This window comes from Luteimonas sp. 8-5 (genome assembly GCF_029763755.1).
GTDB lineage: Bacteria > Pseudomonadota > Gammaproteobacteria > Xanthomonadales > Xanthomonadaceae > Cognatiluteimonas.
Genome location: NZ_JARUVM010000014.1, coordinates 1 through 54,620 on the forward strand (window position 1 = coordinate 1; position 54,620 = coordinate 54,620).

The 54,620-nt window shown below is 69.1% G+C and carries 54 protein-coding genes, 1 tRNA gene and 2 pseudogenes (1 of these 57 running past the window's edge); 19 read left to right on the forward strand and 38 right to left on the reverse strand.

The genetic code is table 11. The features are described 5' to 3' along the window. Both ruvX and QAA18_RS02810 read right to left on the reverse strand, forming a co-directional pair. The coding region (gene ruvX / locus QAA18_RS02805; RefSeq protein WP_279410954.1) for a Holliday junction resolvase RuvX at positions 1-388 on the reverse strand (388 nt) is incomplete at its 3' end. Between the two features lie 7 nt (positions 389-395). After that, positions 396-965, reverse strand: a complete 570-nt coding sequence (locus tag QAA18_RS02810) for a YqgE/AlgH family protein (RefSeq protein WP_279410846.1) — start codon at positions 963-965, stop codon at positions 396-398. Positions 966-1,021: 56 nt separating this feature from the next. Between QAA18_RS02810 and QAA18_RS02815 the strand changes: the two genes are divergently transcribed. Further along, entirely contained in the window at positions 1,022-2,716 is a 1,695-nt protein-coding gene (locus QAA18_RS02815) for a Zn-dependent hydrolase (protein WP_279410847.1), read from the forward strand. A gap of 92 nt (positions 2,717-2,808) precedes the next feature. Here QAA18_RS02815 and QAA18_RS02820 read toward each other — a convergent pair whose 3' ends face one another. Continuing rightward, entirely contained in the window at positions 2,809-3,954 is a 1,146-nt protein-coding gene (locus QAA18_RS02820) for a PilT/PilU family type 4a pilus ATPase (protein ID WP_279410849.1), read from the reverse strand. 22 nt (positions 3,955-3,976) lie between these two features. Then, a complete protein-coding gene (locus QAA18_RS02825; RefSeq protein WP_279410850.1) occupies positions 3,977-5,014 on the reverse strand; it encodes a type IV pilus twitching motility protein PilT in 1,038 nt (345 codons plus the stop codon). Positions 5,015-5,077: 63 nt separating this feature from the next. Here QAA18_RS02825 and QAA18_RS02830 point away from each other — a divergent pair, with 63 nt between their 5' ends. Next, positions 5,078-5,788 carry a YggS family pyridoxal phosphate-dependent enzyme gene (locus tag QAA18_RS02830; protein ID WP_279410852.1) on the forward strand — a complete coding sequence of 237 codons (711 nt, stop codon included), beginning with the start codon at positions 5,078-5,080 and terminating at the stop codon, positions 5,786-5,788. 11 nt (positions 5,789-5,799) lie between these two features. Then, the gene (proC, locus tag QAA18_RS02835) at positions 5,800-6,651 is read left to right on the forward strand and encodes a pyrroline-5-carboxylate reductase (RefSeq protein WP_279410854.1); all 852 of its coding nucleotides are present in this window, start codon (positions 5,800-5,802) and stop codon (positions 6,649-6,651) included. Here proC and QAA18_RS02840 read toward each other — a convergent pair. From QAA18_RS02840 to QAA18_RS02940, 21 genes and pseudogenes are all read right to left on the reverse strand, one after another. Beyond that, positions 6,634-7,446 (reverse strand): cobalamin-binding protein, encoded by an 813-nt coding sequence (locus QAA18_RS02840; RefSeq protein ID WP_279410856.1) that lies wholly within the window; start codon positions 7,444-7,446, stop codon positions 6,634-6,636. The two genes, proC and QAA18_RS02840, sit on opposite strands and share 18 nt — an antisense overlap. Beyond that, positions 7,443-8,057, reverse strand: coding sequence for a pyridoxamine 5'-phosphate oxidase (gene pdxH / locus QAA18_RS02845; RefSeq protein WP_279410857.1), 615 nt, complete (start codon positions 8,055-8,057; stop codon positions 7,443-7,445). The genes QAA18_RS02840 and pdxH overlap by 4 nt, the downstream gene beginning before the upstream one ends. Before the next feature lie 36 nt (positions 8,058-8,093). After that, positions 8,094-8,169, reverse strand: a tRNA-Lys gene (locus QAA18_RS02850). Between the two features lie 14 nt (positions 8,170-8,183). After that, the gene (gene queC, locus QAA18_RS02855; protein WP_279410858.1) at positions 8,184-8,882 is read right to left on the reverse strand and encodes a 7-cyano-7-deazaguanine synthase QueC; all 699 of its coding nucleotides are present in this window, start codon (positions 8,880-8,882) and stop codon (positions 8,184-8,186) included. 8 nt (positions 8,883-8,890) lie between these two features. Then, the gene (queE, locus tag QAA18_RS02860; protein ID WP_279410859.1) at positions 8,891-9,535 is read right to left on the reverse strand and encodes a 7-carboxy-7-deazaguanine synthase QueE; all 645 of its coding nucleotides are present in this window, start codon (positions 9,533-9,535) and stop codon (positions 8,891-8,893) included. 4 nt (positions 9,536-9,539) lie between these two features. Then, positions 9,540-10,361 (reverse strand): tol-pal system protein YbgF, encoded by an 822-nt coding sequence (gene ybgF, locus QAA18_RS02865; protein WP_279410860.1) that lies wholly within the window; start codon positions 10,359-10,361, stop codon positions 9,540-9,542. Between the two features lie 146 nt (positions 10,362-10,507). Continuing rightward, the gene (gene pal, locus QAA18_RS02870; protein WP_279410862.1) at positions 10,508-11,020 is read right to left on the reverse strand and encodes a peptidoglycan-associated lipoprotein Pal; all 513 of its coding nucleotides are present in this window, start codon (positions 11,018-11,020) and stop codon (positions 10,508-10,510) included. Between the two features lie 71 nt (positions 11,021-11,091). Then, a complete protein-coding gene (tolB, locus tag QAA18_RS02875) occupies positions 11,092-12,426 on the reverse strand; it encodes a Tol-Pal system beta propeller repeat protein TolB (protein WP_279410864.1) in 1,335 nt (444 codons plus the stop codon). Between the two features lie 84 nt (positions 12,427-12,510). Further along, complete coding sequence (locus QAA18_RS02880) at positions 12,511-13,389, reverse strand: cell envelope integrity protein TolA (protein ID WP_279410865.1); 879 nt, start codon at positions 13,387-13,389, stop codon at positions 12,511-12,513. 32 nt (positions 13,390-13,421) lie between these two features. Next, entirely contained in the window at positions 13,422-13,877 is a 456-nt protein-coding gene (locus tag QAA18_RS02885; protein ID WP_279410955.1) for an ExbD/TolR family protein, read from the reverse strand. Positions 13,878-13,886: 9 nt separating this feature from the next. Further along, positions 13,887-14,564 (reverse strand): annotated as a pseudogene (tolQ, locus tag QAA18_RS02890) (protein TolQ); the annotation flags it as partial. Between the two features lie 44 nt (positions 14,565-14,608). Next, a complete protein-coding gene (gene ybgC / locus QAA18_RS02895) occupies positions 14,609-15,031 on the reverse strand; it encodes a tol-pal system-associated acyl-CoA thioesterase (RefSeq protein ID WP_279410866.1) in 423 nt (140 codons plus the stop codon). A gap of 92 nt (positions 15,032-15,123) precedes the next feature. Continuing rightward, a complete protein-coding gene (ruvB, locus tag QAA18_RS02900; protein ID WP_279410868.1) occupies positions 15,124-16,170 on the reverse strand; it encodes a Holliday junction branch migration DNA helicase RuvB in 1,047 nt (348 codons plus the stop codon). 127 nt (positions 16,171-16,297) lie between these two features. Beyond that, positions 16,298-18,187 (reverse strand): potassium transporter Kup, encoded by a 1,890-nt coding sequence (locus QAA18_RS02905; RefSeq protein WP_279410869.1) that lies wholly within the window; start codon positions 18,185-18,187, stop codon positions 16,298-16,300. An 11-nt stretch (positions 18,188-18,198) separates the two neighbouring features. Continuing rightward, on the reverse strand, positions 18,199-18,804 hold the full coding sequence (ruvA, locus tag QAA18_RS02910) for a Holliday junction branch migration protein RuvA (protein ID WP_279410871.1): 606 nt from the start codon (positions 18,802-18,804) through the stop codon (positions 18,199-18,201). Next, complete coding sequence (ruvC, locus tag QAA18_RS02915; protein WP_279410872.1) at positions 18,801-19,328, reverse strand: crossover junction endodeoxyribonuclease RuvC; 528 nt, start codon at positions 19,326-19,328, stop codon at positions 18,801-18,803. Before ruvC ends, ruvA begins: the two co-directional genes overlap by 4 nt. A 9-nt stretch (positions 19,329-19,337) precedes the next feature. Next, positions 19,338-20,069, reverse strand: coding sequence for a YebC/PmpR family DNA-binding transcriptional regulator (locus QAA18_RS02920; RefSeq protein ID WP_279410873.1), 732 nt, complete (start codon positions 20,067-20,069; stop codon positions 19,338-19,340). Positions 20,070-20,104: 35 nt separating this feature from the next. Then, positions 20,105-20,755: an alpha/beta fold hydrolase gene (locus QAA18_RS02925; RefSeq protein ID WP_279410874.1), complete on the reverse strand. Its 651-nt coding sequence runs from the start codon at positions 20,753-20,755 to the stop codon at positions 20,105-20,107. Further along, positions 20,752-21,291 carry a GNAT family N-acetyltransferase gene (locus QAA18_RS02930; protein ID WP_279410876.1) on the reverse strand — a complete coding sequence of 180 codons (540 nt, stop codon included), beginning with the start codon at positions 21,289-21,291 and terminating at the stop codon, positions 20,752-20,754. Before QAA18_RS02930 ends, QAA18_RS02925 begins: the two co-directional genes overlap by 4 nt. Then, on the reverse strand, positions 21,288-23,045 hold the full coding sequence (aspS, locus tag QAA18_RS02935) for an aspartate--tRNA ligase (RefSeq protein ID WP_279410877.1): 1,758 nt from the start codon (positions 23,043-23,045) through the stop codon (positions 21,288-21,290). Before aspS ends, QAA18_RS02930 begins: the two co-directional genes overlap by 4 nt. Before the next feature lie 28 nt (positions 23,046-23,073). Then, complete coding sequence (locus tag QAA18_RS02940; protein WP_279410878.1) at positions 23,074-23,373, reverse strand: zinc ribbon domain-containing protein; 300 nt, start codon at positions 23,371-23,373, stop codon at positions 23,074-23,076. Positions 23,374-23,442: 69 nt separating this feature from the next. On the opposite strand from QAA18_RS02940, the gene QAA18_RS02945 reads away from it, so the two are divergent. Further along, positions 23,443-24,147, forward strand: a complete 705-nt coding sequence (locus QAA18_RS02945; protein ID WP_279410879.1) for an SIMPL domain-containing protein — start codon at positions 23,443-23,445, stop codon at positions 24,145-24,147. Here QAA18_RS02945 and QAA18_RS02950 read toward each other — a convergent pair. Next, positions 24,098-25,312: a cation:proton antiporter gene (locus QAA18_RS02950; RefSeq protein ID WP_279410880.1), complete on the reverse strand. Its 1,215-nt coding sequence runs from the start codon at positions 25,310-25,312 to the stop codon at positions 24,098-24,100. The genes QAA18_RS02945 and QAA18_RS02950 overlap by 50 nt on opposite strands. Then, positions 25,309-27,162 carry an ATP-binding cassette domain-containing protein gene (locus tag QAA18_RS02955; protein ID WP_279410882.1) on the reverse strand — a complete coding sequence of 618 codons (1,854 nt, stop codon included), beginning with the start codon at positions 27,160-27,162 and terminating at the stop codon, positions 25,309-25,311. The genes QAA18_RS02950 and QAA18_RS02955 overlap by 4 nt, the downstream gene beginning before the upstream one ends. 52 nt (positions 27,163-27,214) lie before the next feature. Here QAA18_RS02955 and ybaL point away from each other — a divergent pair, with 52 nt between their 5' ends. Next, a complete protein-coding gene (gene ybaL, locus QAA18_RS02960; protein WP_279410884.1) occupies positions 27,215-28,897 on the forward strand; it encodes a YbaL family putative K(+) efflux transporter in 1,683 nt (560 codons plus the stop codon). Positions 28,898-28,915: 18 nt separating this feature from the next. Here the strand turns inward: ybaL and QAA18_RS02965 are convergent, their stop codons facing one another. Then, positions 28,916-29,518 (reverse strand): DUF4142 domain-containing protein, encoded by a 603-nt coding sequence (locus QAA18_RS02965; RefSeq protein ID WP_279410885.1) that lies wholly within the window; start codon positions 29,516-29,518, stop codon positions 28,916-28,918. 72 nt (positions 29,519-29,590) lie between these two features. Further along, complete coding sequence (clpB, locus tag QAA18_RS02970; RefSeq protein WP_279410887.1) at positions 29,591-32,170, reverse strand: ATP-dependent chaperone ClpB; 2,580 nt, start codon at positions 32,168-32,170, stop codon at positions 29,591-29,593. 75 nt (positions 32,171-32,245) lie between these two features. Between clpB and otsB the strand changes: the two genes are divergently transcribed. From otsB to otsA, 3 genes are read left to right on the forward strand one after another with little or no spacing between them, the layout of a single operon-like run. Continuing rightward, on the forward strand, positions 32,246-33,010 hold the full coding sequence (otsB, locus tag QAA18_RS02975; protein WP_279410888.1) for a trehalose-phosphatase: 765 nt from the start codon (positions 32,246-32,248) through the stop codon (positions 33,008-33,010). Beyond that, complete coding sequence (locus tag QAA18_RS02980; protein WP_279410890.1) at positions 33,007-34,782, forward strand: glycoside hydrolase family 15 protein; 1,776 nt, start codon at positions 33,007-33,009, stop codon at positions 34,780-34,782. Before otsB ends, QAA18_RS02980 begins: the two co-directional genes overlap by 4 nt. A gap of 10 nt (positions 34,783-34,792) precedes the next feature. Continuing rightward, a complete protein-coding gene (gene otsA / locus QAA18_RS02985) occupies positions 34,793-36,172 on the forward strand; it encodes an alpha,alpha-trehalose-phosphate synthase (UDP-forming) (RefSeq protein ID WP_279410891.1) in 1,380 nt (459 codons plus the stop codon). Here otsA and pgeF read toward each other — a convergent pair. After that, positions 36,145-36,837 carry a peptidoglycan editing factor PgeF gene (pgeF, locus tag QAA18_RS02990; RefSeq protein ID WP_279410893.1) on the reverse strand — a complete coding sequence of 231 codons (693 nt, stop codon included), beginning with the start codon at positions 36,835-36,837 and terminating at the stop codon, positions 36,145-36,147. The two genes, otsA and pgeF, sit on opposite strands and share 28 nt — an antisense overlap. Next, entirely contained in the window at positions 36,834-37,826 is a 993-nt protein-coding gene (rluD, locus tag QAA18_RS02995) for a 23S rRNA pseudouridine(1911/1915/1917) synthase RluD (protein WP_279410895.1), read from the reverse strand. The genes pgeF and rluD overlap by 4 nt, the downstream gene beginning before the upstream one ends. An 86-nt stretch (positions 37,827-37,912) precedes the next feature. On the opposite strand from rluD, the gene QAA18_RS03000 reads away from it, so the two are divergent. Continuing rightward, a complete protein-coding gene (locus QAA18_RS03000) occupies positions 37,913-38,764 on the forward strand; it encodes an outer membrane protein assembly factor BamD (protein WP_279410897.1) in 852 nt (283 codons plus the stop codon). Positions 38,765-38,852: 88 nt separating this feature from the next. Here the strand turns inward: QAA18_RS03000 and QAA18_RS03005 are convergent, their stop codons facing one another. Next, positions 38,853-40,511 carry an NAD+ synthase gene (locus QAA18_RS03005; protein WP_279410899.1) on the reverse strand — a complete coding sequence of 553 codons (1,659 nt, stop codon included), beginning with the start codon at positions 40,509-40,511 and terminating at the stop codon, positions 38,853-38,855. Between the two features lie 37 nt (positions 40,512-40,548). Between QAA18_RS03005 and QAA18_RS03010 the strand changes: the two genes are divergently transcribed. The 4 genes from QAA18_RS03010 to hemE are packed head-to-tail and all read left to right on the forward strand — an operon-like array spanning position 40,549 to position 43,544. Further along, complete coding sequence (locus tag QAA18_RS03010; RefSeq protein ID WP_279410900.1) at positions 40,549-41,091, forward strand: shikimate kinase; 543 nt, start codon at positions 40,549-40,551, stop codon at positions 41,089-41,091. After that, positions 41,088-42,182: a 3-dehydroquinate synthase gene (aroB, locus tag QAA18_RS03015; RefSeq protein WP_279410901.1), complete on the forward strand. Its 1,095-nt coding sequence runs from the start codon at positions 41,088-41,090 to the stop codon at positions 42,180-42,182. The genes QAA18_RS03010 and aroB overlap by 4 nt, the downstream gene beginning before the upstream one ends. 7 nt (positions 42,183-42,189) lie before the next feature. Next, entirely contained in the window at positions 42,190-42,444 is a 255-nt protein-coding gene (locus QAA18_RS03020) for a WGR domain-containing protein (RefSeq protein WP_279410903.1), read from the forward strand. Continuing rightward, entirely contained in the window at positions 42,444-43,544 is a 1,101-nt protein-coding gene (hemE, locus tag QAA18_RS03025) for a uroporphyrinogen decarboxylase (RefSeq protein ID WP_279410904.1), read from the forward strand. The genes QAA18_RS03020 and hemE overlap by 1 nt, the downstream gene beginning before the upstream one ends. 9 nt (positions 43,545-43,553) lie before the next feature. Here the strand turns inward: hemE and QAA18_RS03030 are convergent, their stop codons facing one another. Genes QAA18_RS03030 through QAA18_RS03040 form a run of 3 tightly spaced genes read right to left on the reverse strand, consistent with a single transcriptional unit; the run spans position 43,554 to position 46,165 of the window. Beyond that, on the reverse strand, positions 43,554-44,423 hold the full coding sequence (locus tag QAA18_RS03030; protein ID WP_279410905.1) for a right-handed parallel beta-helix repeat-containing protein: 870 nt from the start codon (positions 44,421-44,423) through the stop codon (positions 43,554-43,556). A gap of 21 nt (positions 44,424-44,444) precedes the next feature. Next, positions 44,445-45,305, reverse strand: a complete 861-nt coding sequence (locus QAA18_RS03035) for a right-handed parallel beta-helix repeat-containing protein (protein ID WP_279410907.1) — start codon at positions 45,303-45,305, stop codon at positions 44,445-44,447. After that, positions 45,302-46,165 carry a right-handed parallel beta-helix repeat-containing protein gene (locus QAA18_RS03040; RefSeq protein WP_279410909.1) on the reverse strand — a complete coding sequence of 288 codons (864 nt, stop codon included), beginning with the start codon at positions 46,163-46,165 and terminating at the stop codon, positions 45,302-45,304. Before QAA18_RS03040 ends, QAA18_RS03035 begins: the two co-directional genes overlap by 4 nt. A 52-nt stretch (positions 46,166-46,217) precedes the next feature. Between QAA18_RS03040 and QAA18_RS03045 the strand changes: the two genes are divergently transcribed. Further along, complete coding sequence (locus QAA18_RS03045) at positions 46,218-47,288, forward strand: proline iminopeptidase-family hydrolase (protein ID WP_279410910.1); 1,071 nt, start codon at positions 46,218-46,220, stop codon at positions 47,286-47,288. Here the strand turns inward: QAA18_RS03045 and QAA18_RS03050 are convergent. After that, positions 47,257-48,060, reverse strand: coding sequence for a HAMP domain-containing sensor histidine kinase (locus QAA18_RS03050; RefSeq protein ID WP_279410912.1), 804 nt, complete (start codon positions 48,058-48,060; stop codon positions 47,257-47,259). The two genes, QAA18_RS03045 and QAA18_RS03050, sit on opposite strands and share 32 nt — an antisense overlap. Before the next feature lie 87 nt (positions 48,061-48,147). Between QAA18_RS03050 and QAA18_RS03055 the strand changes: the two genes are divergently transcribed. From QAA18_RS03055 to QAA18_RS03065, 3 genes are read left to right on the forward strand one after another with little or no spacing between them, the layout of a single operon-like run. Next, positions 48,148-48,780, forward strand: coding sequence for a YceI family protein (locus QAA18_RS03055; RefSeq protein ID WP_343226734.1), 633 nt, complete (start codon positions 48,148-48,150; stop codon positions 48,778-48,780). A gap of 8 nt (positions 48,781-48,788) precedes the next feature. After that, positions 48,789-49,370, forward strand: coding sequence for a cytochrome b (locus QAA18_RS03060; protein WP_279410957.1), 582 nt, complete (start codon positions 48,789-48,791; stop codon positions 49,368-49,370). 8 nt (positions 49,371-49,378) lie between these two features. Further along, positions 49,379-49,948 carry a YceI family protein gene (locus QAA18_RS03065; RefSeq protein WP_279410914.1) on the forward strand — a complete coding sequence of 190 codons (570 nt, stop codon included), beginning with the start codon at positions 49,379-49,381 and terminating at the stop codon, positions 49,946-49,948. A 31-nt stretch (positions 49,949-49,979) separates the two neighbouring features. Here QAA18_RS03065 and QAA18_RS03070 read toward each other — a convergent pair whose 3' ends face one another. Further along, positions 49,980-50,237 carry a glutaredoxin family protein gene (locus QAA18_RS03070; protein WP_279410916.1) on the reverse strand — a complete coding sequence of 86 codons (258 nt, stop codon included), beginning with the start codon at positions 50,235-50,237 and terminating at the stop codon, positions 49,980-49,982. A 17-nt stretch (positions 50,238-50,254) separates the two neighbouring features. On the opposite strand from QAA18_RS03070, the gene QAA18_RS03075 reads away from it, so the two are divergent. Together QAA18_RS03075 and QAA18_RS03080 are read left to right on the forward strand one after the other, a co-directional pair. Further along, entirely contained in the window at positions 50,255-51,631 is a 1,377-nt protein-coding gene (locus tag QAA18_RS03075) for an L-serine ammonia-lyase (RefSeq protein WP_279410918.1), read from the forward strand. Positions 51,632-51,669: 38 nt separating this feature from the next. Next, positions 51,670-53,922, forward strand: coding sequence for an EAL domain-containing protein (locus tag QAA18_RS03080; protein ID WP_279410919.1), 2,253 nt, complete (start codon positions 51,670-51,672; stop codon positions 53,920-53,922). 17 nt (positions 53,923-53,939) lie between these two features. Here QAA18_RS03080 and QAA18_RS03085 read toward each other — a convergent pair. Then, positions 53,940-54,620 (reverse strand): annotated as a pseudogene (locus QAA18_RS03085) (homoserine dehydrogenase) (its annotated part continues 300 nt past the right edge of the window); the annotation flags it as partial.

The window sequence follows — 54,620 nt, forward strand, 5'->3', positions numbered from 1 at the left end:
CCGCGGCGTCGCGGCGGCGGCGCTTGCCTTCGGCGCGCTCGCTGGCGAAGCGCTGCGCGGCCTCGATGGAACTGGAACGTTCGTCGACCAGCACCACCGGCCGGTCGTAGCGCGCCGACAATTCGCGCGCGAAGGCGTGGGCCACGCGCCGGATCGGCTGGTCGCCACCATCCAGGGTCATGGGGTCGCCGACCACGAAGCCGTCGGGGCGCCATTCGCGCTGCAGTCGGTCGATCGCCGGCCAGTCCGGGCCCTGCGCATGCACGTCCACCACCGCCAGTGCGCGGCCGCCGTGGCCGAAGGCGCTGCCGACGGCAACGCCGATGCGGCGCGCGCCCACGTCGAAGGCGAGCACCGTGCCGTCGCGGCGGATCGTGGCCCCGGGCATGGCGGGCTCAGGCATGGCCGCTGTAGTCGGCGATCCGCGACATGTCCACGCCGATGCGTCCGGCCGCCGCCTGCCAGCGCGCCTCCAGCGGCAAGCCGAACAACAGTTCCGGATCCGCCGGCGCGGTGAGCCAGCTGTTCTCCACGATTTCGTGCTCGAGCTGGCCGGCGCCCCATCCTGCGCAACCCAGGGCCACCGTCGCCGACGCCGGGCCTTCACCGCGAGCCATCGCCTCGAGCACGTCGCGGGAAGTGGTGACGTACAGGCGCTCGGCGATCTCCAGGCTCGAGTCCCAGCCGTGTTCGCCGTCGTGGATGACGAAGCCGCGCTCCGGATGCACCGGGCCGCCTGCGATCACCTGCCGCGCGCACAGCGCCTCGTCGGCGCTCTCGATGCCCATCTGCCGGAACACCTCGCCCAGCGTGTACTCCGAGGCACGGTTGACCACCAGGCCCATGGCGCCTTCGGCGTCGTGCTGGCAGACCAGGGTGACGCTGCGCGAGAAATTCGGGTCGGCCAGGGTCGGCAGGGCGATCAGCACCTGGCTTTCGAGGGAACGGGTCTCGAACGGGTCCATGCAGCCATTCTAGCCTGCGCTACGATGACAGCCCCCTGACCGACCCGGAGCCGCCCATGACCGCCCGCCCATCCCGTGCACGCCACGCCCTGCTCCTGGCCGGACTGGCGGCCCTGGCCCTGGCCGGATGCCAGCGCGACGCGGCGGAACCGGCGTCGCCGGCCGCAGCGGGTACCGCTCCGGACGCGACGGCCGATTATGCCGCCAGGCATGCGGGCGACTACGCAACGGTGCAGCTCAAGGCCGACCTCTCCACCTTCGACGCCGACGGCAAGCGCATGATCGCGCTGCTGGTCCAGGCCAGCCAGGTGATGGACGACATCTTCTGGAAGCAGTCTTGGGACGGCGACCGCGAAGCATTGCTGGCGCGTGCACCGGACGCGGCCACCCGCGAGTTGATCGCCCTGAACTTCGGGCCCTGGGACCGGCTCAACGCCGACACGCCGCTGCTGCCCGACGTCGGCCCGCGCCCGCCGGGCGGCGTATTCTATCCGGCCGACATGACCCGCGCCGAGTTCGAGCAGGCGCCGCTGGCCGACAAGGCGTCCTGGTACACCCTGCTGCGCCGCGACGACGCCGGCAAGCTGGTCACCGTGCCCTACCACGTGGCCTACAAGGCCGAGCTCGAACGCGCCGCGGCGCTGTTGCGCGAAGCCGCCGAAGTCAGCGCCCACCGCGGCTTCGCCAACTACCTCACGATGCGCGCCGACGCCCTGCTCGACGACGACTTCCAGCCCAGCGACATGGCCTGGATGAACATGAAGGACAACCCGGTCGACATCGTGATCGGCCCGATCGAGAGCTACGAGGACCAGCTCTTCGGCTACAAGACCGCGTACGAGGGACTGGTGCTCATCAAGGACCAGGCCTGGAGCGAGCGCCTGGCGCGCTTCGCCGCGTTCCTGCCGGAGCTGCAGCGCGGGCTGCCGGTCGACGCGAAGTACAAGGCCGAAACGCCCGGTTCCAACGCCGACCTCAATGCCTACGAGGTCGTGTACTACGGCGGCAACGCCAACGTCGGCGCCAAGACCATCGCCATCAACCTGCCCAACGACGAGGAAGTGCAGCTGGCCAAGGGGACCCGCCGGCTGCAGCTGGAGAACGTGATGCAGGCCAAGTTCGACACCATCATGGTGCCGATCGCCGGCGAACTGGTCGCGCAGGACCAGCTCGCGCACATCACCTTCGACGCCTTCTTCCAGAACACCATGTTCCATGAAGTCGCGCACGGCCTCGGCATCAAGAACACGCTGGACGGCAAGGGCACCGTGTCCGCGGCGCTGAAGGATTACGCCTCCAGCTTCGAGGAAGGCAAGGCCGACGTACTGGGCCTGTACATGATCAATTCGCTGGCCGCCAAGGGCGAGCTCGACGAGTCGAAGCTGATGGACAACTACGTCACCTTCCTCGCCGGCATCCTGCGCTCGGTGCGCTTCGGCGCCACCGACGCACACGCCCGCGCCAACATGGTCCGCTTCAACTTCTTCGCAGAGCAGGGCGCGTTCGCGCGCGATCCGGACACCGGCCGCTACCGCGTCGACTTCGACAAGTTCCGCGCCGCCACCGATGCACTCAGCCGCAAGCTGCTGACCATCCAGGGCGATGGAGATTACGATGCGGCCAAGCAGCTCACCGACGGCATGGGCCAGGTCGGCCCGGAGCTGGCCGCGGACCTGGAGAAGCTCTCCGCCGCCGGCATCCCGGTCGACGTGACGTTCGAGCAGGGGCTGGACGTGCTGGGGCTGGAGTAAAAAAGTAAAAAGGGGACGGAGGTAATTAATCGCTCCGTCCCCCAGTCGCTGCCGATGACCTCCGGCAGCGATTAATTACCTCCGTCCCCTTTTTATTTCGCTTCGGAGACTTCGACGCCGTCGAGGCCCGCCGACAGCGTCTTCGCGTCGCCGCCCTGCGCGAGCTTGATGCGCAGGCGCACCTCGTTGGCGGAGTCGGCGTAGCGCAACGCGTCCTCGTAGGAGATCTCGCCGGCCTGGAACAGCTCGAACAGGGCCTGGTCGAAGGTCTTCATGCCGAGGTTGACGGATTCCTTCATCACTTCCTTGAGCTTGCCGACCTCGCCGTCGCGGATGTAGTCCTGGACCAGCGGCGTGCCGAGCAGGATCTCCATCGCCACGCGCCGGCCCTTGCCGTCGGGAGTCGGGATCAGCTGCTGCGCGACCACGCCCTTGAGGTTCAGCGACAGGTCCATCAGCAGCTGGCCGCGGCGGTCCTCGGGGAAGAAGTTGATGATGCGGTCCATCGCCTGGTTGGCGTTGTTCGCGTGCAGGGTGCACAGCACCAGGTGGCCGGTTTCGGCGAAGGCGATGGCATGGTCCATGCCCTCGCGGGTGCGGACCTCGCCGATCATGATCACGTCCGGCGCCTGGCGCAGGGTGTTCTTCAGCGCCGCTTCCCAGCTGTCGGTGTCGATGCCGACCTCGCGCTGGGTGATGATGCAGCCCTCGTGCTTGTGCACGAACTCGATCGGGTCCTCGATGGTGATGATGTGGCCGGTCGAGTTCTGGTTGCGGTAGCCGATCATCGCCGCCAGCGACGTCGACTTGCCGGTGCCGGTGGCGCCGACGAAGATGATGATGCCGCGCTTGGTCATCGCCAGGGTCTTGATGATCGGCGGCAGCGCGAGCTCGTCGATGCTCGGGATCTTGGATTCGATCCGGCGCAACACCATGCCCACCTGGTTGCGCTGGTAGAAGCAGGACACGCGGAAGCGGCCGACGCTGGCCACGCCGATGGCGAAATTGCACTCGTGGGTGCGCTCGAACTCCTCGCGCTGCGGCGGACTCATCACGTTGAGGACCAGGTCGCGCGCCTGCTGCGGCGTCAGCGGGCTCTGGGTGATGGGCGCGATCTTGCCGTGCACCTTCATCGACGGCGGCATGCCGGCGGTGATGAACAGGTCCGATGCCTTCTGGTGCGCCATCAGCTTCAGGAACGAAGTGAAGTCGATGCCGCTTCCGGGGGTTGTGCTCATGCCTGTCTGCTCCTGCGGCCGCTCAATCGAACAGCCGCTTGTCCTTCGCGTACTCGCGCGCGTGCGCCTTGGTCACCATCGAGCGCTTCACCAGGTCCTGCAGGTGCTGGTCGAGCGTCATCATGCCCGCCTGCTGTCCGGTCTGGATCGCCGAATACATCTGCGCGACCTTGTCCTCGCGGATCAGGTTGCGGATGGCCGGGGTGCCGACCATGATTTCCCACGCCGCGGTGCGGCCGCCGCCGTTCTTCTTCAGCAGCGCCTGCGAGATCACCGCGCGCAGGCTTTCCGAAAGCATGCTTCGCACCATCGGCTTCTCGCCGGCGGGGAACACGTCGATGATGCGGTCCACGGTCTTGGCCGCCGACGAGGTATGCAGGGTGCCGAATACCAGGTGTCCGGTTTCCGCGGCGGTCAGCGCCAGGCGGATGGTTTCCAGGTCGCGCATTTCGCCGACCAGGATGTAGTCGGGGTCTTCGCGCAGCGCCGAGCGCAGCGCCTCGCCGAAGCCGTGGGTGTCGCGGTGCACCTCGCGCTGGTTGACCAGGCACTTCTGCGAGGTGTGCACGAATTCGATCGGGTCCTCGACCGAGAGGATGTGGCCGTATTCGCTCTTGTTGATGTGGTCGAGCATCGCCGCCAGCGTGGTCGACTTGCCCGAGCCGGTCGGCCCGGTCACCAGGATCAGGCCCTGGGGCTGGTCGATCAGTTCCTTGAAGATCGGCGGGCAGCCCAGGTGCTCCAGGGTGAGCACCTCGGACGGAATGGTGCGGAACACGGCGCCGGCGCCGCGGTTCTGGTTGAAGGCGTTGACGCGGAAGCGGGCCAGGCCGGAGATCTCGAACGAGAAGTCGACCTCGAGGAATTCCTCGTAGTCGCGGCGCTGCTTGTCCGACATGATGTCGTAGACGAGCGCGTGCACCTGCTTGTGGTCCAGTGCCGGGATGTTGATGCGGCGCACGTCGCCATCGACGCGGATCATCGGCGGCAGCCCGGCCGACAGGTGCAGGTCCGAGGCCTTGTTCTTGACCGAGAATGCCAGCAGTTCGGCGATATCCATTGGCTTTGCTTCCCCTGCGCCGCGCTGGATCGCGGCGGATGCGTTGTAGCAGTATATGGCGAAATGCAAAACACCCCGCGCGACAAGTTGCACGCCCTCCTGCAGTCGCTCGATAACGCAGCGAGGCGCTCCGGGCGGCCAGCTCCAAGACTACTCGCCGTGAGCAAGCGGCATCCTGTGACGGCGGTCGCGGAAATGGCCTCCGCCTGGCGCCAGGAGCGCCCCGGCGAGGTCCCCGCCTTCGGCGAGAACTACGTCCAGGAAGCCCGGGCCAAGGCGGAGGCACTCGCCGCGGCCGGAGGCCCCCCGGTCGAATGGCACCTCGTGGGCCACCTCCAGTCCAACAAGGCGGCACTGGCAGCGGACCTGTTCGACTGGGTCCAGAGCGTCGACAGCGTTCGCCTCGCCGCCGCCCTCGGCCGCCACCGCGACGCCGGGCGGTCCCCGATGAACGTGCTGCTGCAGGTGAACATCGATGCCGAGCCCGGCAAGCATGGCTGCGCCCCCGCGGACGTCCCTGCCCTTGCCGCCGCGGTCGCCGCGCAGCCGGCGCTGGCCTTGCGCGGCCTGATGGCGATCCCGGCGCCGCTTCCCGAACCCGAACGCCGTCGCGAAGCCTTCGCCCGCATGCGCGCACTGTTCGACTCGCTGCGCACGCAACACGCCGGTGTCGACACGCTGTCCATGGGCATGAGCGACGATGCGGAGCTGGCGATTGCCGAAGGTGCGACCATGGTCCGCGTCGGCACCGCCCTGTTCGGCCCGCGCAACTAGAAGGTCCCGCCATGCCCCCGAGTCCCGAGTCCCGAGTCCCGAGTCCCGCCGACGCCATCGCCTTCATCGGCGGCGGCAACATGGCCCGCAGCCTGGTCGGCGGCCTCGTCGCACGTGGCACGCCGGGCAGCTCGATCCGCGTCGCCGAACCCGTCGACGCGCTGCGCGAGGCGCTGCAACGCGACTTCGGCGTGGTCGCGACCGCCGACAATGCGCAGGCCGTGGCCGCCGCCGCGACCTGGGTGCTGGCGGTCAAGCCGCAGGTGCTGCGCAACGTGTGCGAAGCGCTTGCCTCGCAGGCGCGCGGACAACGCCCGCTGGTGATATCGATCGCGGCGGGCATCACCGCGATCCAGATCGAACGCTGGCTAGGCGGCGACGTCGCCGTCGTGCGCTGCATGCCCAACACGCCGGCACTGCTCGGCGCGGGCGTGACCGGCCTGTTCGCCAACGACCGCGTGGACGCCGCGGGGCGGCAGGCGGCCGAAACGCTGCTCTCGGCCGCTGGCGCGACGGTCTGGATCGACGACGAAGTGCGCATGGACGCGGTCACCGCCGTGTCCGGCAGCGGCCCGGCCTACGTGTTCCTCCTGGCCGAGGCGATGCAGGCCGCAGCGCTGGCCGAAGGCCTCGAGCCCGAGGCGGCGCGCACCCTGGTGCTGCAGACGGTGCTGGGTGCGGCGCGCATGCTCACCGAGGGCGACGCCGACGCAGCCGAGCTGCGACGCCGGGTGACCTCGCCAAACGGCACGACGCAGGCGGCGATCGAAACCTTCGAAGCCGGCGGCTTCCGCGGCCTGGTCGGCGACGCCATCCACGCCGCCGCCGAGCGCGGCCGCCAGCTCTCAGCCGCCAACGACTGACCAGTCGCGGATGATGCGGGCGATTTCGCGGACGCCGTCGGTGAGCGCGGCGGGGCCTGGCTGCAGGATGATCGGCGACTTCACCTCGTGCAGCTGGCCGTCGCGCACCGCGGGAATCGCGCCCCAGCCCGGGCGCGCGGCGACCTTTTCCGGGCGGAACTTCTTCCCGCACCAGGAGCCGAGGATGATGTCCGGTGCGCGGCGTACGACCTCGCCGGCGTCCTCGAGGATCCTGGCCTTCGCCAGCGGCTCCAGCGCACGCTCCGGGAAGATGTCGTCGCCGCCCGCGATGCGGATCAGTTCGGCGACCCAGCGGATGCCGGTGATCGGCGGCTCGTCCCATTCCTCGAAGTAGACCTTCGGCCGGCGCGGCAGCGTCGCGGATTGCGCGGCGATCCCGTCCAGGCCGCGCTGCAGGTCGTCCGCATGGGCGTTGGCACGCTCCGCGGCGCCCACCAGCGCGCCGAGCCGTCGCACGTAGTCGACGATGCCGTCGACGCTGCGATGGTTGCTGATCCAGACCTCGACACCGCGGCGCACGAGCTCGGCGGCGATGTCGGCCTGGATGTCGGAGAAGCCGACGACGAAATCCGGTTCCAGCTTCAGGATCTCGCCGATCTTCGCGCTGGTGAATGCGCTGACCTTGGGCTTTTCGCGCCGCGCCCGCGGCGGGCGCACGGTGAAGCCACTGATGCCGACGATGCGGTCCTGCTCGCCGAGCGCGTACAGGACTTCGGTCGGCTCCTCGGTGAGGCAGACGATACGGCGCGGCCCGTGCCGCGCGGGCGCGCTCACGGATACAGCATCCGCTTGGACCAGTGCGCGGCGACGTCGCGCTCGTACAACCAGCGCTCGTGCCAGCGGAACTGCGCGGCATACCAGAACTCGATCCAGCGCGGCCGCACGCGGAAGCCGGTCCAGCGCGGCGGACGCGGAATCTCGCGTCCCTCGAAACGCGCTTCGACCTCGGCGATGCGCTGCTCGAAGGTCGCGCGCGCATCCAGCGTTTCCGACTGCAGCGACGCCCAGGCACCGACCTGGCTTCCGCGTGCGCGGCTGGCGAAATAGGCGTCGGCCTCGTCGTCCGGCACGGTGTGCACGCGGCCCTCGATCCGCACCTGCACGCCCTCGCGCACGCGCGGCCAGTGGAACAGCAGCGCCGCGTACGGGTTGTCCTGCAACTCGCGGCCTTTGCGCCCGTCCATGTGGGTGTAGAACACGAAGCCGCGCGGATCGAAGGCCTTGAGCAACACCGTGCGCGCGGCCGGCCGCGCGTCGAGCGTGGCCGTGGCCACCGTCATCGCGGTGCGATCGGGTTCGCCGGCCGCGCCGGCTTCCTCGAACAGGCGCGCGAACTCGGCCAGCGCCTCGGCGTACAGCGGATCGTCGGGAACGTTGTCGTCCATTGGCCTATTGTGGCCCGCTGTGGAAAGGGAGGCGATTGGTGGGCCGTGATGGATTCGAACCATCGACCAGCGGATTAAAAGTCCGATGCTCTACCGACTGAGCTAACGGCCCACGAAGGATCGATTTTACCGGTAACGGGTCGGATCGGCGACGCCGGCGGCGGCGAAGCCCTCGGCGCGCAGCCGGCAGGCATCGCAATGGCCGCAGGCCCGGCCCTGCCCGTCGGCCTGGTAACAGGACACGGTCTGCGCGAAATCCACCCCCAGGCGCAGGCCTTCACGCACGATGTCGGCCTTGGACATGTGCAACAGCGGCGCGTGCACGCGGAAGCCGGCTCCCTCGACTCCGGCGCGGGTAGCGACGTTGGCCAGGCGCTCGAAGGCCTCGATGAACTCGGGCCGGCAGTCCGGGTACCCCGAATAGTCGACCGCGTTCACGCCGCAGAACAGGTCGGCGCTGCCGACGACCTCGGCCCAGCCCAGGGCCAGCGACAGCATGATGGTGTTGCGCGCCGGCACATAGGTCACCGGGATGTCCGCGCCGATCACGTGGCCGTCGCTGTCCTCGGGCACGGCGATGGTGGTGTCCGTGAGCGCCGAGCCGCCGATGCTGCCCAGGTCCACGGCCACGGTCTTGTGCGCAACCGCCCCCAGCATCCGCGCAACGCGGTCGGCGGCATCGAGTTCCGAGGTGTGGCGCTGGCCGTAGCGCACGCTCAGCGCGTGCACGGCGAAACCCTGCTCGCGCGCGATCGCCAGCACCACTGCCGAGTCCATGCCGCCGGACACCAGCACCACCGCGGGATTGGAGACGCTTGCGTCCATGTCCTTCCTCAACGTCCTGGTTCGTCGTTCCACAGCAGCTTGTGCAACTGCAACTGGTAGCGCACCGGCGGGCGGTCGGCCACGATCCAGTCCGCCAGGTCGCTCGCCGGCAACTGGCCGAAGCTGGGCGAGAACAGCACGTCGCACCGTTCATGCAGGCGATGCTCGGCGACGACGCCGCAGGCCCACTCGTAGTCGGCGCGGTCGCAGACCACGAACTTGACCTGGTCGCGCGGCGTCAGCAGCGCGATGTTCGACCACAGGTTGCGCGCCACCTCGCCGGAGCCGGGCGTCTTGATGTCCAGCACCCGCGACACGCGCGGGTCCACGGCACCGATATCGACCGCGCCCGAGGTCTCCAGCGACACGATGTAGCCGGCATCGCAAAGGCGTTGCAGCAGGCCGATACAGCGCTTCTGCGCCAGCGGCTCCCCGCCGGTGACGCAGACGTGGCGCACGCCGTGGCTGGCGACCTGCGCCAGGATCGCATCGATGTCGTGCCACTGTCCGCCGTGGAAGGCGTACGCGGTGTCGCAGTAACCGCAGCGCAGCGGGCAGCCGGTCAGGCGCACGAACACGGTGGGCCAGCCGGCGTCGCGTGCCTCGCCCTGCAGGGACAGGAAGATCTCGGTGATGCGCAGGCGGTTTTCCATCGCCTCAGCGCAGGCTCCCCAGGCGGATCGCGCGCAGGCGGTCCTCGGCGGTGCGGGCCGCGTCGCTGCCCGGATACCGCTGCGGCACCGCGGCCAGGGTGGCCTCGGCTTCGGCAATCTGCTGCATGCCGTACTGGGTCAGGCCGAGCTTGAGCATCGCGCCCGGCGCCTTGTCGTGCGCCGGATAGCGATCCAGCAGGGCCTGGAACTGCTGCAGCGCCAGCGGGTAGTTCTGGGTGGCGTAATAGCTTTCGCCCAGCCAGTAGATCGCGTTGGGCGCCAGCGCGCCATCCGGGAACTGCGCCAGGAAGGCGACGAACTGGCGCGCGGATTCGTCGTAGCGGCCGGCCTTGAGCACGTCGAAGGCGGCACCGTAGGCGATGCGCTCGGCGTCTCCGGCGACGGCAGGTGGCGTGGTGCTTGCGCCTGCATCGGACGCGGGCGCCGCTGGCGGCGGGACCGCAGCTGGCGCTACCGGGGCAGACGCCACGTCCGCCACGATCCCCGTCGGGGCCGGCACCGTGCCGACAGGCGTGCCACCCTCGAGGCGCACCAGCCGTCCGTCCAGGTCCAGGTACTGGTTGCGCGCGTCGGTCTGCGCCTTCTGCTGCTGGTGCTGCAGTTCCTCGAGCTGGGCGCGCAGCGCCTGCACCTCGGCCTTCAGCGCATTGACCTGGTTGAGCAGGTCGACGTTGCCCCGATCGGTCGCCGCGCGCTGCTCCAGCGCCGCCACCCGTTCGGACAGGCTGGCCCGCTGCGCCATCGCGCACGGCGCGGCCACCATCAGCCCGAGGGCCACCACGATTGCAGAAATTCCAGTCTTCATGCGCCTTCCCACCGTTTCCGGAACCCCAAAAGAATAAGGCAGCGGACTCCCCGCTGCCTTACCCCGGACTGTCCGGAGGACCTGGAACCGGGAGGAGCGATCATCGCCCGTTCCCTGTTCCCTGTTCCCCGTTCCCGCTGTTGCTCTTACTTCGCGGTATACACGATCTCGACGCGGCGATTCTTCGCCCAGCAATCCTCGCTCGACTCGGTGCAGGTCGGGCGCTCTTCGCCGTAGCTGATCACGCTGACCTGGCTGCCGGAACCGCCATTGGCCTGCAGGGCGGACGACACGGCGTTGCCGCGGCGCTCGGCCAGGCCCATGTTGTACTCGCGGCTGCCGCGCTCGTCGGCATGGCCTTCGAGGTTCATGCGCGAGGACGGGCGGTCGCTCAGGTACTTGGCGTGGCAGGCCATCGCGGCCTCGAACTCGGGACGCACGGCATCCTGGTCGAAATCGAAGTACACGACGCGGGTGCGCAGGCAGCTGTCGGTGTCCAGGTCCTCGGGGGTGTAGACGCCGGAGACCGGAGCGGGCTCGGTGACCGCGGGCGGGGTCGGCTCGACAGGCGCCGGAGGCGTCTCCTTGACCTTCTTCGAGCAGGCGACCGCCGCCGTGCACAACAGCGCGGTCAGCAGGATGCGGGTGGTGGTGTTCATGGTGATTCCTCGTCGGTTGGAACAGTTGGGATGACAACTACAACGGCTTACAGGTTACTAGGCGGGCGCATTCAGCGGCGCGTCCGGTACGGCCCCCACGCGGGTTCGCGCACGTCCCCATCGGCCAGCACCAGGCGCTGGCGCACCCGGGCATCGGCCGAGACGGCATACAGTACCCCGCGGCCGCCTTCCTTGGCCGCGTACAGCAACATCCCCGCGTTCGGGGCAAAACTCGGCGATTCGTCCAGCGAACCGGGCGAGAGCATGCTCCAGCGCGGCGTGCCCAGACTGCGGTCCAGCAGGGCGATGCGGTAGTTGTTGCCGCTGCCCTGGGTGGTGGCGATCTTCTTGCCGTCGGAGGACACCGTCGGGTCGGCGTTGTAGCTGCCTTCGAAGGTCACCCGGGTGGCGCTGCCGCCGCTGGCCGGCACCTGGTAGATCTGCGGCTTGCCGCCGCGGTCGGAGGTGAAGTACAGGCTGTTGCCGTCGGCGCTCCAGGTCGGCGAGGTGTCGATGCCGAACTGGCGGGTGATCTGGGTCAGCGCCTTGCTGCCCAGGTCCATGACGTAGATCTCGGGGTTGCCCGACTTGGACAGGGTCAGCGCCAGGCGGCGGCCGTCGGGCGAGAAATCCGGGGCGCCGTTGATGCCGCGGAAACTGGCGACCTGCTCGCGCGCGCCGGTGGAGATGTCCTGGATCCAGATGGTGGAGTTGCCGCTTTCGAAGCTGACATAGGCCAGCTTGCGGCCGTCCGGGCTCCACGCCGGCGACAGCAGCGGCTCGCCGGAACGGACCACGGTCTGCGGATTCCAGCCATCGGAGTCGGCGACCATCAGCGCATAGCGGGTCGCGTTGCCGACGCCGGTGGCGGTGACATAGGCCACCCGGGTCCAGAAGGCGCCGCGCACGCCGAGGATCTTTTCGTAGATGGCGTCCGCGACCTGGTGGGCGACGTCGCGCATGGCGTTGGCACGCGCGGTCATCGCGAATCCGAGCAGGCGCTCCTGGCGGGCGACGTCGAACAGTTCGTATTCCACCCGGTAGCTGCCGGCCTCGGCGTCGACGACGCGGCCGACCACGAGGAAATCCTGCTTGAGCAGGCGCCAGGCCGGATAGTCGACGTCGGCGCCGCGCACCGGGCGCTGGACCATGTCGCGCTCGGGAAGGCTGCGGAACTGTCCGGAGCGGTCGAGGTCGGCGCGCACCACGGCGGCGACGTCGGTCTCGGGGGCCGTGGCGGTGCCCTGGTACGGCATGGGCACCACGGCGATCGGCAGCGCGGCGGCGTTGCCGCCGATGATGTCCAGTTCCAGCGGGCGGTCCTGCGCCAGCGCCAGCGCGGGCACGCAAAGGGCGGCCAGGAGCAGGGGCAACAGGCAGGTCAGGCGGCGCAGCAGGTGGCTCATCAGTGGGAATTCCGGCGCAAAGTTCAGAAGTCTTAACAGCTTGGCCGTGAACATCATCTCAAAGATGAATGGACCCTGTCGCGATCAGCGGTCGGCGGCTTCGAAATTGAGCCTCAGGTTGCGGTTGAAGACCGCCTCGAAGCCCGCATACGGCAAGGGCTGGGCCTTGAGCACCGCGGCTTCGACCGATCGCCTGCCCAAGTCGTCGTAGGGGCAGCTTGGATCGACTTTTGCTTCGATGACCGTACCGCCGGGAACCTGCCGGATGACGATCACGCAGCGCTGGCCCAGCGGCACCGACTCCGGCCGCGTCCAGTTGCGCAGGATCGCTTCGGTCAGCGCTGCGGCGTAACGCGAGGCCAGGTCTTGGTCGACCCCTTCGTTGCCAGGGGGAGGCGGCGCAGCGCTGGTGGCCGCGGCTGCCCGCTTGGCGTCCTCGATCTGGCGCAGCCGTTGCTCGGCCAGCTCGGCGGCGCGCTTGGCCCTGGCCTGCTCGGCGCGGATCGCCTCGAGCTTGCGCGCGATCTCGCGCTGCTTGCGCTCGGCTTCCTCCTGGCGCTTGCGCTCGGTGAGGTCGATCTGCTCCTGGCGGCGCTTCTCTTCCTGTTCGCGCGCGGCCTGGCGCGCGGCCTCGGCCTCGCGCTCGACGCGTTCCTGCTCGCGGGTGTCCGGCTCGGGAATGCGCTCCTGCGGTTCCGGCTGCGCTTCCGGGGGCGAGGGCACGGGCTCGGTCACGGGTTCGGGGGGGGCCGGCTCGGGCTCGACCACCGGCTCCGGTTCGGGTTCCGGTGGGATGGCCGGGGCGTCCAGCGCGCGCCGCAATGGCACGGCCAGGGCATCGGGATCGACCAGGTCGGCCTCGATCACCGGGCCCGCCGCGGACACCGGCACGGCGCGGCGCGTCCACCACATCCCGGCGAACATCAACGCGAACAGCACGGCGTGCAGCACGACCGCCGCCATCACCGCCACCCGTGTATCGGCGCGGGTTTCCCTCACCTTGCCGGCGGCTCCGGCGACTTCGTCAGCAGCGTCGCCTTGTCCACGCGGGCCTCGGTGCGCAGGCGCTGCAGCACCCGCAGCACGGCGTCGTAGCGCACGGCACCGTCGCCGGCCACGAACACCACGAGGTCGGAATTGTTGGCGCGGAAGGCGGCCACGCGCGCGATCAGCTCCTCTTCATCCAGCGCCAGCTTGCTGGTGTCGCCCTGCTCGTCGCGCTGGATCAGCGACAGCGCGCCGTCGGCGCCGACCTGGACGACGACCTGCTGTTTCGGCTGTTCCACCGTCGCCGCCGCGACCTGCGGCAGGCTCACGTCCACGCCCAGGTTGAGCAACGGCGCGGTGACCATGAAGATGATCAGCAGCACCAGCATCACGTCGATGTAAGGCACGACGTTGATCTCGGCCTTGAGCTTGCGCTTGCGGATGCGCCGCCCGGTTGAGGTCATCGCCATGGCTCAGGCCTCGTCGGCGTGGGCTTGCCGCTGCAGGATCGAGGCGAATTCCTCGGAGAAGGTGTCGTACCGCACCGACAGGCGCTCGACCCTGGTGGCGTAGCGGTTGTAGGCCCAGACTGCGGGGATCGCCGCGAACAGGCCCATGGCGGTGGCCACCAGCGCCTCGGTGATGCCCGGCGCGACCGTGGCGATGGTGGCTTCCTTGACGCTGGACAGGCCATGGAAGGACACCATGATTCCCCACACCGTGCCGAACAGGCCCACGTACGGCGCGATCGAACCGACGTTGGCGAGGAACTCCAGGTTGCGCTCCAGGCCGTCGAGTTCGCGCGACGCGGCCGCGCGCATCGCACGCTGCGCGCCTTCGAGCTGGATCCGGCTGTCGACGCCGCGGCGCTGGCGGATGCGGTCGAACTCGCGGAAGCCGCCCTCGAAGATGGCCTCGAGCCCGCCGATCTCGCGGTTGCGCTCGGTGGCGCCGGCATAGAGCTTGGACAGCTCGGCGCCCGACCAGAAGCGCTCCTCGAAACGGTCGGCCTCGCGATCGGCGCGGTCGAACACGCGCTTCTTGCGGAAAATGATCACCCAGGAGGCGATCGAGCCGAACACCAGCAGCAACAGCACCAGTTGCACCGGCAGGCTCGCGTGCAGCACCAGGGCCAGCATGTCGATGCCGTTGCCGTCGGTGGCCGCGGCCGTGATGGGTTCGATGGGCTGCTGCATCAGGGGTTTGCCTCCAGGGGCTTGAGTTGTTCGAGCAACGCCGGCGGGATCGGCCGCGGCTTGAAGCCGGCTGCATCCAGCGAGGCGATGCGCACCGTGGCGTCGAGCAGGAGCACGCCGTCGCGGCGGATCTCCTGGACCATCACCAGGCTCGCGCGCCTGCACTCGCGCAGCACGACGCCGACCTCCAGCGCATCGTCCAGCCGTGCCGGCAGGCGGAAGTCGACCTGCATCGCGCGCACCGCGAACACCAGGCCATGCTCGTGTCCGTCGCGCCCGCGCCGCATCGCTTCCTGGCCCTGCCCCAGCGCGCGCATCCACTCACTGCGCGCGCGCTCGAGGACGGCCAGGTACTGCGCGTGGTAGACCACGCCGCCGGCGTCGGTATCTTCCCAGTAAACGCGGACGGGGTGGATGAACACTGGTTAAGGACCGGGAATGAGGGGAGTGAAGGGAATGGGGAATGGAATGAGCAAGGTAGCCTGAAGGTATTTCGACATGGGAGTACCAGGGACTAGAACAACTCCCGAGGCCCCCCATTCCCTATTCCCGATTCCCTATTCCCCTTGGGCCGCAGGCCCAGATGCTGGTACGCCTTCGCCGTCGCCATGCGCCCCCTGGCCGTGCGCACCAGGAAGCCCTGCTGGATCAGGTAGGGCTCGACCACGTCCTCCAGGGTGCCGCGCTCCTCGCTCAGGGCCGCGGCCAGCGACTCGACGCCGACCGGACCGCCATCGAAGGCCTCCACGATCGTGCGCAGCAGGCGCCGGTCGAGCTCGTCGAAACCCTCCGGGTCGACCTGCAGCATCTCCATGGCCGCTGCCGCCACGCCGGCATCGATGTGGCCGCCGGCGCGTACCTGGGCATAGTCGCGCACCCGCCGCAGCAACCGGTTGGCGATGCGCGGGGTGCCGCGCGCGCGCCGGGCAATGGCGCCGGCGCCCTCGGCCTCGCAGGCGATGCCGAGGATCTGCGCCGACCGGCGCACGATCCGGGTGAGCTCTTCCGGCGAGTAGAACTCCAGCCGCTGGACGATGCCGAAGCGGTCGCGCAGCGGCGCCGTCAGAAGTCCGGCGCGGGTCGTCGCGCCGACCAGGGTGAAGGGTGGCAGGTCGAGCTTGATCGAGCGCGCCGCAGGGCCCTCGCCGATCATGATGTCGATCTGGAAATCCTCCATCGCCGGGTACAGCACCTCCTCGACCACCGGCGAGAGGCGATGGATCTCGTCGATGAACAATACGTCGTGCGGCTGCAGGTTGGTCAGCAGCGCGGCGAGGTCGCCGGCCTTCTCGATCACCGGCCCCGAGGTCACCCGCAGCCCGACCCCGAGCTCGTTGGCGATGACATGGCTCAGGGTGGTCTTGCCCAGGCCCGGCGGGCCGAAGATAAGCACGTGGTCCATCGCGTCGCCGCGCTTGCGGGCGGCTTCGATATAGATCCCGAGCTGCTCCCTCACCGCGTTCTGGCCGAGGTATTCGTCCAGGCGCCGCGGCCGGATCGAGGCCTCGACGGCGTCGTCCTCGCGGGTGGCGTCGGCGGCGATGAGGCGTTCTTCGGTCATGGCTTGATTATGCGGGGAATGAAGGGAATGAGGGGAATGAGGGGAATGGGCAGAACAGGAGCGCTTCCGGTCGTACTGCTCCTGCCATTCCCATCATTCCCCTCATTCCCCTCACTCCCGGCTCTTCTCAGATCTCCACCTGCGACCCGAGCTCCACCAGCCGGTTGCCGGGGATGTGGAAGAACCCGGTGGCCGGCGCGGCGTTGCGGTGCATGACCGCGAACAGCTTGTCGCGCCAGACCGGCATGCCGCCGCGGCGGCTGGCCACCACGTTCTCCCGGCTGGCGAAATAGGTCGTGTCCATCGGGTCGAAATGGATCCCTCCCTCGTCGCAGGAGCGCATCAGCGCCAGCGGCACGTCCGGAGTCTCCATGAAGCCGAAGCGGATCGTCACCCGGTGGAACTCGTCGCCGATCGGATCGATCTGCAGGCGGCTGCCCTTCGGCGCGTACGGCACGTTGAGGGTCTTCACCGTCAGGAACACGTTGCGCTCGTGCAGCACCTTGTTGTGCTTGAGGTTGTGCAGCAGCGCCTGCGGCACCATGCCCTGCTGCGCGATCAGGAACACGGCCGTCCCGGGCACCCGCACCGGCGGCGCCAGCATCAGGCCCGGCAGGAAGGTGTCGAGCTGGATGCCGCCCTTGCGGATCTGCTGGTACAGCAGTTCCCGGCCACGGCGCCAGGTACGCATCAGGGTGAACAGGACGATGCCCAGCACCACCGGGAACCAGCCGCCGTCCAGGATCTTGGCCGCGTTGGCCACGAGGAAGCCGATGTCGGCGACGACGAACAGCACGCACAGGCCGAACACCCAGTTGCGCGCGCGCGGCCATAGCTCGCCTGCGACGATGGCCAGCAGCAGGGTGTCGATGAGCATGGTTGCCGACACCGAGATGCCGTAGGCGGTGGCCAGGGCGGTCGAGGTCTGGAACGACAGCACCAGGCCGATCACCAGCACCATCAGCGTCCAGTTGACCGCCGGGATGTAGATCTGGCCGATGGTTTCGCGCGAGGTGTGCTTGACCGCCATGCGCGGGATGTAGCCCAGCTGCATGGCCTGTCGCGAAATCGAGAACGCGCCGGTGATCACCGCCTGCGAGGCGATCACGGTTGCGCACGTCGCCAGGAAGATCATCGGCCAGCGCGCCCAGGCCGGCACGCCGACGTAGAACGGGTTGACGATCGCGGTCGGGTCCTCGAGCACCAGCGCGCCCTGCCCCAGGTAGTTGAGCATCAGCGCCGGCAGGACGAAGAAGTACCAGCCGCGCCGGATCGGTTCGGCGCCGAAATGGCCCATGTCGGTGTACAGCGCCTCGCCGCCGGTCACCGCCAGGACCACGGCGCCGAGGATGAAGATCCCGCCGAAGTGGTGTTCGGCGAAGAAGCGCATCGCCCACCACGGGTTGATCGCCTTGAGCACTTCCGGCGCGTGCAGGATGTTGACCACGCCCAGCACGGCCAGCGCCAGGAACCAGGTGATCATCACCGGGCCGAACACCAGCCCGACCTTCTCGGTGCCGTAGCGCTGGGCCAGGAACAATGCCAGCAGGACCATGACCACGACCGGCACCACCCAGTGGTGCAACTGTGGCGCGACCACTTCCAGGCCCTCGACCGCCGACAGTACCGAGATCGCCGGGGTGATCACGCCGTCGCCGAAGAACAGCGAGGCGCCGAAGATGCCGAGGATGCCGACCAGGTAGACGGAGCGCGAACCGGGCTTGAGCCTGCGCTGGGCCAGCGACATCAGCGCCATGATGCCGCCCTCGCCTTCGTTGTCGGCGCGCATGATCACGGTCACGTACTTCACCGTGACCACCATCGTCAGCGCCCAGAACACCAGCGACAGGATGCCCAGCACGGTGTCGTGGTTGGCGACCAGGCCGTAGTGCGGGCCGAACGCCTGCTTCAGCGTATACAGCGGGCTGGTGCCGATGTCGCCGAAGACGACGCCGATGGCGCCGACCACCAGGGCGGCGGCCCCGGTTTGGTTGCGTGGGTGCTTGGAAGTCGACATGGACTCGGGCGTCAGCGGAGCGCGGACTGTAGCGCCTTGCGGATGATGGCGGCGGCTTCGTCGCCAGGGGCTGCGGCATCGCGTGCCATGCGCGCGGCCTCGGCGGGCTTGTAGCCCAGCTGCTGCAGGGCCACGGTCGCCTCGGACTGGGGATCGCCCGCGCCGGCGTTGCCGGCCAGCGGTCCGCCGCCGGCACCGAGGACACCCCAGTCAGAGCTGGCCGCACGATCGCGCAACTCCACGACCATGCGCTCGGCAGTCTTCTTGCCGATGCCCGGGATGCGGGTGAGCGCGGTGATGTCGCCGGCCTGCAGCAGCCGCGCGAACTCGTCGACGCTGGCTCCTGACAGGACCGCCAGCGCGATCTTCGCGCCGATGCCGGAGACCTTCTGCACGTCGCGGAACAGCCGGCGCTCGCCCTCGCGCAGGAAACCGTACAGCGCGACGCTGTCTTCCTTCTGCGCGTAGTGGGTGAACAACGAGACCTCGCGACCGACCTCGGGCAGGTCGTAGAAGGTGCTCATCGGCGCCTCGAGCTCGTAGCCGACGCCATTGACGTCCACCACCAGCCAGGGCGGCTGCTTGTGCGCAAGGATTCCCCTCAGCCTGCCGATCATCCGCCGCGCCTCCGCAACAGTTGCGTACTGACGCCGGTACGCCCGGCGGTGGCGCTCATGTGCGCGTGGGTCAACGCCACCGCCAGCGCATCGGCGGCGTCGGCCTGCAGCCTGGCGTCGGCCATGTTCAACAGCAGGCGCACCATGTGCTGCACCTGTGCCTTGTCCGCGGCGCCGCGTCCCACCAGCGACTGCTTGATCAGCCGCGGCGCGTACTCGCTGACCGGCAGCTTGCGCCGCACCACCGTGGCCAGCGCGGCGCCGCGCGCGTGCCCCAGCTTCAACGCCGAGGTCGCGGACTTGTCCATGAACACCGTCTCGATCGCGATCTGCTGCGGCTGCCATTCGTCGAGCAGGCTTTCCAGCCCGTCGCACAGCAGGCCCAGGCGCGACGGGAAATCGTCGGCGCCGAGCAGCACCAGTGCCTGCGCATGCACGTAGCGGCAGCGCCCCGTGGCATCCACGTCGATCACGCCGATTCCGGTGCGCTGGGAGCCTGGATCGATGCCGAGGATGCGGATCACGGTCCCAGTCTACGTCCAGGCGTCGGCGGGCAGGTCGGCGTTGGAATGCACGGCCTGCACGTCGTCCATGTCCTCGAGCCAGCGCAGCAGCTTGACCACCTGCTGGGCGGTCTCGCCTTCGGCCTTCGTGTCGTTGTCGGCGCGCATGGTGATCTCGGCGATGCCCGGCTCCAGTCCGGCGGCCTGCATTGCCGCCTTGACCTCGGCGAACGCGTCGGGCGAGGTGATCACGTCGATCGCGCCGTCTTCCGGATACACGACCACGTCGTCGGCGCCGGCCTCGATCGCGGCTTCGGTGATCTTCTCTTCGTCCGCCCCGGCCGCGTACGACAGCACGCCGACCTTGTGGAACATGAAGGCCACCGAGCCCTCGGTACCGAGGTTGCCGCCGAACTTGCCGAAGGCATGGCGCACGTCGGCCACGGTGCGCACGCGGTTGTCGGTGAGGCAGTCCACGATCACGGCGATGCCGCCGGGCGCATAGCCCTCGTAGCGGATTTCCTCATAGTCCACGCCCTCGAGTTCGCCGGTCGCCTTCTTGATCGCGCGCTCGATGACGTCCTTGGACATGTTGGACGACAGCGCCTTGTCGATCGCGCTGCGCAGGCGCGGGTTGCCGGCAGGATCGCCGCCACCGCTGCGGGCGGCAACCGAGATCTCGCGGATGATCTTGGTGAAAATCTTGCCGCGACGCGCATCCTCGGCGTTCTTGCGGCCTTCGATCGACGGTCCTCTACCCATGGAACGTGGTGCCTGGTGCTGGAAAGGCCGGGATTCTAGCGCGTCCCGGCACCCGGCGCCCCGGCCTGGAACCGCCCGTCGCGCAGGAATGCCACGGCGTGGTCGGCGACAGCGCGCGAGAACAGCAGGCCGCTGTGGCTGGCATCGACCAGCGCATGGTCGGCCAGACCCTCGAGCCTGGTCTCGGCCACTGCCACCGTGCCGTCGTGCTCGCCGTCGAAGCCGGCGAACAGCGCACCCAGGCCGACGCGCACGCGGCCGGCGATCGCCCCGACTTCGGCCCGGCCCTGCCAGCACGGGAATCCGGTCTGCAGCAGCGGCGCATTGCGCCCGAGCAATCCCGCGGCTCCGGGCCAACGTGCCATGCCTGCCGCCGCACGGCTCCCGGCGAGCGGCGAGCCGATGCACACCACCCGCGACACCGGCAGCGCCGGCGCCAAGCAAAGCGCCTGCAAGGCGACGAGACCGCCGAGGCTGTGGGCGACGATGGCTGTTTCGCCGCCATCGCCCAACACATCGACCAGCCGCCCGATGGTCCGTTCGGGGCCGTCGACCACGCTGTGGTAGCTGAAGATTTCGGGGTCCCAGCCTTGCGCACGCAGTTGTGCGGCAAGCCAGTACATGGACACGCCGTGCATCCACAGGCCGTGCAGCAGGACCAGCCGGCGGCTGCCGGCCCGTGTCATTCCGGGTCGCGCCGGTACATGAATTCGATGTCGCGATGGCGGCCGACCGGGAACTCGTATTCGGCGACCTTGCCGAATCCGTGGCGCGCATAGAAGCGCTGCGCGCCGAAGTTCTCGGACCACACGCTGATCCATATCCGGTGCCGGCCCTCGCGTTGCAGCCAGTCGATGGCGGTGTCGAACAGCTTGCCGCCCCAGCCGCCGTTCTGGATTTCCGGCAGCAGGTAGAGGCGCTTGAGCTCGCCGTCCCCGGGTGCGACATCCGCATGCGGCAGGCCGCACGGTCCGGCGACCGCGAAACCCACAACTCGCGCGCCCGCGCCCTCGCCAGCCTCTTCCAGCAGCCACAAGCCGTAGCGCGGGTCGTCCAGCAGTGCCGCATACGACGCGACCGAATGGCTTTCGTCGAGGAAGGCCGCCAGGTCTTCCGGCGCGTACAGGTGACCGAACGTGTGAATGAACGTCTCGCGCCCGATCGCCGACAGCACCGCCGCGTCGGGCGATGCCGCACGCCGGATCGCCAGCGCCCCGCTCATTCCTTAGTCCGCACCGCCACGTGGACCTCGGCCAGCTGCTTGTCCGGAATCGGCGACGGTGCGTCGGTCATCAGGCACTGCGCGGTCGTGGTCTTGGGGAAGGCGATGACGTCGCGGATCGACTCGGTGCCGGCCATCAGCGCGGCGATGCGGTCGATGCCGAAGGCGATGCCGCCGTGCGGCGGCGCGCCGTACTTCAGCGCGTCGAGCAGGAAGCCGAACTTGGCCTGCGCCTCGTCGGCGCCGATGCCGAGCAGGTCGAACACCGCACTCTGCATCGACGAGCGGTGGATGCGGATCGAGCCGCCGCCGATCTCGTTGCCGTTGAGCACCATGTCGTAGCCGCGGCTGACCGCGGTCGCGGCGTTGGCGCGCAGGTCGGCCTCGTCGTCCACCGCCGGCGCGGTGAACGGGTGGTGCAACGCGACGTAGCGCTGCTCCTCGTCGTCCCATTCGAACATCGGGAAGTCGGTGACCCACAGCGGCTTCCAGCCCGCTTCGACCAGGCCGAAGTCCTTGCCGGCCTTCAGGCGCACGGCGCCCATGAAGTCGCAGACCGCCTTGTACGGGCCCGCGCCGAAGAACACCATGTCGCCGTTGCCCGCGCCCACCGCCTGCAACAGCGCGGCGAAACCGGCCTCGTCGAAGAACTTGGCGATCGGCGAGTTGACCGCGCCCGCCTCGTCGATCTTCGCGTACGCCAGGCCCTTGGAACCGTACTTCGCAGCGTGCGCGGCGTACTCGTCGATCTGCTTGCGCGACAGCGAGGCGCCGCCGGGAATGCGCAGCGCGGCGACGCGGCCGCCGTCGGCGCCGGCCCAGTCGGCGAACACCTTGAACTGGCTGTCCCTGACCAGGTCGGCCACGTCCACCAGCTCCAGCGCGATGCGCAGGTCCGGCTTGTCGGAACCGTAACGGCGCATGGCTTCGGCATAGGTCATGCGCGGGAAGGCGCCCAGGTCGACGTCCATCACTTCGGCGAACACGTCGCGCACCATCTGCTCGGTGGTGTCCTGCACGATCTTCTCGTCGACCCAGGCGAACTCCATGTCCAGCTGGGTGAACTCGAGCTGGCGGTCGGCGCGCAAGGCTTCGTCGCGGAAGCAGCGCGCGATCTGGTAATAGCGATCGAAGCCGGCCACCATCAGGATCTGCTTGAACAGCTGCGGCGACTGCGGCAGCGCGTAGAACTCGCCCGGATGCATGCGCGCCGGGACCAGGAAGTCGCGCGCGCCTTCCGGCGTGGCCTTGGTCAGGATCGGCGTCTCGATGTCCTGGAAACCGCGCGCATCCAGCCAGCGGCGCAGCGCCTGCACCAGGCGGATGCGGGTGCGCATCTTGCGCTGCATCTCCGGGGTGCGCAGGTCCAGGTAACGGTACTTGAGGCGGATGTCCTCGCCGGCGTTCTCATGGGCGTGGAACGGCAGCGGCTCGGCCTTGTTCAGCACCTCGATGGCCGTGGCCACCACTTCCACCTGGCCGGTGCGGATCTTCGCGTTCACGCTCTCGCGCCGGCGCACGGTGCCGGTGACGCGCAGGCAGTCCTCATAGCCCACCTGGGCCGCGGTCGCGACGACGGCGGCATTGCCGGCGGCATCGGACGGCTCGGCCACGATCTGGACGATGCCCTCGTGATCGCGCAGGTCGATGAAGCACAGGCCACCCAGGTCGCGGGCGACGTCGGCCCAGCCGCAAAGGGTGACGGTCTGCCCGACCAGGGACTCGTCGATCAGGCCGCAGAAATGGGTACGCATGGACGATGGGGCCGCAGGGAACAGCCGATCATTCTACCGGCTTGGCCTTGGCCTCCGCGGGCTTGGCGTCCGCGGGCTTGGCCTCGGGCTTCGATTCGGTGGCCGGCTTGGCGGCATCCCCGGCCAGGTTGCGCTTCCTGTCGCCGTCCTTCTTGAAGTCGGTCTCGTACCAGCCGCCGCCGGCCAGGCGGAAGCTGGGCGCGGTGAGCTGGCGCCGGACCGCCGCGGCGCCGCAGGACGGGCAGGCCTCGGGGTCCGGGTCGGAAAGCTTCTGCAGGCGGTCGAACGCGTGCCCGCAAGCGTCGCAGGTGAAGGCATAGATCGGCATGCCGCTATTCTGGGGACTGCGCAGGCACAATCAAGCCGTCCCCGTACAGACCACCTCCCAGGAGCCGTCATGTCCGATCGCCATTCCATCTCCACCCTCGCCGCCCTGCTGATCGCCCTGGGCGTGCTGGGTGCCGGCTGGTTCGCCTCGCGCGGCCTGGTCGCGATCAAGACCCAGGACCGCTACGTCACGGTCAAGGGCTCGGCCGAGCGCATCGTCGACGCCGACCTGGTGGTATGGCCGCTGCCGCATACCGTCGGCGGCAACGACCTGGCCGGCGTGCAGCGCCAGCTCGACGCGAATACCGCCGCCATCCGCGACTTCTTCCTCAACGCCGGCTTCAAGGAGGACGAGATCGTGGTCTCGCCGCCGCGCCTGGAGGACCGCTGGGCCTGGGCCTACGGCGACAACCGCCCGCCCGAACGCTACCGCTACGGCAACACCGTGAGCCTGCGCACCTCCGACGTGCCCAAGGCGCTGGCCGCGCTGCGCCGCAGCGGCGAACTGGTAGGCCGCGGCGTGATGATCGCCGAGGGCAGCCAGCCGGAGTTCGACTACACCAAGCTCAACGACATCAAGCCGGCGCTGATCGCCGAGGCCACCGCCAACGCGCGCGAATCGGCCGCGCAGTTCGCCGAGGATTCCGGCTCGCGCCTGGGCGGCATCCGCAGCGCCAACCAGGGCGTGGTCACCATCAACGACCGCGACCAGGGCAGCCCGCAGGTCAAGAAAGTCCGGGTGGTGACGACGGTGGAGTATTTCCTGAGGGACTGACGTCCTCGGGGTGCCGCCATGGCTTGCCCGCGTCGAGCGGGTCGATGTCGAACGGCTGGCGCAAGACCAGCGACGGCAGCATCGTGTTGAGCGTGGTGTACAGCACCAGGCCGCCGAACAGCGCGCCGGGGATCGCGAAGCGGCTGTGCAGCACTTCGGCGATCACCAGGGTGAACACCAGGGTCGGGGCCAGCGCCACCGACACGTTCATCGCGCTCTTGTGGTCCTCCTTGAACAGGATCCGGCGTTGCAGCCAGATTACCGCCACGCGCAGCGGCAGCACCACGGCGGTAATGCCCAGGCCGAGCACCAGGGCATCCCAGCTCAGCGCGTCGCGCGAGATTTCCGTGCCGGCGTGGAAGAAGTAGAACGGCACGAAGAAGGTCGCGAACAGCCGCAGGGCATGGATATTCTCGAACGAGGCCAGCTTCGGCATGCGCTCCTGCAACAGGCGCGCGGCCAGCCCGGCAATGAAGGCGCCCACCAGGTAGTACACGCCGAGGTTGAAGGTGACGTAGGCGGCGACCATGCCGACCATCACCAGCAGCGAGAACTCCGAGCCCGGCGCGTGCGGCACGACCCAGCGCCCCAGGGCCATGAACAGCAACGGCAGGCCGACCAGCAACGCGATCATCGCGCCACTGGCAGCGGCGAAGTGCAGGGAGTCGTCCGCCTGCAGCGCGACGAACAGCACTGCCAGCGCCAGCAGTTCGCCGGCGATCGCCTTGCTCGTGACCCAGAAGCGCTCCTCCTCGTCCAGGCCGAGGCGTTCGAGCGTATCGAGGATGAAGCCGGTCGACGGCGTCAGCAGGGCAAGCGCGATCAGCGCCGAGGCCTGCCAGCCCAACTCCAGGTAACGCCACGCCAGCCAGCCGACCAGCAGCATCGAGGCGATCCGGATGGCCAGGTGGGTGAGCAGCCGCCCGAGCCCGCGGCGCAACGCCTGGATCTCGACCTCGAGGCCGGCGAACAGGAACAACGAGGAGATGCCCAGCGTCGACAGCAGCACCACCACGGGGTCGTGGGTGCGATCGCCCCAGGCCAGCATGGCGGCGATGCCCAGCGCCAGCGCGGTGATGGGTGCCGGGATCTTCATCCGCTGCAGCACGCGCGGCACCACCAGCAGGGAGAAGATCAGCAGCAGGTAGACCAGCTGCTGGCTCATGCGGCGTCGTACAGCCCGAGCAGCGCGGCTTCGGCCTGTTCCAGCCGCTCGCGCAGCTTCGCCTGCTCGCGCGCGAGTTCGGCGGCGCGGGCGCCGTCGCCGGCATAGAGCACGGGATCGGCGAGCTGCGCATCGACAACGGCGAGCTGCGATTCCAGCGTCGCGACCTCGGCTTCGGCCTTGGCCAGCTTGTGCGGATTGACCTTCGCGGCGGGCCTGGGCGCGGGCGCCGGCGGGGCGGCGGGTGCCTTGCTCGCCTTCTCGCCCTTGGCCGCCTCGCTGCCCGGGCGCGAACGCAGCCACGCAGCGTATTCGTCGAGGTCGCCGTCGAAGGCCTCGACCTTGCCGCCGGCCACGCGCACGAACTTGTCGCAGACCAGGCCGATCAGGTGGCGGTCATGCGACACCATCACGATCGCGCCGTCGAAGTCGCTCAGCGCCTCGGCCAGCGCCTCGCGCATGTCCAGGTCGAGGTGGTTGGTCGGTTCGTCCAGCAGCAGCACGTTGGGCTGGCGCCAAGCGATCAGGGCCAGCGCCAGGCGCGCCTTCTCGCCGCCGGAGAAGCTGTCGATCGATTCGAACGCGCGGTCGCCGGCGAAGTTCCACTTGCCGAGGAAATCGCGGAAAGCCTGGTTGCTGCCGTCGGGCGACAGCTCGCGCAGGTGCTCGATCGGCGAATGCCCGGCCAGCAGCGACTCGACCGTGTGCTGGGCGAAGTAGCCGATGCGCATGTCCGGATGCGCGTTGCGCACGCCCGCCAGCGGCGGCAGTTCGCCGACCAGGGTCTTGACCAGGGTGGACTTGCCCGCGCCGTTGGGGCCGAGCAGGCCGATGCGGTCGCCGGCTTCCAGGCCGAATTCGACGTCGTGGAGGATGACCGGCGGGTAGCCGCAATCGGCGTGGTCCAGGCGGACGAGGCTGTTGGGCATACGCGCCGGCTGCGGGAACTCGATCCGGAACGAACGCTCGGCGCGCACCGCTTCGGTGCCGGCGAGCTTGGCCAGCCGCTTCATCCGCGACTGTGCCTGCTTCGCCTTGCTGGCCTTGGCCTTGAAGCGGTCGATGAAGCTCTGCAGGTGCGCGCGCTCGGCCTGTTCCTTCTCGTGCGCGATCTGCTGCTGCCGCAACTGCTCGGCGCGCTGGCGTTCGAACGCAGTGTAGTCGCCGGTGTACAGCTTCGCCCTGCCCTCGTGCAAGTGCAGGGTGTGGGTGGCGATGTTGTCGAGGAATTCGCGGTCGTGGGAGATCACCAGCAACGTGCCGGGGTACTTCAGCAGCCACTGCTCCAGCCACAGCACCGCATCGAGGTCGAGGTGGTTGGTCGGCTCATCGAGCAGCAGCAGGTCGCTGGGCGTCATCAGCGCGCGGGCAACGTTGAGGCGCACGCGCCAGCCGCCGGAAAAGTCGGAGACCGGCTTGCCGTGCGTCTCGGCCGGGAAGCCCAGGCCGTGCAGGAGCTTGCCGGCACGCGCGCTGGCGTCGTAGCCGCCCAGCTCCTCGAGCCGGTGGTGGGCCTCGGCGACGGCCTCCCAGTCCTCGCTGGCGAAGGCGTTGGCCTCGGCCTGGATGGCGGCATGCACTGCCCTGTCGCCGGACAGCACGAAATCCAGCGCGCTGTCGGGCAGCGACGGCGTCTCCTGCGCCACCCAGGCGATGCGCGCCTTGCCGGGCAGGTCCAGGTCGCCCTTGTCCGCTTCGATCTCGCCCATCAGCGCCGCGAACAGCGACGACTTGCCGGTGCCGTTGCGGCCGACCACGCCGACGCGCCAGCCGGCGTGCAGGGCCAGGTCGACCTCGGACAGGAGCAGGCGTTCGCCGCGCCGCAGGGCGAAATTGCGGAAGGAAATCATCCCGGCATTGTAACGGCCGTGCGATGATTGGGCGCCATTACCCGGAGCCTGGATGCCGCACCACGACTCGCTGATCGCCATGCTGGTCTACGGCTTCGTGCTCGCCTTCGTCCTGGGCGCGGTGGCCAATCGCCTGCGGCTTTCGCCGCTGGTCGGGTACCTGCTGGCGGGCGTCGTGGCCGGGCCGTTCACCCCGGGCTTCGTCGGCGACGCCGAGCTCGCGCCGCAACTGGCCGAGATCGGCGTGATCCTGCTGATGTTCGGCGTCGGCCTGCACTTCTCGCTGCGCGACCTGATGTCGGTGCGTTCGATCGCGATTCCGGGCGCGGTGGCCCAGATCGCCGTCGCCACCCTGCTCGGCTGGGGCATGGCCGAACTGATGGGCTGGTCGCACGTGGCCGGCCTGGTGTTCGGCTTCTCGCTGGCCACCGCGAGCACCGTGGTGCTGTTGCGGGCGATGGAGGAGCGGCGGCTGCTGGAGACGCGCCGCGGCAAGATCGCGGTCGGCTGGCTGATCGTCGAGGACCTGGCCTGCGTGGTCGCGCTGGTGATGATCCCGGCGCTGGCCGGGGCGATGGGCAGCGGCGACGCGGACGCCGGCGCGATCCTGAAGGCGCTGGCGCTGACCTTCGGCAAGGTCGCCGCCTTCGTCGCGTTCATGCTCATCGTCGGGCGCAAGGCCATCCCCTGGATGCTCGAGCGCGTGGCCGGCACCGGTTCGCGCGAGCTGTTCACCCTGGCGGTGCTGGCGATCGCGATGGGCGTGGCGTTCGGTTCGGCGGCGATGTTCGGCGTGTCGTTCGCGCTGGGCGCGTTCTTCGCCGGCATGCTGCTCAACGAATCCGAATTCAGCCACCAGGCGGCGCAGGACTCGCTGCCGATGCGCGACGCGTTCGCGGTGCTGTTCTTCGTCTCGGTCGGCATGCTGTTCGACCCGCACATCGTCCTCGAGCGGCCGTTCATGGTGCTGGCCACCACCCTGATCATCGTAGTCGGCAAATCGGCCGCGGCCTACCTGATCGTGCGCGCCTTCGGCCACCCGCGTTCGACCGCGCTGACCATCTCCACCAGCCTGGCGCAGATCGGCGAGTTCGCCTTCATCATCGCCGGCCTCGGCCTCAGCCTGGGCATCCTCCCCAAGGACGGGCACAGCCTGGTGCTGGCCGGCGCGCTGATTTCGATCATGCTCAACCCGATCCTGTTCATCGCCCTGGATCGCTGGCAGGTGCGGGAGCAGGCACGCGAGGACGCGATCGCCGCGGCCAACGCCGAACCCGAGCCGGAGGTGGTGCCGGTCGACATCGCCGACCACGCGATCGTGGTCGGCTACGGGCGCGTCGGCGGCCAGCTCGCGCACCTGCTGCACGAGCGCGGCGTGCCGGTGGTGGTGATCGAGGACGACGCCGACCTGGTCGAACAGGCGCGCGCCTACGGCCTGCCCGCCGTGCGCGGCAACGTCGCCAACAAGCGGGTGATGCTGGAGGCCGCGCCCGAACGCGCCAAGCTGGCGGTGTTCGCGATCCCGCAGGCGCTGGAAGCCGGCGAGACCATCGAGCGGCTGAAGGCGATCAACCCGGCGATCACCGTGCTGGCGCGCGCGCACAGCGAACTGCAGGTGCGGCACCTGCTCGAGCACGGCGCCGATGCCGCGGTCCTGGCCGAACGCGAACTGGCCTACTCGCTGGCCGAGATGGTCATGGCGACGCCGCCCTACCGGCCGGCGCGCCGGACCTGAGCGATACAACGCCGGCGGTCAGTCGGCCTGCAGTTCGCGCGCGCGCTCCAGGTGCGCCGCGACCTGCTCGCGGGTCGACTGCAGGTGCTGGCGCACTGCAGCGTCGCGCGCGGCGGGAATCAGCCGGCTGTCGAGCATGGCCAGTGCATCCTGGTGACCGTTGACCATCGCGTCGATGTAGGCGTCCTCGTATTCGTCGCCCTGCAAGGCGCCCAGGCGGTCGAGTTCTGCCTGTCCCTTGGCCTTGAGGTCGGCGACCGCGGCCGGCTCGGCGGCATCGGCCATCATCAATGCGCGCGTGGCGGCCAGGTTCTGCGAATGCGCGGATTCCATCATGTTCGCGTAGTCGAGCTCGGCGCCGTCGACGTTCTTCGACTTCGCCTGCTGCGCCGCTGCGATCTCGTGTTCATCCACGGCCGCGAGCAGGCCGAGCGCCTCCTGCTGGCCGGTATCCGCCGAGGGCATGTCGGTGTCGGGCACGTTGGCGTTGGCGTCGGCGGCGGCGGTGTCCGCGGGCGGCGGCGTCGACATCGCGTCGGCGGCGGCGGGGGCGCGATCGCGGTTGCAGCCCGCCAGAGCCATCGCCAGCGTTGCGGCCAGGCAGATCATTCCTGTCTTCATGTGGCGTCCTCCATGTGTGGAAGACAGGAATCTGCCGCGGAGACGATGATGCCCGCGTGACTCGCGCCGCATTCAGCCGAACACCATGCGCCCGCCTTCCGCATCGACGTGCACGGTGTCGCCGTTGCCGAACTCGCCGGCCAGGATCTTCTGCGCCAGCGGATTCTCGATCTGCGCCTGGATCGCGCGCTTGAGCGGGCGCGCGCCGTAGACCGGATCGAAGCCGGCGTTGCCGAGCAGCGCGTACGCCGCATCCGACAGCTCGAGCGCGATGCCGCGCTCGGCCAGCCGCTTCTCCAGCCCGCGCAGCTGGATCTTCGCGATCTCGCGGATCTGCGCCTTGTCCAGCGGGTGGAACACCACGATGTCGTCGAGGCGGTTGATGAACTCCGGGCGGAAATGCGCCTGGACCACGCCCATCACCGCCGACTTCATCTGCAGGTAGGCCTCCGGCGAGTCGTCGCCGGCAAGTTCCTGGATCTGGTGCGAGCCCAGGTTCGAGGTCATCACGATCACGGTGTTGCGGAAATCGACCGTGCGGCCCTGGCCGTCGGTGAGGCGTCCATCGTCGAGCACCTGGAGCAGGATGTTGAACACGTCCGGGTGCGCCTTCTCGACCTCGTCGAGCAGGATCACGCTGTACGGGCGGCGACGGACCGCTTCGGTCAGGTAACCGCCCTCCTCGTAGCCGACGTAGCCCGGCGGCGCGCCGATCAGGCGCGCGACCGAGTGCTTCTCCATGAATTCGCTCATGTCGATGCGCACCATCGCGTCGCTGCTGTCGAACAGGAATTCGGCCAGCGCCTTGGTCAGTTCGGTCTTGCCCACGCCGGTCGGGCCGAGGAACAGGAACGAGCCCGAGGGGCGGTTGGGATCCGACAGCCCGGCACGCGACCGCCGCACTGCATCGGACACGACCTTGATCGCCTCGTCCTGGCCGACGACGCGGGCGTGGAGCTGCTCTTCCATCTTCAGCAGCTTGTCGCGCTCGCCCTCGAGCATCTTCGATACCGGGATGCCGGTCCAGCGCGCGACGACCTGGGCGATTTCCTCGGCGGTGACCCGGTCCTGCAGCAGGGTGAAGCCGCGGTTCTCGGCCTCCTGCGCGGCGGCGAGCTGCTTTTCCAGCTCCGGGATGCGCCCGTACTGGATCTCGCTCATGCGCGCATAGTCCTGGCGCCGCTGCGCGGCTTCCAGGTCGAGCCGCGCCTGTTCCAGCTGCTCCTTGACCCTGGTCGCGCCCTGCAGCGTCGCCTTCTCGGCCTTCCACACTTCCTCCAGGTCGTTGTACTCGCGCTCGAGGACGGCGATCTCCGCCTCCAGGTCCGCCAGGCGCTTCTTCGACTCGGCGTCCTTCTCCTTTTTCAACGCCTCGCGCTGGATCTTGAGCTGGATCAGTCGGCGCTCCTTGCGATCCATCTCTTCGGGCTTGGAGTCGATCTCCATGCGGATGCGCGAGGCCGCCTCGTCCATCAGGTCGATGGCCTTGTCGGGCAACTGGCGATCGGCGATGTAACGATTGGACAGCGTGGCCGCGGCGACGATCGCCGGGTCGGTGATCTCGACGCCGTGGTGCACGGCGTACTTTTCCTTCAGGCCGCGCAGGATCGCGATGGTGTCCTCCACCGTCGGTTCGCCCACGAACACCTTCTGGAAGCGGCGTTCCAGCGCCGCGTCCTTCTCCACGTACTTGCGGTACTCGTCGAGTGTGGTCGCGCCGATGCAATGCAGCTCGCCGCGCGCGAGGGCGGGCTTGAGCATGTTGCCGGCGTCCATGGCGCCCTCGGCCTTGCCGGCGCCGACCATGGTGTGCAGTTCGTCGATGAACAGGATGATCTGGCCTTCGTTCTTGGCCAGGTCGTTGAGCACCGCCTTCAGCCGCTCCTCGAACTCGCCCCGGAACTTGGCGCCGGCGATCAGCGCGCCCATGTCCAGCGACAGCACGCGCTTGCCCTTCAGGCCTTCGGGCACTTCGTTGTTGACGATGCGCTGGGCCAGGCCTTCCACGATCGCGGTCTTGCCGACGCCCGGCTCGCCGATCAGTACCGGATTGTTCTTGGTCCGGCGCTGCAGCACCTGGATGGTGCGGCGGATCTCCTCGTCGCGGCCGACCACGGGATCGAGCTTGCCGGATTCGGCGCGCTCGGTGAGGTCGATGGTGTACTTCTCCAGCGCCTGGCGCGCCTCCTCGGCGTTCTCGTCCTGCACCTTCTCGCCGCCGCGCATTGCGTCGATGGCGGCTTCGAGCTTCTGCTTGGTGGCGCCGGCGGCCTTGAGCGCGCGCCCGGCCTCGCCACCGTCGTCGACCGCGGCCAGCAGGAACAGTTCGCTGGCGATGAAGGCATCGCCCCGCTGCTGCGCGAGCTTGTCGGTGACGTTGAGCAGGCGGCCCAGGTCGTTGCCGACCGAAAGGCTGCCTTCCTGCCCCGTCACCCTGGGCAGCTTGTCCAGGGCCTCGCCGAGGCGCTCGCGCAGCAGCGGCACGTTGACGCCGGCCTGGGCCAGCAGCGGCCGGGTGCCGCCGCCCTGCTGGTCGAGCAGCGCCACCAGCAGGTGCGCCGGCTCGATCAGGTTGTGGTCGCGGCCGACGGCCAGCGACTGCGCATCGGCCAATGCCTGCTGGAACCGGGATGTGAGCTTGTCCATTCGCATGCGGCGGATATGCGGTCCCCGGGTGTCTTTTCAAGGTGAAACCGGCGATGACGCGCGCTTTGACACAATGGCCCGATGGCACCACGCGAACCGAAACGCGCGCGACCGCCCGCGCCCGCCGACGACTGGGCCCTGTTCCTCGATGTCGATGGCTGCCTGCTCGACCTCGCGCCCCATCCCGACCAGGTCAGCGTTCCGGCACGGCTGCGGGCCACGCTGGACGGCCTGGCGCAGCGCCTGGACGGCGCGCTGGCACTGGTCAGTGGCCGTTCGCTGGCCGCGCTCGACGCCCTGTTCGACCCCCTGCGCCTGCCGGCTGCGGGCCTGCACGGTCTGGAATGGCGCGCGGGAACCGTGTCGCAGGCGGCCCCGGCATCGCCACCGGTCCTGGCCGCGATCCACGCCGAAGCCAGGGCCATCGCAGCCGAATATCCGGGCGCGGTGGTCGAGGACAAGGGGCCAGCGCTGGGCCTGCACTGGCGCGCCGCGCCGGCCGCCATGGAGGTGTTGCGCGGCTTCGCCGAGGCGGCGCTGCCGCGCCTGCCGGGATTCCGCCTGCAGCACGGCCACAGCGTGGTCGAGCTGCGCCCCGCCGGCGGCGACAAGGGCGCTGCGATCGCGGCGCTGATGCGCGAAGCGCCCTTCCGCGGCCGCGTGCCGGTGTTCGCCGGCGACGACATCACCGACGAGAGCGGCTTCGCCGTGGTCAACGCGAAGGACGGCATCAGCATCCTGGTCGGCGCGCGCGAACCCAGCGCGGCGCACTTCGGCCTTTCCGGCCCGAAGGCGGTACGGCGCTGGCTCGAAGAAGGACAGTCAGGCATGGGGAGACAAGCATGAGTAACCTCGACCTGGGCATGGTCGGCAACGGCAGCTTCGGTGCGCTGATCGACATGCGCGGATGCGTGGTCTGGAGCTGCCTGCCCGCCTTCGACGGCGATCCGGCGTTCTGCGCCCTGCTGCAGCCGAAGATCGATGGCGGCGACTGGTCGGTGGAACTGGAGGATTTCAGCCACTCCGAACAACACTATCTTGAAAACACCGCGATCCTGCGCACGCTGCTGCACGACAGGCACGGCGGCACCGTCGAACAGATCGACTTCGCGCCGCGCTGGCGCCAGCACGGACGCTTCTACCGCCCGGTGATGCTGATGCGGCGCGTACGGCCGCTGACCGGCAGCCCGCGCGTGCGCGTGCGTTTGCGGCCGCTGGCCGACTGGGGCGCGCGCGTGCCCGAACACACCTGGGGCAGCAACCACATGCGCTTCCTGCTGTCGGGCATGACCCTGCGCCTGACCACGAATGCGCCATTGCGCCTGCTGCGCGACGAACTGCCGTTCGTGCTCGACCGCGAGCTGTGCTTCGTCCTCGGCCCCGACGAGACCCTGACCCGGGCGGTGTCCGAATTCGTCGACGATGCCCAGCGCCAGACCTCGGACTACTGGTTCGAATGGGTGCGCTACCTGTCGCTGCCGCTGGAATGGCAGGACGCGGTGATCCGCAGCGCGATCACGCTCAAGCTGAGCCAGTACGAGGATACCGGCGGCATCGTGGCGGCGCTGACCACGTCGATCCCCGAAGCGCCGAACACCCCGCGCAACTGGGACTACCGCTACTGCTGGCTGCGCGATGCGGCGCTGGTGGTACGCGCGCTCAACCGCCTCGGCGCGACCCGCAGCATGGAGGGCTACATCCGCTACATCTTCAACCTCGCCGCCGGCGAGCAGCCGCAGCTGCAACCGGTCTACGGCATCGATTTCCAGACCGAACTGGCCGAGGACGAAGTGCCCAGCCTGGCCGGGTACCGCGGCATGGGCCCGGTGCGGCGCGGCAACCTGGCGTGGGTGCAGAAGCAGAACGACGTCTATGGCAGCGTGGTGCTGGCCTCGGCGCAGCTGTTCTTCGACCAGCGCCTGCGCCAGCGCGGCGACCTGGCGATGTTCGAGCGCCTGCAGCCGCTGGGCGAACAGGCGGTCGCCCTGCACGACAGGCCCGACGCCGGGCTGTGGGAATTCCGCGGCCACACCCACGTGCACACCTATTCGGCGGTGATGTGCTGGGCGGCCTGCGACCGGCTGGCGAAGATCGCCACGCGCCTGGGCCTGGACGATCGCAGCGCGCACTGGCGCAAGTGCGCCGACACCATCCGCGAGCGCGTGTTCGCCTCCTCCTGGAACGAGGAGCGGGGCTATTTCGCCGATGCCTACGGCGGCGAACGCCTCGACGCTTCGCTGCTGCTGCTGGCCGACCTGGGGTTCATCGAAGCGCGCGATCCGCGTTTCATCGCCACCGTCGAGGCCATCGGCCGCGAACTCAAGCGCGGCGACAGCCTGTTCCGCTACATCGCGCCCGACGACTTCGGCACGCCCGAAACCAGCTTCATCATCTGCACCTTCTGGTACATCGACGCGCTGGCCGCCATCGGCCGCAAGGACGAGGCGCGGGCGATGTTCAACGAGATCCTGTCGCGCCGGAACCACCTGGGCCTGCTGTCCGAGGATCTCGCGTTCGACAGCGGCGAGCTGTGGGGCAACTTCCCGCAGACCTATTCGCACGTGGGCCTGATCATCGCCGCCATGGCCCTGAGCAGGCCGTGGCAGGACGCCGTATGAGGGACGCCGCATGAGAAACGCCAAGGGAAGGCTGGTCATCGTTTCCAACCGTGTCGCGCTGCCGGGCGAGTCGCGCGCCGGCGGCCTGGCCGTGGCGCTGCAGGCCGCGCTCGAGGACCAGGGCGGCCTGTGGTTCGGCTGGAGCGGGAAGATCGATCCGCAACGCTCCGGACGCCTGCAAAAGCAGCGGGCGGGGGACATCGACTACGCCACCATCGACCTGTCGCGGCGCGACCACGCCGACTACTACAACGGTTTCGCCAACCGTTCGCTGTGGCCGCTGCTGCACTTCCGCATGGACCTGGTGGACTACAGCCGCGAGACCTACGCCGCCTACCGCCGGGTCAACGCGCTGTTCGCGCAGAAGCTGGCGCCGATGCTGCGCGACGACGACATCGTGTGGGTCCACGACTACCACCTGATTCCGCTGGCTTCGGTCCTGCGCGAACACGACGTGCGGGCAAAGCTGGGCTTCTTCCTGCACGTGCCGATGCCGTCCTCGGACCTGCTGGCGGCCCTGCCGCAGCACGAGCGGCTGTTCGAGGGCCTGTCGTCGTACGACCTGGTGGGCTTCCAGACCGAGCGCGACCTCGAGCGCTTCCAGGACTACGTACGCCTGTACGGGCGGGGCCGGGTCATTTCCCCCGGCGTGCTGGAAACCGCCGGCGGCCGCCGCCTGCGCGCCGGCGCCTTCCCCATCAGCATCGACACGCCGCACATCGTCGAGCAGGCCCGGCAGGCCGTCTCCAAGCCCAGCGTGCGCAACCTGCGCGAAAGCCTGTCCGGCCGCGCCTTGGCGATCGGGGTCGACAGGCTGGACTATTCCAAGGGCATCCCCGAGCGCTTCCGCGCCTTCGAGCGTTTCCTCAAGCGCCACCCGCAGCAGCACGGCAAGCTGACGTTCCTGCAGATCGCCCCGGTCTCGCGCGGCGATGTCGCCGAGTACCGCGAATTGCGCCGCGAGCTCGAGCAGCTGGCCGGGCACGTCAACGGCGCGCACGCGCGGCCGGACTGGACGCCGATGCGCTACGTCAACAGCAACTACGCCCACCCGACCCTGACCGGCTTCTACCGCCTGGCCCGGGTCGGCCTGGTCACGCCGTTGCGCGACGGCATGAACCTGGTGGCCAAGGAGTACGTGGCCTCGCAGGATCCTGACGATCCCGGCGTGCTGGTGCTGTCGACTTTCGCCGGCGCGGCGCGCGAACTCGATGGCGCACTGCTGGTCAATCCCTACGACCTGGACGGCGTAGCCGATGCCATCGCCAAGGCCGCGCGCATGCGCCCGGGCGAGCGCCGCGAACGCTGGCAATCGATGATGGAGCGCCTGCGCAGCCACGACATCACGCGCTGGCGCAAGGACTACCTGGCTGCGCTGGCCTCGGCCTGAAGCCAGGCCAGCGTCGCCATCCTCTCCGTTGCCCTGTCGCGCCGGTACGAATGGAACCTCGACGGATCGGAAATCGTGCACAGACCGCCGCCGTGGATCGCTTCGGCTCGCATGCCGGCAGCAAGCATGCGACGTCGCGCCAGCGCGTACAGGTCCACGCGCCAATGGCCGGGTTTCGTCGGCTCGAACGCCGCGGCGGCGCCGGCATCGCGGGCGACGAAGGCATCGCGCACTTCGGCGCCGATCTCGTAGGCGCCGGGACCCGCGGCCGGCCCCATCCAGGCCACGATGTCCTCCGGCGTCGTGCGCATTGCCGCGATGGTGGCTTCCAGCACGCCGGCGCTCAGGCCGCGCCATCCGGCATGGGCAGCGGCGACTTCGCTGCCGTCGCGCGCGGCGAACACCACCGGCAGGCAATCGGCGGTCCGGATCGCGAGCACTTTCCCCGGCGTGCGCGTGATGGACGCGTCCGCCTCGGGTCGCTCATCCGTGCCCGGCTCCACCACCACCGCGGTGCCATGCACCTGTTGCAGCCATGCGGGCGCCGATGGCAGTTCGAGTGTCCCGACGTCGCCTTCGCCTTCGCGCAACGTGACCAGCGCATGCACGCCCGGCGGCGCCAGCCAGTCGGCATGCAGCACGCGGGCGCGCAGCCGTTCGCTCATCGCCGTCCGCCCGCCTCACGGGCCGACGTGTCCTCGCGCAGCGCGCGCAGCAAATCCTGCATGTCGGCCGGTACCGGCGCCACCACCCGCACCGGTTCGCCGCTGGCCGGATGCGCGAACTCCAGGGTTTCAGCGTGCAGCGCCTGGCGCTTGAATCCGCGCAGCGCGGCGACGAGTTCGTCCGAGGCCCCGCGCGGCAGGCGCAGCGGGCCGCCGTACAGCGGGTCGCCGACGATCGGGTGCCGAAGGTGCGCCATGTGCACGCGGATCTGGTGGGTGCGCCCGGTCTCCAGCCGGCATTCGAGCAGGGTATGCGCGTGGAAGCGCTCGCGCAGGCGGTAGTGGGTTACCGCATCCTTGCCGTCCTCGCGCACGGCCATGCGGATGCGGTCGCGCGGATGGCGGTCGATCGCCGCGTCGGCGGTGCCGCCGGACACCAGAGCGCCGACCACCACCGCCAGGTACTGCCTGTGCACTTCGCGCGCCGACAGCTGCGCGACCAGCGCGGTGTGCGCCTGCAGCGTGCGCGCGACCACCATCACACCGGAGGTGTCCTTGTCCAGGCGGTGGACGATGCCGGCCCGCGGCAACGCCGCCAGGCGCGGATCGCGATGGAGCAAGCCGTTGACCAGCGTGCCGGTCGGATTGCCCGCACCGGGATGGACCACCAGGCCGGCCGGCTTGTCCAGCACGAACACCTCGCTGTCTTCGTACAGCACGTCGAGCGGAATGTCCTCGGGCTCGGCCCGGGTCTGCTCCTCGGCTTCGGCCACCAGGGATACCGCCTCGCCGCCCCGGACCAGGTCGCGCGGACGGGCCGGCGCGCCGTCGAGCAGGGCGTCGCCGGACTTGATCCAGGCCGCCAGCCGCGAGCGCGAGTATTCAGGGAACAGCTCGGCCAGCACCGCGTCGAAGCGGCGCCCGGCCGCAGCCTCGGGGACACGGGCCTCGCGCGGGGCGGACGGCTCGTCATTGCGAACTTCGGGCATTCCTCGTGGTCCTTGCATGGCGGCACCGCGATAGCGCCGCTGCTATTATCCGACCTTCGTGCCCCCGGCGCCTCGATCCCACCCAGATGACCCCACGCTCCTCCCGTCCCCTCCTCGTCCTGCTGGTCCTGGCAGTGCTCGCCACCTCGGGCTGCGCCCGGTTCAAGGGCATGTTCAAGGACACGGACGCCAACGAGGGCGTGCCGGTGGCGCAGCTCTACGAGAAGGGCCACGAGGAAATGGTCGAAGGCAGCTGGACGCAGGCGATCACGGTGTACAAGCGGCTCGTCGCGCAGTACCCGTACGGCCCCTACACCGAGCAGGCGCTGATCGAAACCGCCTACGCCCAGTTCAAGTCGGGCCGCAACGAGGAAGCGATCTCCAGCATCGACCGTTTCATCCGCACCTACCCGACCCACCGCAACATCGCCTACCTCTATTACCTGCGCGGGCTGGTCAACAGCAACCGCGACGCGGTGCTCCTGCAGCGGGTGTGGAAGCTCGACGCCAGCCGCCGCGACCTGTCCACGCCGATGCAGGCGTACAACGATTTCAAGATCGTGACCGAGCGCTATCCCAACAGCCGCTACGCCGCCGACGCGGGCCAGCGGATGATCGAGCTGCGCAACATGTTCGCGCGCCATGAACTCGATGTCGCGCTGTACTACATGCGCCGCGGCGCCTGGGTGGCGGCGGCATCCCGCGCCGCCTACATGCTGGAAACCTATCCGCAGTCCATCCACCAGGACGACGCGGTCGCGATCCTCGCCGAGTCCTACACCCAGCTGGGCAACACCCAGCTGGCTGCCGATGCCCGCCGGGTGCTCGAGGCCAACGACCCGCAGCACCCGTGGCTGAGCGGCAACTGGCCCGACTTCCCCTGGAAGCTGCGCCGCGTCAATCCGTTCGCGGGCGAGAAGTCGCTGCTCACCCACTAAAAAAAGGGGACGGAGGTAATTAAGTCGTCGCGTGGGCCCATCGCTGGCGTGGACATTGCTGACGACTTAATTACCTCCGCCCCCTTTTTTACTTGTACCCGTTGGTGATCGGGTAGCGGCGCTCGCGTCCGAACGCCCGCCGCGAGACCTTGGGCCCGGGCGCCGCCTGGTGGCGCTTCCATTCGCTGGTCCGCACCAGGCGCAGGACGCGCTCCACCGTCGCCGCGTCGAATCCGGCGGCGACGATCTCCTCGCCCGATTGTTCCTGGTCGACGTGGCGCAGCAGGATCGCGTCGAGCACGTCGTAGGGCGGCAGCGAGTCCTGGTCCAGCTGGTTCGCGCGCAGCTCCGCCGACGGCGGCCGCGCGATCACCGCCGACGGGATCACCTCGCCGCCCCCGGCAGCGCTGCCACCAACCGTATTGCGCCAGCGCGCGACCGCGAACACCTCCGTCTTGTACAGGTCCTTGAGCGGCGCGTAGCCGCCGCACATGTCGCCGTAGATGGTGGCGTAGCCGACCGCGTACTCGCTCTTGTTGCCGGTGGTGAGCAGCAGCCCGCCGAACTTGTTCGACATGGCCATCAGCAGCGCGCCACGCGTGCGCGACTGCAGGTTCTCCTCGGTGGTGTCGACCGCCTGGCCTTCGAACACGTCGGCCAGGGCATCCAGGTAGCCCTGGAACGGCTCCTCGATCGGCAACGTCAGCAGGCGCACGCCCAGCGATCGGCACTGCACGTCGGCCAGGTCGTTGGACAGGCCGGCGGTGTAGCGCGACGGCATGCGCACCGCGGTGACGTTCTCCGCGCCCAGCGCATCGACCGCGATCGCCAGCACCACGGCCGAGTCGATGCCGCCCGACAGACCGAGCCAGGCCTTCGTGAAGCCGTTCTTGCGGCAGTAGTCGCGGGTGCCGCGCACGATCGCGCGCCACGCCAGCGCATCGCGGCTCTCGTCGCCGTCGACCAGCCACTGCACCGGGCTGAACCGCCGCGTCGAAGCGTCGAAATCGGCGACCAGCCACTCGTCGGTGAACGCGGCCGCGGCCGGATGCACGATGCCATCGCCGTCGGCCAGCACCGAGGCACCATCGAACACCAGCGCATCCTGTCCGCCGACCAGGTTCAGGTAGGCCAGGGCCACGCCGCCGCCGACCTGGTTCTCGGAACTGCGCTGCGCCAGCAGCGCGTCGCGGCGCGCGTGCTTGTCGTGCTCGAACGGCGAGGCGTTGGGCACCAGCACCAGTTGCGCGCCGGCGGCGCAGGTATCGGCCAGCGGTTCGGGGAACCACAGGTCCTCGCAGATCACCACGCCCACGCGCACGCCGCCGACCTCGAACACGCAGGGCTCGACATCGGGATCCACGTCGAAATAGCGGCGCTCGTCGAAGACCGCGTAATTGGGAAGTTCGCGCTTGCGGCAGGTGCGTTCGATGCGGCCGCCGCGGACCACGCTGGCCGCGTTGTAGACGATCGACCCGGCCGCCTGTGGCCAGCCCACCACCGCGACGACGCCGTCGCCGATGGCGGCCGCGATGCGGTTCATCGCCGCCTCGCAATCGGACAGGAACGACGGCCGCAGCAACAGGTCCTCGGGCGGATAGCCGCACAGGGCCAGCTCCGGGAACAGGACCACGCCAGCGCCGAACTCGTCGCGCGCCTCGCGGGTCATGGCGATGATGCGGTCGGCGTTGCCGGCGACGTCGCCGACCGGGAAATCGAACTGGGCCAGGGCGATGCGGAGGGTCATGGGGGAAGTCTACCCGGCCAGCAGCTACCATCGCGCCATGAAGACCGCCCCGAACCTGGTACTCGTCGGCCCCATGGGGGCGGGCAAGACCGTCGTCGGCAGCCGCCTTGCCGGGCGTCTCGGGCTCGCGTTCATCGACCTGGACGCCACCATCGCCGATGCGGCCGGCAAGAGCGTTCCGGAGCTGTTCGCGACACGGGGCGAAGCAGCGTTCCGCGAACTCGAGCGCTCGGCGCTGGCCGGCGCCCTGGCCAACCGTGACCAGCTCATCGCCACGGGCGGCGGTGCGGTCCTCGATGCGGGCAGCCGCGAGCTGATGCGACGCCACGGATTCGTCGCCTGGCTGCAGGTCGACGTCGAAGGACAGTTGCGGCGCCTCGCCGATACGGACGACCGTCCCCTGCTGCAGGTCGCCGATCGTGGGGAACGCATGCGTCGACTGGCCGCCCTCCGCGACCCGTTGTACGCGGAAGTTGCGGACCTCACGCTGGAAACCGGCGACGATCCACCCGGCCAGGTCGTGGCGACCCTGGAACGGCTGTTGCCGCTGCACTGGAAACACGGGGAGACCGCGGCATGACTCCGATCCACCGCATCGATGTCGGCGGCGACATGCCCTATCGCATCCATGTCGGTCCGGGCCTGCTCGACGACGGCGCCGCCCTCGTCGCGCACGTGCGTGGCCGCCACGTCCTGCTGGCCAGCGACGGCAACGTCGCGCCGCTGTACGCCGCGCGGGTCATCGAAGCGCTTGCGGCGCACTCGCCCGTACGGGTGCATACGAGCAACATCGCGCCCGGCGAGGCATCGAAGACCATTGACGCCTTCGCCGCGCTCATGCACGCGCTTGCCGACTTCGGCGCCACCCGCGACGCCTGCGTGTTCGCGCTCGGCGGCGGCGTCGTGGGCGACCTCGCGGGCTTCGCCGCCGCCTGCTGGATGCGCGGCATCGACTGCGTGCAGCTGCCCACCACGTTGCTGGCAATGGTCGATTCCTCGGTCGGCGGCAAGACCGCGGTGGACCTGCCGCAGGGCAAGAACCTGGTCGGCGCCTTCCATCCGCCGCGCGCGGTGTTCGCCGACACCACCACCCTGCGGACCCTGCCCGACCGCGAGTTGCGCGCCGGCATGGCCGAAGTCGTGAAGTACGGCGCGATCATGGACGCGGCGTTCCTGGACTGGCTCGATGCCAACGCCACCGCGCTGCTCGAACGCGACGACGACGCACTGGCCGCGGCCATCGCCCGCAGCTGCGCGCACAAGGCCGCGATCGTGGCCCGCGACCCGCGTGAACAAGGCGAGCGGGCGCTGCTCAACTTCGGCCACACTTTCGCCCACGCCATCGAGGCCGAACAGGGCTATGCCGGTGGCGGAGGCGGCCTCAACCATGGCGAAGCGGTCGCCGTCGGCATGGTCCTGGCGGCCAGGCTCTCGACCGCGCTCGGCCTGGCGGATGCCGGGCATGCAATGCGCCTGGCCTCGCTGCTGCAGGCTTTCGGCCTCGACACCACCTTGCCCTCCGGCCTGGACCCGGGCGCCCTGCTGGCACGCATGCGCCTGGACAAGAAAGCGGCAGCCGGCGGCTTGCGTTTCATCCTCTGGGATGGTCCGGGCAGCGCGCGGATCGTCCCTGAAGTCCCCGAATCGGCGGTACTGGACGTCCTACAATAGGCGCCCCATGCGCCTGCTCCTGCAACAACGACCCGACGGCCGCGAAGCGCCCCGCTTCGTCCAGCTCATGCTCGAGCGCGACCTGCTCGGCGGCTGGACGCTGGTGCGCGAAAGCGGCCAGTCCGGCGGCAGGAGCACGGTGCGCCGCGAGCAGTTCCTCGAACAGGCCGCCGCCATGGCCGCGTTCGAACGTGCCCGCGACCTGCAACTGAAGAAAGGATTCCAGTTGATGTTCGCCCAGGGCGTCGATGCCCCCAAGTGATGGAGTCCGGATTGACCACCCCCCTGAAGAACGATCGCTTCCTGCGTGCCCTGCGCCGCGAACCCGTCGACCGCACGCCGGTCTGGCTGATGCGCCAGGCCGGACGCTACCTGCCGGAGTATCGCGCCACCCGCGCCCGGGCCGGCAGCTTCCTGGGCCTGGCCAAGAACCCGGAGCTGGCCTGCGAGGTGACGCTGCAGCCGCTGCGCCGCTTCCCGCTGGACGCGGCGATCCTGTTCTCCGACATCCTCACCATTCCCGACGCGATGGGCTTGGGCCTGTACTTCGCCGACGGCGAAGGCCCGAAGTTCGAGCGCCCGGTGCGCGACGCGGCCGCGATCGCGAGGCTCGGCGTCCCCGACATGGAAACCGAGCTGCGCTACGTGATGGACGCGGTGCGCACCATCCGCCGCGAGCTCGATGGCATGCCCGATGAACGTCGGGTCCCGCTGATCGGTTTCTCCGGCAGCCCGTGGACGCTGGCCTGCTACATGGTCGAGGGCGGCGGCAGCAAGGAGTACGGGCGGATCAAGGCGATGGCCCTGAACGACCCGAAGGCGCTGCATGCGCTGCTGTCGGTCAATACCGACGCTGTGATCGCCTACCTGTCGGCGCAGCGAGCGGCCGGCGCGCAGGCGCTGCAGGTGTTCGACACCTGGGGCGGCGTGCTGTCGCCGGCGATGTACCGCGAGTTCTCGCTGCCCTACCTCACCCGAATCGCGCGCGAACTGCAGCGCGGCGAAGGTGCGGAGCGCACGCCGCTGATCCTGTTCGGCAAGGGCAATGCGCCCTACCTGGAGGACCTGGCCGCCAGCGGCTGCGAGGGACTGGGCGTCGACTGGACCGTCACGCTCGAGGAAGCCGCCCGCCGCACCGCCGGCAAGGTCGCGCTGCAGGGCAACCTCGACCCCGCGACGCTGTACGGTTCACCGCAGGCGATCCGCGCGCAGGTGCGTAGCGTGCTGGACAGCCATGCTGCCGGCAACGGCGGCTCGCGCGAGGGCCACGTGTTCAACCTCGGCCACGGCATGTCGCCGGACATGGATCCGGAACACGTCGCCGAACTTGTCGAAGCCGTCCACACGGAAAGCGCGCGATGACGGGGCTGCTCAGGGTGCGACGTTGCCGTGCCCCATCGGGCAGCCGCCGATAGCGGTCCGGAAGCCCTGGACGACATTGCCGACGGCGATCACGTTGCCGCGGGCACTGCTGGTGCTGCAAACGATACCTAACTCGCCCTTGGAGACGACGACGTTGTCGCGCAGCACCAGGTCGAACGAGGTCGCGTCTACCCAGATGCCCCTGACGCCCCAGCTGTCGCCGACGTCCGGCAATCCTTCGATGCGGTTGCGGGCAACGGTGCCTCGACCGGCTACGAGAATGCCGATCGAAAGCGGCGGCCATGCGTTGGTCCGAATACCGCTGACGACATTGTCGAGCACGTCGATCGAACCGTCCGCCGAAATCGCCTGCGGCGTCGTCTGGGGCACATCCGGCGCGTAGAGATCGAGCACCCGGTTTCGGCGAATGGTCGAACGCTCGGCCGTCATGTTGATGCCGGAGGTAATGCTTCCCGACACTGTGTTGTCTTCCACCAGGTGGCCGCTCCCTCCGTACAGCCCGATACCGATCAGGTACCCACGGATGACGCAGTTCCGCACCGTGATGTTGTCGCCTTCATAGTCGCCCCCGGGACCGGAATAACGGATCGCAGTACCGTAGCCGCCCGCGAGATTCGCGGTACCGTCGATCAGATGGCCCCTGCAGTCGATGGTGACATCGTCGGTGGCCACCGTGACTGCGGTCCACTCATCGGCCGTGGTGCGGATGTCATTGGCAAGGCACCATGTTCCCGGCTGGTCCGCCACTGCCGGTGCCGCGTCGATGTACGCAGTGCAACCGTCGGTACCGTCCGCCTGCGCCGGAAGCGCCAGCACGGCCAGGAGAGCGACCGCAACCACCCGTGAGATGCCGTTCATCGCTGTATCGCTCCCGCGTTCTTACGGATAAATCCGATTATTGATTGCAGACCCGCAGTTGTCCGGGACCGGCGCCACGCCGATTCCGACATTGTCGATCACGTGGTTGGCGGAACTACCGACATAGTAGTTGCAGTCGAGGCTTCGGCCAGGCTCCGTGGAGATGATGACGTTGTCGCGGACGACGACATCCGCGGCACTGTTGAGCTTGATCCCCGAGCCAACCCGTGGCGGTTCGACGCCGCTTTGCGCCAGGACGATCCGGTTGCCCTTGACGGTGCCGCTCGTCGAGGACTGCATCACGATTCCCTCTGCCGCATCACTGTGCTTGTAGTTGACGAAACCGCGGATCACATTGTCGAGGACGTCGCCGCTGCCCCATACGGCGATCCCCTGGCCGCCTGTTTCGATGATGCGATTCCCCCGGACGACAGCGCGATTGCCAAATATCGCGATGCCGGTGATCAGGATATCCGTGGCAAGCAAGCCCTCGACGCGATGGCCGTTGCCCTCGAGGGAGACGCCCTCGGTGTAGCCGCGGAGCCGGCAATTCCTGACCACGGTGCGATCGTGCTGGCCGTCGCCACCCATCGACAAGACAGCGGACCGGCCCGGGTATTGCGTCCCGGTGCCGTCCATCAGGTGTCCCCGGCAGTCGATGGTCACGTCATCTGCACGGACCCATACGCCCCAGATGCTGTCCTTGTCGGCAGGATCGCTGGCCAGGTCCGACGCCAGGCACCAGGTGCCAGGCGACGAGACCTCGATCGGCAACGCGGTGATGTAGTGGTCGCAGCCATCTCCACCGTCGGCCGCCAAGGCCGGCATTGCGGCACCGGCCAACAGGACGATGGCCGCCAGCAGCCGGAACACCGCCCTCATGGGCTCGGCGCCAGGTAGCTGTTGTCGCCCGCGTCCCGGCATCCGACGCTGGGGGTCGCAAAGCCCCCCACCGCATTGCCTTGCACCAGGCCTTTGGAATCCGCGCAGCGCAAGCCGATGCCCGGCCCCGCATGGGGGCCCGCAACGTCGTTCTCGCGCACGACGACCCAGCCCGGGGACGCGTTGTATATCCCGTAGGCCGAACCAGAGCCGCCCGGAACAATTTCGCGGACCCGGTTGCCGGAGATCACCCCTCCATCGTTCAAAGAGGTATCGATGCCGAAGGCGCTGCCATTGCCTTCGCCGCCGCCGACGACGCCTGCGACCGTGTTGTCGATGATGTCCACCGATCCCTTGGTCATGATGCCCAGGGCCAGCGGCGAGAACGTGGCACCACCCGTGTCCGATACTTCGTTGCGCTGCACGATGGAATGGTCCCCGGCGGCGTAGATTCCGACGAAGTGGTTGCCGACGACGCGATTGTCTTCGATGACGTTGCCTCGCCCGCCATCGCCGATGGCGATGACGCCGTACTGGAAGCCGGTGATGTAGCAATTCTTCACCGTCACGCCGCGCCGCGCCGACAGGTGCACGCCATGGCTGGTCACGTGGCCGCCGCCATTGCCGATGATCTTGTGCTGCGTGCAGTCCACCGTGGCGTCATCGGCCTCGACCAGGATGGCCGAGCCCAGGTTCCCCATGTAGCTGATGTCGTTGGCCAGGCACCAGGTTCCGGGCTGGTCGATCTTCGCCGGTGCGCGTTCGATGTAGCCTGTGCAGTCGGGAGCCGGTTCGGCCGCCTGCGCAGGCGCAGCCAGTGCCAGCGCCCACAGGACGACTGGAGCGAATGTCCGTAGCATCTGTGATCTTCCGTTGTTCCCCGCGTTCACTATACCGCCGAGGCCATCCAAAATGCGAGCATCCCGTGTCCGTTGCTGGTCAACCGGATTTTTCCTTTCGTTCGCCTTCGCAATTCCGGCATTCGCGCAGCAGGCGCCCGCGAACGGTTACTTCGACAACACCGGCCGCCAGGACGTCCTGTCCGGCGGCGTGCGCATGATCCCGATCACCACGCCGCAGGGCGAGTTCCGGGTGTGGACCAAGCGCGTCGGCAACAACCCGACGATCAAGGTGCTGTTGCTGCACGGCGGCCCCGGCGCCACCCACGAATATTTCGAGGGCTTCGACAGCTTCCTGCCCGGCGCCGGCGTGGAGTACTACTACTACGACCAGCTCGGCTCGGCCTACAGCGACCAGCCCGACGACATGACGCCGTTCCTGTCCATCGAGCATTACGTCGAGGAAGTCGAGCAGGTCCGCCAGGCGTTGGGCCTGGACAACGGCAACTTCTACCTGCTGGGCAACTCCTGGGGCGGCCTGCTGGCGATCGAGTACGCGCTCAAGTACCAGCAGCACCTCAAGGGCCTGGTGGTCTCGAACATGGTCTCCAGCATCCCGGCCTACAACCGCTATGCCGAGGAAGTGCTGATGAAGGAGATGGATCCGGCCGACCTGGCCGAGATCAAGCGCCTGGAAGCGGCGAAGCAGTACACCGATCCCAGCTACGAAAAGCTGCTGCAGCCCCACTACGAGCGCCACATCCTGCGCATGCCGTCGGAACAGTGGCCCGAGCCGGTGGTGCGCAGCTTCGCCCACATCAATCCCGAGGTGTACGTGCCGATGCAGGGCCCGAGCGAACTCGGCGCCAGCGGCATCCTGGTCGACTGGGACCGCACCGACGACCTCTCCCGCATCACCGTGCCGACACTGGTGATCGGCGCGCAGTACGACACGATGGACCCGGCGTTCAAGCGCATGATGGCCGACCGCCTGCCCAACGGCCGCTACCTGCATTGCCCCAACGGCAGCCACCTGGCGATGTACGACGACCAGGCGGTCTACATGGAAGGCCTGATCGACTTCCTGCGCGACGTCGATGCCGGCCGCGCCATCAAGCCGGAGGCAACGGCAACGCCACGGTGAACCGGGTGCCGCGGCCGGGCGCGCTGTGCACGTCGATGCGCCCGCCCATCGCCGCGGCCAGTTCCGTGCAGATGGCCAAGCCGAGTCCGCTGCCTCCGTGGCGGGCCGTGGTACGGGCTCCGTCTCCCTGTTCGTAGCGGCCGAAGACGCGCGCGCGCTGCACCCGGCGCAATCCGGGTCCGGTGTCGTGCACCGCCAGGCACAGCACCCCGGGCGTGGTCGGCTGGACGTACACGCGCAGGCCGACTTCACCGCGCTCGGTGAACTTGATCGCATTGCCGAGCAGGTTGAACAGCACCTGCCGGATCCGCAGCGCATCGCCGAGCACGCGCCCGGGTACGCCGTCCTCGACCGACTCCACGAAGCGCAAGCCGCGCCGCCGTGCCAATGGCGCCTGCAGCGCGCAAACACCGGCCACCAGGGCGCGCACCTCGAACGGCCGGGGATCCAGCGGCAGGCGACCCGCCTCCAGCCGGGCGATGTCGAGCGCATCGTCGAGCAGCCGCAACAGGTGGGCGCCGGCCTGGCGGATCGCCTCGGCGCGACGCCGCTGGCACGGATCCAGCGGCCCGTCGAGCAGCAGTTCGCTCATGCCCATCACGCCGGTGATCGGCGTGCGCACCTCGTGGCCGAGGTCGGCGAGGAACTGGCTGCGGTCCATGGAGGCCCGCTCGACCTCGCGGCGGCGCTCGCGCTCGCGCCATGCGGTTACGGCCCAGTACGCGCACATCGGCACCAGCAATCCCGGCAGCATCCATGCGATCGGCGACATGCCGGCATCACGCCATGCAACGCTGTGTCCCGCAAGCGGTGCTACCGTGAACGCGCACGCGACGCCGCGGCCGCCTAGAATCCCCGCATGCCCTTGCGCACGCACAAATGGAAGCGCCTGCTGCCCGCGGTCCTCGCCGGATTGCTGTGGCCGGCGGCTGCCCTGGCGCAGGCGCAGGGCTACCGCCTGGACCCGGTGCATACGCGGGTCGCCTTCACCGTCGACCACGCGGGTTTTTCCGCCGCGCTCGGCACGGTCTCCGGAAGCACCGGTGCCATCGCCTTCGATCCCGCCGACTGGCGCGCCACCCGCGTCGACATCCAGGTGCCACTGCAGAAGCTGGATCTCGGCGACGACGCCTGGAACCAGGCGGCCAGGCGCATGCTCGACGCGCAGCGGTTCCCGGTGGCGCGTTTCGTCTCCGACTCGGTGGAACCGGTCGATGCCACCCACGCCGCCGTATGCGGCACGCTGACCCTGCACGGCACCGCTCGTCCGCTGTGCCTGCAAGCCACTTTCAACCAGCTCAAGCGCCAGCCGCTGCCGCCGTTCCGGCGCACGCTCGGCGTTTCCGCCACCACGGTGCTGTTCCGGACCGAATTCGGCATCGACGACTGGCTGTCGATGGTCGGCGACGTCGTCGAGTTGCGGATCGAGGTCGAGGCGCACCGTGACGACGACATGCTGGACCGTTTTCCGACTCCGAAGGGCGCCCAATGAGCGCAGGCATCCAACTGAAGAACTCGCGCGACCGCTGGGGCGCGGTCAGCCAGGCGCTGCACTGGCTGATCCTGGCCTTGGTGTTGTGGATGGCTTGGCTCGGGCTGACCATGACCGACCTGCCCAATACGCCGCGCAAGGTCGAGACATACTCGCTGCACAAATCGCTCGGCCTGCTGGTGCTGGCGTTGATGCTGTTGCGCGGCGCGTGGCGCCTGTACGCGGGCGCCCCCGAACCCGAGCCGGGCACGCCTGCATGGCAACACCGCATCGCCACGGCCACCCATGGCGCGCTGTACCTGCTGTTGCTGGCCATTCCGGTCAGCGGCTGGGTGATCAATTCCGCCTCCGGTTTTCCGTTGCGCTGGTTCGGCCTGTTCCGCGTGCCGCAGATCTCCGCGCGCAGCGAAGCGCTCGAGGAACTGGCCGAGACCTGGCACGAATGGATGTTCTGGGCACTGGTCGTGCTGGTGCTGGCGCACGCCGCGGCCGCGGTCTGGCACCACCTGTTCCAGCAGGACGCCACCCTGGTGCGGATGCTGCCAGGCCGGCGTCGCCCGCCGGTCGATCCGTCCGCCCCTTCCCCATGAGGTCCCCCATGAACGATCGCACCATCGCTTCCCTGTCCGCACTGGCGCTTGCCCTGGCCGCCGCGCCCGCCCTGGCCGCCGACTACGTGCAGGCGCCGGGCTCGACGCTGGCTTTCGGCGGCATGTACCAGGGCGAAGCCTTCTCAGGCCGCCTGCCCGGCTTCGACACCAGGCTCAGCTTCGATCCGGCCGACCCGGCATCGGCGCGGCTGGACGTGACCATCCCGATGGCCGGCGCCACCACGGCCAATCCCGACTACGACAGCGAGATGCGCGGCGAAGCCTTCCTCTCGGTGGTGGCGTTCCCGCAGGCGCGCTACACCGCCAGCGGATTCCGCAAGCTCGACGACGGCAGCTATGCCGCCGACGGGATGCTGTCGCTGCACGGCGTGGAAAAGCCGGTCACGCTTACTTTCACCTGGACACCCGGCCCGAAGCCGCTGCTGGCCGGCAGGGCCACGGTGCGGCGCCTGGATTTCGGCGTCGGCGCCGGGGACTGGGCCGATACGGACCTGATTCCCAACGAGATCGCCGTGAGCACCCGGGTGTTTTTCGCACCGGTAGCCGGGAATCGGTAGCCGGGAGCCGGAAAGCAACCGCGCCCTCCGGCTACCGGTTACCCGCTACCGGCTCCCCACCCATGAACGCCCGCAATTCCTCGACGCCGAACGGCCAATCCAGCTCCCGGCCGCCGACGCAGTCGCGCCACACCGGCACCCTCGTCCCGTACTGCTTTTCCAGCTGCGCGTCGCCATCGACGAACACGCTGTCGAAATCAGGGACGCCGGCGTCGGCCAGGACCTCCAGGGCCAGGTCGCACAAGTGGCAGTCGTCGCGCTGGAACAGCAGGAATTCCGGGCTGGGCATCGGCCTAGAATAGCCGCATGGCCGTCAGCACCTTCGACCTGTTCAAGATCGGCATCGGGCCGAGCTCCTCGCATACCGTGGGGCCGATGCGCGCGGCCGCCCGCTTCGTGGAGAAGTGGCTGGTGGAGGCCGGCGAGCTGGAACGCACCGCCCGCATCCGCGCCGAGGTCTACGGGTCCCTCGCGCTGACCGGCCGCGGCCACGGCACCGACAAGGCGGTGCTGATGGGGCTGGAAGGCCATTGGCCCAACGAGATCGACCCGGACGTGATTCCGCCCGCGCTCGAACGCATCCGCGGCCAGCGCCGGATCCGGCTCTCCGGGCGCCACGAGGTCGCGTTCGACGAGAAGACCGACCTGCTCATGCACAAGCGGCAGAAGCTGCCGTTCCATACCAACGGCATGCGCTTCACCGCGCTGGACACCGCCGGCGCGGTGATCGCCACCCGCGATTACTACTCGGTCGGCGGCGGTTTCGTCGTCAACCAGGACGAGGCGGCCGAGGATCGCATCGTCGCCGACACCACCGTACTGCCGCATCCATTTTCCAATGGTGCCGAACTGCTGGCGCAATGCGCCGCCAACGGCCTGACCATCGCCCAGGTGATGTTCGAGAACGAACAGGCGTGGCGCAGCCCGGAACAGGTCCGCGAGGGCCTGCGCGAGATCTGGGTGGCCATGCGGTCGTGCGTGCAGCGCGGCATCGGTGCCAGCGGCACGCTGCCCGGTGGCCTGCACGTGAGCAGGCGCGCGCCCCTGTTGCATGCCGAACTGTCCGCGCGCCCCGACGATGCCGATCCGCTGACCACGCTGGACTGGGTCAACCTGTTCGCGCTCGCGGTCAACGAGGAGAACGCCGCCGGCGGACGCGTGGTGACCGCGCCCACGAACGGCGCGGCGGGCATCATCCCCGCGGTCGGCCACTACTACGAGAAGTTCGTGCCTGGTGCGAGCGAACAGGGCATCTTCGACTACCTCCTGACCGCAGCCGCGATCGGCATCCTGTACAAGGAAAACGCCTCGATCAGCGGCGCCGAGGTCGGCTGCCAGGGCGAGGTGGGCGTGGCCTGCTCGATGGCCGCCGGGGGCCTGGCCGCGGCGATGGGCGCCACCATGTCGCAGGTCGAGAACGCGGCCGAGATCGGCATGGAACACAATCTCGGCCTCACCTGCGACCCGATCGGGGGACTGGTGCAGATCCCGTGCATCGAGCGCAACGCGATGGGCTCGGTCAAGGCCATCAATGCTTCGCGCATGGCCCTGCGCGGCGACGGCAAGCACAAGGTCAGCCTGGACAAGGTCATCAAGACCATGCGCGATACCGGCCGCGACATGCAGGACAAGTACAAGGAAACCTCGCGCGGGGGCCTCGCGGTCAACGTCATCGAGTGCTGAACGCGCTAGGATGGCTCCGGGGATGGGGGTCCCCGTCCATGCAAAAGTCGCCAGACCAGAGCTGGATGGAGCATACGGGCAGCCGGGTCCGTGGCCTGCTGGCGGGCGCGGGGTTTGCCGTGGCCTACGCAGTGGCCAGCCTCTATGGCGACCATTTCACCGGCCCCTCCGACGTGGCGCTGTACTGGCCCGCATCCGGGCTGGCATTCGCCGTGGTGGTCATCGGCGGCGTGCGCTGGGTGTGGTGGGTTCCCGTCGCGTTCGCGATCCAGGCGCTGTGGTCGCCCAATACTCCCCTGTTCCAGGCGATGAGTGCCGCCAGCAATGTCCTCGCCCTGTCGGCGGGCGGCTGGCTGGCCCGGCGCGAAACCCCGCTTCGGCCCGGAACCGTGGGCTACGCGGTATGGATGATGATTGCCGGGCTGGTCGCGGCGGCCGTCGGCGGCGGACTGGGCGGCTATGTCCTCTGGTCCAACGGGATGGCGCCCGGTGGCCTGTTCGGCGCGCAGGTGCTTTGGGCTTTGGGCGACTTCCTCGGCATTGCCAGCGTGGCGCCGGCGCTGATGATCGGCGCGGCACGCTGGCAGAGCGGGCACCTGCGTGGCGGGCGCCCGCAGCTGATCGGCGAGCGCACGCTGTGGAACCTGGCGCTGCTCGCCAGTTTCCTGGTGATGGCCTGGGGCATGCGCGCCAGCACCCAGTTTGCCCTCGGCCTGACCGCGCTGCCGCTGGCGGTGATGATGTGGAGCGCGGTGAGCTTCACCCCGCTGCGCACTTCGGTCTCGGCACTGCTGACGGTAGCCGTCGTCGCCGCGCTCGCCTCGCAGGCCGTGTCGGGATTCCCGCAGCCGCAGAGCGTGCTGGAGACCGCGATCCTGATCGGCTACCTGTGCCTGCTGGCGATGCTGCCGCAGGGGCTCGCCCTTTCGATCGACGAGCACCGCTGGCTCAACCGCCGGCTCGAGCGCCGCGCCACCACGGATGCCCTCAGCGGCCTGCCAAACCGCGCCGCATTCGAACTGGCTGCGCAGGCGGCGCTGGAAGATCCCGGCAACCAGCCGATGGCGCTGGCGTACCTGGACCTGGACAACCTCAAGCTGGTCAACGACACCGCCGGGCACCGCGCCGGCGATGCGGTGATCGTCGCAGTCGCCGCGGCACTGGCGTCGGCCGTCGAGAAAGGCGACCTGCTCGCGCACCTGGGCGCCGACGAGTTCATGGTACTGATGAGAAACGCCCCGCCGCCCGTTGCGCGGGAACGGGCACGCGACCTGCTGCATGCGGTCGAGGTCGCGCGCGGCCACTATCGCGGCGGTGAGTTCACCGCCACCGCCAGCATCGGCCTGGTACCGGTGCAGCCCGGCCAGACGGAATTCGCCGAGTTGCTGTCGCAGGCCGACGCCGCCTGCTTCGCGGCAAAGGAAACCGGTGGCGACCGGGTCCGTGTCGCCTCGCTGGGTGGCAACGAGCTTGCCGACCCGTCCTCGGGCATGCGCTGGACGGTGCGCATCCGCGATGCCCTGCGCCACGACCGCTTCATGCTGTACGCGCAGTCGATCGTGCCGCTGGCCGCCGCCCAGGATGCCGACGACGGCGCGCGCTTCGAGCTGCTCCTGCGCATGCGCGATGTCCAGGGCGGGCCGCCGCACGGCCCTGACAGCTTCATCGGCGCGGCCGAGCGCTTCCGCATGGCGGTGCGGATCGACCGTGAGGTCGTGCGCAAGACCATCGCCCACCTCGAGGCGCAACCGGGCATCGCCGACCGCATCTCGCTGTGCACCATGAACCTGTCGGCCGGTGCACTGCTGGACGAAGGATTCGTCGATTTCGTCGCCGGCTATGTCCAGGACAGCGGATTCCCCACCAGCAAGCTGTGCTTCGAGATCACCGAGACCAGCGCCATGCGCGACCCCACGCGGGCGCAGCGCGCGATCGACGACATGCGCGCGTTGGGCATGCGCTTCGCCCTGGACGACTTCGGCACCGGCTTCTGCAGCTTCGGCCACCTGCGCTCGCTGGACGTCGACTTCATCAAGATCGACGGCAGCTTCGTCCAGGACATGTGCAGCTCGGCCATGTCGTTCGAGGTGGTGTCGTCGATCAACCGCATCGCCCACCTGCTGCGCAAGCGCACCATCGCCGAGCATGCCGAATCGTCGCGGGTACGCGCGGCGCTGGAGTCGCTGGGCGTGGATTACGCGCAGGGCTACGCCATCGATCTCCCGCGGCCGCTGGACGAGTACCTCGGTGCGCTGGTGCGCAATCCGGCGATGGCCGCCGCCGGCTCGTAGGAACGCGCCATGCGCGCGATCTCCATCACGTCGTCCAGCAGGGCCGCCGCGGTCACGCCGGCACCGGCCCCGGGCCCCTGCACCAGCAGCGGCTGCTCGAGGTAGCGGTCGGAGCGGATCACGATGCGGTTGTCGCTGCCGGCACCGGCTAGCGGATCGTCCCTGTCCAGGGCCTCGACCCCGACCCGCGCATGGATGCCGTCTCCGTCGCGTTGCAGGCGGGCCACATGCCGCAGGACGCGGCCTTCGGCGGATGCGCGCGCATGCAGGCGCTGCACGTCGTCGACCTGCAACGGCTCCACCTGCACCGCGTCGGCCTCCAGGGCGATTCCCGCGGTACGCGCCAGGATCAGAAGCTTGCGGCACACGTCCTCGCCGCTCAGGTCGATGCGCGGATCGGGTTCGGTGTAGCCGAGCACGCGTGCCTGTTCCACCAGTTCCTCGAACGGGCCGCTGCCGTCGTAGCGCGAAAGCAGCCAGGCCAGGGATCCCGAGAGCACGCCGGCAACCCCATGGATGCGGTCGCCGCCGTCCTGCAATGCGCGAATCGTGCGCAACACCGGCAAGCCGGCGCCGACCGTGGCGCTGTCGCCGTAGCGGCAACCGCCGGCCGTGGCCGCGGCGCGGATCGCATGCCAGCGCGACAGCGACGCCCCCTGCCCCAGCTTGCAGGCGGTGACCACGTGGATGCCCGCAGC

Bases quoted from the DNA above. Each gene is read 5' to 3' on its own strand.
- QAA18_RS02930 (WP_279410876.1), bottom strand. From the start codon at position 21,291: ATGAGCGGGGCGCTGGCGATCCGGCGTGCGGCATCGCCCGACGCGGCG.
- QAA18_RS02955 (WP_279410882.1), bottom strand. From the start codon at position 27,162: ATGATTTCCTTCCGCAATTTCGCCCTGCGGCGCGGCGAACGCCTGCTC.
- ruvB (WP_279410868.1), bottom strand. From the start codon at position 16,170: ATGACCGAAGAACGCCTCATCGCCGCCGACGCCACCCGCGAGGACGAC.
- pgeF (WP_279410893.1), bottom strand. From the start codon at position 36,837: ATGAGCGAACGGCTGCGCGCCCGCGTGCTGCATGCCGACTGGCTGGCG.
- QAA18_RS02810 (WP_279410846.1), bottom strand. From the start codon at position 965: ATGGACCCGTTCGAGACCCGTTCCCTCGAAAGCCAGGTGCTGATCGCC.
- QAA18_RS02880 (WP_279410865.1), bottom strand. From the start codon at position 13,389: ATGGCGGCGGTCGTGCTGCACGCCGTGCTGTTCGCGTTGATGTTCGCC.
- aroB (WP_279410901.1), top strand. From the start codon at position 41,088: ATGACTCCGATCCACCGCATCGATGTCGGCGGCGACATGCCCTATCGC.
- QAA18_RS03005 (WP_279410899.1), bottom strand. From the start codon at position 40,511: ATGACCCTCCGCATCGCCCTGGCCCAGTTCGATTTCCCGGTCGGCGAC.
- ybgF (WP_279410860.1), bottom strand. From the start codon at position 10,361: ATGAAGACTGGAATTTCTGCAATCGTGGTGGCCCTCGGGCTGATGGTG.
- proC (WP_279410854.1), top strand. From the start codon at position 5,800: ATGCCCCCGAGTCCCGAGTCCCGAGTCCCGAGTCCCGCCGACGCCATC.
- QAA18_RS02980 (WP_279410890.1), top strand. From the start codon at position 33,007: ATGAGTAACCTCGACCTGGGCATGGTCGGCAACGGCAGCTTCGGTGCG.
- otsA (WP_279410891.1), top strand. From the start codon at position 34,793: ATGAGAAACGCCAAGGGAAGGCTGGTCATCGTTTCCAACCGTGTCGCG.
- QAA18_RS02940 (WP_279410878.1), bottom strand. From the start codon at position 23,373: ATGCCGATCTATGCCTTCACCTGCGACGCTTGCGGGCACGCGTTCGAC.
- pal (WP_279410862.1), bottom strand. From the start codon at position 11,020: ATGAACACCACCACCCGCATCCTGCTGACCGCGCTGTTGTGCACGGCG.
- QAA18_RS02925 (WP_279410874.1), bottom strand. From the start codon at position 20,755: ATGACACGGGCCGGCAGCCGCCGGCTGGTCCTGCTGCACGGCCTGTGG.
- clpB (WP_279410887.1), bottom strand. From the start codon at position 32,170: ATGCGAATGGACAAGCTCACATCCCGGTTCCAGCAGGCATTGGCCGAT.
- QAA18_RS02950 (WP_279410880.1), bottom strand. From the start codon at position 25,312: ATGAGCCAGCAGCTGGTCTACCTGCTGCTGATCTTCTCCCTGCTGGTG.
- QAA18_RS03075 (WP_279410918.1), top strand. From the start codon at position 50,255: ATGGCCGTCAGCACCTTCGACCTGTTCAAGATCGGCATCGGGCCGAGC.
- QAA18_RS03045 (WP_279410910.1), top strand. From the start codon at position 46,218: ATGCGAGCATCCCGTGTCCGTTGCTGGTCAACCGGATTTTTCCTTTCG.
- QAA18_RS02820 (WP_279410849.1), bottom strand. From the start codon at position 3,954: ATGAGCACAACCCCCGGAAGCGGCATCGACTTCACTTCGTTCCTGAAG.
- pdxH (WP_279410857.1), bottom strand. From the start codon at position 8,057: ATGGACGACAACGTTCCCGACGATCCGCTGTACGCCGAGGCGCTGGCC.
- QAA18_RS03065 (WP_279410914.1), top strand. From the start codon at position 49,379: ATGAACGATCGCACCATCGCTTCCCTGTCCGCACTGGCGCTTGCCCTG.
- QAA18_RS03080 (WP_279410919.1), top strand. From the start codon at position 51,670: ATGCAAAAGTCGCCAGACCAGAGCTGGATGGAGCATACGGGCAGCCGG.
- rluD (WP_279410895.1), bottom strand. From the start codon at position 37,826: ATGCCCGAAGTTCGCAATGACGAGCCGTCCGCCCCGCGCGAGGCCCGT.
- QAA18_RS03010 (WP_279410900.1), top strand. From the start codon at position 40,549: ATGAAGACCGCCCCGAACCTGGTACTCGTCGGCCCCATGGGGGCGGGC.
- QAA18_RS03035 (WP_279410907.1), bottom strand. From the start codon at position 45,305: ATGAGGGCGGTGTTCCGGCTGCTGGCGGCCATCGTCCTGTTGGCCGGT.
- QAA18_RS03070 (WP_279410916.1), bottom strand. From the start codon at position 50,237: ATGCCCAGCCCGGAATTCCTGCTGTTCCAGCGCGACGACTGCCACTTG.
- queC (WP_279410858.1), bottom strand. From the start codon at position 8,882: ATGGACGCAAGCGTCTCCAATCCCGCGGTGGTGCTGGTGTCCGGCGGC.
- hemE (WP_279410904.1), top strand. From the start codon at position 42,444: ATGGAGTCCGGATTGACCACCCCCCTGAAGAACGATCGCTTCCTGCGT.
- QAA18_RS02965 (WP_279410885.1), bottom strand. From the start codon at position 29,518: ATGAAGACAGGAATGATCTGCCTGGCCGCAACGCTGGCGATGGCTCTG.
- QAA18_RS02825 (WP_279410850.1), bottom strand. From the start codon at position 5,014: ATGGATATCGCCGAACTGCTGGCATTCTCGGTCAAGAACAAGGCCTCG.
- QAA18_RS02905 (WP_279410869.1), bottom strand. From the start codon at position 18,187: ATGTCGACTTCCAAGCACCCACGCAACCAAACCGGGGCCGCCGCCCTG.
- QAA18_RS03030 (WP_279410905.1), bottom strand. From the start codon at position 44,423: ATGAACGGCATCTCACGGGTGGTTGCGGTCGCTCTCCTGGCCGTGCTG.
- QAA18_RS03055 (WP_343226734.1), top strand. From the start codon at position 48,148: ATGCCCTTGCGCACGCACAAATGGAAGCGCCTGCTGCCCGCGGTCCTC.
- QAA18_RS03000 (WP_279410897.1), top strand. From the start codon at position 37,913: ATGACCCCACGCTCCTCCCGTCCCCTCCTCGTCCTGCTGGTCCTGGCA.
- tolB (WP_279410864.1), bottom strand. From the start codon at position 12,426: ATGAGCCACCTGCTGCGCCGCCTGACCTGCCTGTTGCCCCTGCTCCTG.
- aspS (WP_279410877.1), bottom strand. From the start codon at position 23,045: ATGCGTACCCATTTCTGCGGCCTGATCGACGAGTCCCTGGTCGGGCAG.
- QAA18_RS03050 (WP_279410912.1), bottom strand. From the start codon at position 48,060: ATGTCGCCGATCGCATGGATGCTGCCGGGATTGCTGGTGCCGATGTGC.
- QAA18_RS02920 (WP_279410873.1), bottom strand. From the start codon at position 20,069: ATGGGTAGAGGACCGTCGATCGAAGGCCGCAAGAACGCCGAGGATGCG.
- otsB (WP_279410888.1), top strand. From the start codon at position 32,246: ATGGCACCACGCGAACCGAAACGCGCGCGACCGCCCGCGCCCGCCGAC.
- QAA18_RS02815 (WP_279410847.1), top strand. From the start codon at position 1,022: ATGACCGCCCGCCCATCCCGTGCACGCCACGCCCTGCTCCTGGCCGGA.
- queE (WP_279410859.1), bottom strand. From the start codon at position 9,535: ATGGAAAACCGCCTGCGCATCACCGAGATCTTCCTGTCCCTGCAGGGC.
- QAA18_RS02830 (WP_279410852.1), top strand. From the start codon at position 5,078: ATGCAAAACACCCCGCGCGACAAGTTGCACGCCCTCCTGCAGTCGCTC.
- QAA18_RS03020 (WP_279410903.1), top strand. From the start codon at position 42,190: ATGCGCCTGCTCCTGCAACAACGACCCGACGGCCGCGAAGCGCCCCGC.
- QAA18_RS02945 (WP_279410879.1), top strand. From the start codon at position 23,443: ATGTCCGATCGCCATTCCATCTCCACCCTCGCCGCCCTGCTGATCGCC.
- QAA18_RS03040 (WP_279410909.1), bottom strand. From the start codon at position 46,165: ATGCTACGGACATTCGCTCCAGTCGTCCTGTGGGCGCTGGCACTGGCT.
- ybaL (WP_279410884.1), top strand. From the start codon at position 27,215: ATGCCGCACCACGACTCGCTGATCGCCATGCTGGTCTACGGCTTCGTG.
- QAA18_RS02885 (WP_279410955.1), bottom strand. From the start codon at position 13,877: ATGACCTCAACCGGGCGGCGCATCCGCAAGCGCAAGCTCAAGGCCGAG.
- ruvA (WP_279410871.1), bottom strand. From the start codon at position 18,804: ATGATCGGCAGGCTGAGGGGAATCCTTGCGCACAAGCAGCCGCCCTGG.